Here is a 57,418-nt window from a genome sequence, read left to right as displayed (position 1 = left end):
TTTATTTCCTGACACTTAACTAAACCACTTCCCGAACCAGCCGTGGAATTTCATCATGATGAAATCCCAAATCCGACCTATAAAGCCGCCTTCCGGTACTGCTTCCATTGCGACCAACGGACGTTGTTCAATGGTTTTGCCATCCAGCTGGAAATCAATCGTGCCGACGACCTGATTTTTCTCCAGCGGCGCTTCCAGCTGGGGCGCGTTGAGGGTAAAACTGGCCTTAAGGTTTTTCATCTGCCCTTTCGGCACGGTAATGGCTGCGTCTTTTGCCACACCAAGATTCACCTGACTGCGATCGCCAAACCATACGCGTTGCTGAGCAAAGGGTTTGTCGGCCTTAATTGGCGTGACGGTTTCATAAAAGCGGAAGCCCCACGTCAGTAATTTCTCACTTTCGCGGAAACGCGTCGCATCCGTCGCGGCACCCAGCACCACGGAAATCAGGCGCATATCCCCTTCTGTTGCCGACGCCACCAAATTATTGCCTGCGCCGGAGGTGTGGCCGGTTTTGATGCCATCCACCTTCAAATTGGTGCTCCAAAGCAGACGATTTCGGTTCATCTGTTTGATTTTGTTGAAGGTGAACTCTTTTTCACTATTCAACGCATACTCTTCCGGCACATCGCTAATCAAACGCTGGCCAATAATCGCCATATCACGCGCGGTGCTGTACTGCCCTTCGGCATCCAGACCGTGCACCGTCATAAAGTGGGTGTTTTGCAGGCCAAACGCTTTGACGTAGTTGTTCATCAAACCGATAAACGAATCCTGGCTGCCCGCGACATAATCCGCCAGCGCGATACAGGCATCGTTACCGGATTGAATCACCACACCTTTATTCAGTTCTGACACCGGAATACGGTCACCAGGTTTGAGGAACATCAGCGACGAACCGCGCAGTTTTGGATTGCCGGTTGCCCAGGCATCCTGGCCGATGGTGACCATGTCATCGTTGGTGATTTTGCCTGATTTCAGCGCCTGGCCGACCACATAGCTGGTCATCATTTTGGTCAAGCTGGCGGGGTCGAGACGCTGATCGGCATTAGATTCCGCCAGCACTTTGCCGCTGTTGTAATCCATCAAAATCCAGGCTTTGGCATCAATTTGCGGTGCCGCAGGTGCCTGTACAGCCAGGGTGGCAGTGGGAATAAAAAGTAACAGGAGTGAAGATGCAGCCAGCGGCCGCCAGACAGAAGCGAAGGTGTTTTTTCTCATGAGCGTGACCAGATTGTCCTTGTTAAATCTCGATTTTCTTGCAGGCAAGACATGTCTCGCCCCACGCTAACGGTTAAGGACAGCGAAAAAAACCGTCCAATCGTAAAGTTTTATAGAGTTTATTAGAGTAACCCTGGCAGCAACCGTGCAGCGCCGCCACCTTTACCCCTAAACATGCCGATAAAAATTGCGTGTAATTCCGATTTTTCGCAGAACGGTTAAGCCAGTCACAAATTTCCGCTAACCTGAATCCAGTCAGCCTGAGGAGAACAGCGATGGACTTAGCCATTTTCGATCTGGACGAAACCCTGATTTGTGAAGACAGCACCAGCCTGTGGCTGCGCTGGTTGGTTTCACAGGGCTTTGCCCCCGAAGAGATCATTCATCAGGAAAAAATCCTGATGGAGAAATATCACACCGGCACGTTATCAATTGAAGAGTATATGAACACCACGCTGGCACCATTAGCGGGCATGGCCACCATGACCGTTGAAGGCTGGGTGCGCCGCTTTATCCATCGCGACATCATGCCCCGCGTTTACCCCGCCGCCCGCGAGCGCATTGAGTGGCATCAGCAGCGCGGCGACACGGTAATGATCATCACCGCCAGCGGCGATCACCTGGCCGTTCCCATCGCCGATCGTCTTGGTGTACACGGTGCGCTGGCGATTGGTGTAGAAGTGGTGGATGAACGCTACAGCGGACACACTTACGGCACCATGACCTATCGCGAAGGCAAAGTGACGCGCCTGAGTGACTGGAAAGCGTTACAGCAGGATCAACACTTTGAACGCACCTGGGCTTACAGTGATTCGATGAATGATTTACCGCTGCTGACGCATGCCGATCATGCGTGGGTCGTAAATCCTAATCCGCTGCTGCTGCAGGAAGCGCAACAGCGCGGATGGGAAGTGTGTAACTGGGTGCGATAACTATCCTTGCGGGGTGCTGGCGTCCGTCAGCCCCACTTTCAGTAACTTGCCGTTAGCAGCATCGGTCAGCACATAAAGATAACCATCCGGCCCCTGCCGCACATCACGAATGCGCTCGCCACGGTCGCCGAGTAATCTCTGCTCTTCAACCACTTTTTCGCCGTTGATCTGTAAACGTATCAGGCTCTTTTCCTTCAGCGCGCCGATAAACAGTGAGTTTTTCCACTGCGGGAAACGTGCGCTGTTGTAAAACGCCATGCCGCTGATGGCCGGTGAGACTTTCCAGTAATGCAGCGGTTGCTCTGTTCCCTCGACCTCACTGCCCTTTGCTTCCGGAACTTTCTGGCCGCTGTAGTCAATGCCGTGCGTCGCCAGCGGCCAACCATAATTTTTGCCCTTCTCTGGGATATTTACCTCATCGCCGCCGCGTGGACCGTGTTCACTTTCCCACATTTGCTGCGTCCACGGATTGAGCGCCAGCCCTTGCGGATTGCGCATGCCGTAGGACCAAATTTCAGCGCGCGCGCCCTGACGATCGACAAACGGATTGTCCGGCGGGATTTCACCGTCTTTGGTCAGACGCACGATTTTGCCGGAGAGCTTATCCAACTGTTGCGCGCTGCTGCTGGCAAAGTTGTCACCAAAGGCGATATAGAGAAAGCCCTGACGATCAAAAGCCAGGCGCGTGCCGATATTGGCGCCACCCGATAGCTTTGGCGTTTGCTCCAGCACGACCTTGAAATCATTGAGTTGGCGGTTGTCATCGCTGAGACGACCAAAGCCCACCACGCCACCGGCGCGACCGCTCTCATCTGCGGTGGTGTAGCTGAGCCACACGCGGCGACTTTGGGTGAAGTCCGGCGCCAGCACCACATCCAGCAAGCCACCTTGACGATTCGCCCATACCTTTGGCACACCGCCGATCGGCTGCGACAAGCCTCGGCCTGGCTGCCAGCTGCGAAGTTGGCCGGATCGTTCAGTAATTAATAGCGTTTGATTGTCGGGCAGAAAGGCCACCGACCACGGATGATCGAGCTTGTCTTGCAAAACCTGCACCTGCACATCGGCAGCGAGCAGCGGGGAGGAACAGCTTAAGGCGCCAAACAGAAGCGCGGCGGGCAGTAATCGCATGGCATTCTCCTTTATCACGGTCTGCCGTTAAGGGTAGTCAGCGCGTAACAAAGGATGGGACGGATTTACAAAACATTAAGCCCGGCACGCGGCCGGGCACAGATTCACGGCGTGGAGAAGGCTACGACATCACGCACCATCTCATCAATCGCCGGACGGAGATCGTTGAGTGTGATTGGGGTGCTGCTGTTCGGCAACGGCTTGCCGAAGGCTTTACGCACCACTTTGATCAGCGGCTTACCGGTTTGTCCATCAACCGCTTCCACTTCCAGGAACAGTGCACTCTCTTGTGTGCGATGTCCGGTGGCCGCCATGGTACTCGCCACTACCGCCGCGACCGGCACCACCTCATAGAATTGCATGCCCTTGTTTTCAGCCGACACCGCAGTGATAGCCGTTTTCACCACCAGCGTTTGTGGACCTTTTTGTGTAACCAGCGGTTTGCGCTCAGAGATTGCGCGTTTCAGCTGGCTATCAGTATAGCTCCGCACCTCGTCCAGCGTTTGCTGGCTGACACGTGCATTGGGATGTGGCACCGGATAATAGACCACTGGCGTATAGACCACGCCGCGATAATCCGCATCGCGATAATCGGGAGATACCCAGCGTAGCGTTGGTTTGCCGCTCGGTGATTTTTCCGGTTGCAACTGACTGTAATCGCCGAGAAAGCCCGAATATTGTTGTTTGTCAGCAACATGAGAAGTACAGCCCGCCGCCAGCAATGCCAGCGTTAACACAGGAACAAAAAGGGGAAATCGCATGAGAAAGCCCTTATCAGAGGTAATTGCTTCTCAAGTGTAGAGGTTGGTTTTCAGCGCGGTGGGAAATATTCATGAAATGCGAAGAGAAACCACCTGCTTTGCAGGTGGTTAGCGGGAATTACTCGAAGCAGGTTTCTGGATTTTCCGACAATGAAATGAAGGATTCACCGCCTTTGGTCAGCGCGATAATCCCGCCGCTCTCAATATCATAAACCCACCCGTGCAGGCGAACTTTGCCTTTACGCAGCGCCACCGCCACGGAAGGGTGTGTTTTGATATTGTGCAGCTGCGCAATCACGTTCTCTTTCACCATCTCATTGAGACGTTTCTCCACGCTATCGTAGTTGCGCTCTTCCACCACCGCTTTAGCCGCGTTAGCGTAGTGCAACCAGTGATCGACCGCTGGCATGGTTTCCAGATCGGCATTAGAAGCAATCGCGTTCATGGCTCCGCAGTTGGAGTGACCACAAATAATAATTTCGGTCACACCCAGCGCTACAACCGCGTACTCAATGGTTGCTGACACACCACCTGGCTCGGGTCCAAACGGCGGCACAATGTTACCGGCGTTACGGATCACGAACAGCTGGCCAGGCTCTGACTGCGTCACCAGCTCTGGCACCAGACGGCTGTCTGAGCAGGAGATAAACAGGGCTTTGGGATTTTGGTTGGATGCCAAACTTTTGAAAAGATCCTTCCTTTCAGGGAACACATTCTGTTGAAAATTCAGAAAACCTTTGACGATCTCTTGCATATGTCTGCTCTCACATTATCCACTTCTGCCCTGGCAGTGAGGATTCACCATCAGTGCGATTTGAAATTTTCAGTGAAGATAACAACTTACCTTCACCGACCCAACATTTAAGCAAAAGGCGCCCGCTTACACAACTCGGATGACCCTCTGCAGCCGGGCGCGTAGAGGGTGCGCCACAACGAATTAAACGCACCGCCAAATGAGTTAAGCATAATCACAACATATTGGTTACCCCTTAAGGAGATTCTTACACAGCCTATACATTTTCCTCTGCAACCTCTGTACAATCGCCCCCCTATCCACACTAAATATGATGAATTTTTATCCTTATGAGCCATGTCAAAAATCCACCACGCGTGGGGTTCGTCTCCCTCGGCTGTCCGAAAAACCTCGTCGACTCTGAACGCATCCTGACGGAACTGCGGACTGAAGGCTATGACGTGGTGCCACGCTACGATGATGCAGAGATCGTCATCGTTAACACTTGTGGATTTATTGATAGCGCCGTACAGGAATCTCTGGAAGCGATTGGTGAAGCACTTAACGAAAACGGCAAAGTGATCGTCACCGGCTGTCTGGGCGCCAAAGTGGATCAAATCCGCGAAGTGCATCCTAAGGTGCTGGAGATCACCGGCCCGCACAGCTACGAACAGGTTCTGTCGCATGTGCACACCTATGTGCCAAAGCCGGAGCACAACCCGTTCCTCAGCCTGGTGCCGGAGCAAGGTGTCAAACTGACGCCGCGCCATTACGCGTATCTGAAAATTTCCGAAGGCTGTAACCATCGCTGCACCTTCTGCATCATTCCCTCCATGCGTGGCGATCTTGATAGCCGTCCCATCGGTTCGGTGCTCGACGAAGCCAAACGTCTGGTCGAGGCGGGCGTGAAAGAGCTGCTGGTGATCTCACAAGACACCTCCGCTTACGGCGTGGATGTAAAACATCGCACCGGTTTCTGGAACGGATCGCCGGTGAAAACCAGCATGGTGAGCCTGTGCGAGCAGTTAGCCAAACTCGGCGTGTGGGTGCGTCTGCACTACGTTTATCCTTATCCACATGTGGATGACGTCATCCCGCTGATGGCCGAAGGCAAGATTCTGCCGTACCTCGATATTCCGCTGCAGCACGCCAGCCCGCGCATCCTGAAGCTGATGAAGCGTCCTGGCGCGGTAGAGCGTACGCTAGAGCGCATTAAGCGCTGGCGTGAAATCTGCCCGGAGCTGACGCTGCGTTCAACCTTCATCGTTGGTTTCCCTGGAGAAACCGAAGAAGATTTCCAGATGCTGCTCGACTTCCTGCAGGAAGCGCGCCTCGATCGCGTTGGCTGCTTCCAGTACAGCCCGGTGGAAGGTGCGACCGCGAACCAGCTACCGGATCAGGTACCGGACGAGATAAAGCAGGATCGTTTCGATCGCTTCATGCAGCTGCAGCAGAAGATCTCCAGCGAACGTCTGCAGGAGAAAATCGGCCGCGAAGTGCTGGTGCTGATTGATGAAGTGGACGAGGAAGGCGCGGTGGGCCGCAGCATGGCTGATGCCCCGGAAATCGATGGCGCGGTCTATCTGAACGGCGATCGTCAGGTAAAAGTCGGCGACGTGGTACGCGTTAAAGTCGAACACGCCGACGAATACGATCTCTGGGGCACGCGCGTTTAACCATACTTCTGCTGGTGCGCACGCTTGCGCGCCAGATAGTCAGTATCCGCGCGCAGTTTATCCCAGCACGCTTTGAAAACGGCCGCCGCAGCGGCCTTTTCTTTTTCTGTGGTGCGCGGCAGTTCGTTGCCCGCCTCGTCATATTTGCGCCCGCCCTGATGATTGCTGTAACGGCGCGCCCGCGTATAACCCATCTGAATATATTTGCGCGCCATGTCCATGCCGACAAAATCGTCCTGCGCGCGATACGCCTCAAATAGCTGCATGATCTGCTGGGAAGATTGTTTTGCCAGTTCCACGGTGCGAAAACGCCAGTGCGGAAGAATCTCACTTTTGTAAGGTTCGACCATCAGCACGCCCTGCTCGCCGCGTCCCACCTGATAAAGATCGGGCTGCTGGCGAAAGTCGATGTGCTTGAAATCTTGCTCATAATTAAACGCTTTCATCTGTTTTTTCCTGCCTCTCATCATCCCGTGACGTAATTATTTCCTGCTGGCACTTAAGCGGTGTGCTTTTACACCGATAACCTAACTATTAGCCTACTTCCTCAGAGACGCACCTATGTTTAAACGAATGAAAATTGTGACGGCCATCATGATGATATTGGTGGTTTTCACCGCAATGCAGGCGATTTCCGGCTCGCTGTTTTTATCCTCACTGATTAACGGTCAGCATAATTTCACCACCAGCAATCAGCTGTCACATCAGCAGCGCGAGCTGGCCGACGGCTGGCAAACGTTGGTAAAAACCCGCGTGATCATCAACCGCGTTGCCATTCGTATCCTGAAAAAACAGACGGATGAAGCGTCAGTCGCCGCCATCAACAAGCTGCTAATCAGCGCCGGTGCGTCACTGGATGAGGCAAAGCAACATTATGAACGCTACAAAAACATGCCGCGCATGGCCGGACAAAGCGCGGATTCAGCCAGTGTAGTCGACGCTAAGTTTGCTGCCTTCGCTGAATTGCTAAAACAGTCGGCGGCGTTCCTGCAAGCCAATGATTATGCCGCCTATGGCAATCTTGATGCTCAGCAGGCGCAGGACTATCTGGAAGCCGCTTACAAGCAGTGGCGCGAACAGAACGTGCAACTGCTGGCCGAGCGCAATGCGGAATATGACAATACCTATCAGCACATGTTGGTGTTAGTCACCGTAATGGCGGTGGTGGTGGTGCTGTTGCTGATTGCCGTGTGGATGCTGGTGCATCGCATTCTGCTGGCGCCAATGAAGCAGGTACAGCAGCAGATGGAGCGCTTCGCCGACGGCGATCTCTCTGCCCGTTTGCAGGTGGAAGGCCGCAGTGAAATGGCATCGATTGCTGCCAGCCTCAACCATATGCAGCAGTCGCTGCTAAGCACCATCAACAATGTGCGTGATAGCGCGGATGCGATTTTTGGCAGCGCCAGCGAGATTGCCACCGGCAATAACGATCTCTCCTCACGCACCGAGCAACAAGCGGCGTCACTGGAAGAGACCGCCGCGAGCATGGAACAGTTAACCGCCACGGTGAAACAGAACGCCGATAATGCGCGTCAGGCCACGCAGCTGGCGAAAACCGCCTCGGAAACCGCTGATAAAGGGGGCAACGTGGTGGATGGCGTGGTGAAAACCATGCGCGATATCGCTGACAGTTCGAAGAAAATCGCTGACATCACCAGCGTGATTGATGGCATCGCCTTCCAGACCAATATCCTCGCGCTCAACGCGGCGGTAGAAGCGGCGCGTGCCGGTGAACAGGGCCGCGGCTTTGCCGTGGTGGCAGGTGAAGTGCGTAATCTGGCGCAGCGTAGCGCGCAGGCCGCCAAAGAGATCAAACTGCTGATTGAGAATTCAGTCCAACGTGTGAACACCGGTTCGCAACAGGTGAGCAGTGCAGGTGAAACCATGCAGGAGATCGTTAGCGCTGTCACCCGCGTCACCGACATCATGGGCGAGATTGCGTCGGCATCTGATGAGCAGAGTCGCGGCATCGACCAGATCGGTCAGGCGGTGAATGAGATGGATCGGGTGACGCAGCAAAACGCCACGCTGGTGCAGGAATCGGCGAACGCGTCGGCCTCGCTGGAGCAGCAGGCCAGCAGCCTCTCATCGGCTGTCGCACGCTTCAAAACCGGCACGCGCCAGGCGATCGTGCCGGTAGCGAAAGTAAGTAAACCGGCGGCCGCGCCAACCCGCGTGCAGACTGCCACCGCGCACAGTAATGACAACTGGGAAACGTTTTGAGGCTATAAATCGGTGTGCCGTTCGCACCGGTCGCCATCAATGAGCGGCCGGAGGTGTGCGGTGATTGAAACGGTCGCCATGAATGAGCGGCCGGAGGTGTGCGGTGATTGAAACGGTCGCCATGAATGGCGACCCTACGGTTTTGTAGGGTGCGCATTTATGCGCACCGGGTTTTCCATCAGGTCTTCAATTTCGGATCAAGCGCATCGCGCAGGCCATCGCCGAGCAGGTTGAACGCCAGCACGGTAAGGAAAATCGCCAGGCTTGGGAAGATCGCCACGTGCGGCGCAATCACCATATCGGCGCGCGCTTCATTGAGCATCGCGCCCCATTCCGGCGTGGGCGGTTGCGCGCCCAACCCCAGAAATGACAAGCTCGCAGCGGTAATAATCGAAGTCCCGATTCGCATGGTGAAATAGACCACAATCGACGACACCGTACCGGGCAGGATGTGACGCATAATAATGGTCCAGTCCGAGGCGCCAATACTGCGTGCCGACTCAATATAGGTTTGATGTTTCAGCACCAGCGTGTTGCCGCGCACCAAACGGGCAAATGCCGGAATGCTGAAGATCGCCACCGCGACAATCACGTTGCTCATGCCGCTGCCCATGATCGCCACCACCGCAATCGCCAGCAGAATGCCGGGAAAGGCGAACAGCACATCGCAAATACGCATGGTGATGCGATCCCACCATCCTTCGTAATAGCCCGCCAGCAGGCCTAAAACGGTGCCGATCAGCGCGCCAATCGCCACCGAGAAGAAACCGGCAATCAGCGAGATGCGCGTTCCCACCAGCACGCGGCTAAAGATATCGCGCCCCAGCGAATCGACGCCAAACCAATGCAGCAGCGACGGGCCTTCATTCAGCCGGTCGTAATCGAAATAGTTCTCTGCATCAAACGGCGCAATCAGCGGTGCGATAAAGGCCACCACAATCAGCAGCAGCACAAACAGTCCAGCCAGCAGCGCCACATGTTGACGACGAAAGCGTCGCCAGAATTCGCGCCACGGCGTGCGTACCCGGTTTTCCGTGATAGTCGGCAGAGTGGTTAATGCCGCGGCGCGTCGCCAGTTCTTCAATTGCGACTCCTTACTTGTAGCGAATTGCCGGGTTGATTGCCGCGTAAAGCACATCGACAATCAGGTTAATCAGGATGAACTCCAGCGAAAACAGCAATACTTCGGCCTGAATCACCGGGTAATCGCGCATCTCAACCGAATCCACCAGCAAGCGGCCTAAGCCTGGCCAGTTGAACACCACTTCCACCACAATCGAGCCGCCGAGCAAGAAACCAAACTGCAGGCCCATCATGGTCACCACGGGGATCATCGCGTTGCGCAGGCCGTGTTTCACCACCACCAGCGATTCGCGTACCCCTTTGGCGCGTGCGGTGCGCATGTAATCTTCCTGCATCACTTCCACGAATGATGCGCGGGTGAAACGCGCCATCACCGCCGCCACCGCTGCACCCAAGGTGATCGATGGCAAAATGTAGTGTTTCCAGCTATCCGCGCCGACGGTCGGCAACCAACCCAGTTCGACCGAAAACACCTGCATCAGCAACATGCCAAGCGCAAAGGCCGGGAACGAAATACCTGACACCGCCAGCGTCATGCCAATGCGATCCGGCCAGCGATTGCGCCACACCGCTGAGGTGATGCCAATGGTCATGCCGAAAATCACCGCCCACACCATGCTGCTGAGCGTCAGCCACAGCGTGGGGAAAAAACGCGCGGCAATTTCGTCAATGACCGGACGCTTCGAGACCAGCGAATGGCCGAAATCGCCCTGCACCGCATTGAGCATAAAGTGCCAGAATTGCTTGATGAGCGGCTGATCGAGGCCGAGATCCTGACGCACCAGCGCCACCACCGAAGCATCCGCTTCCGGGCCAGCAATCAGGCGCGCCGGATCGCCCGGTAGCAGGTGGACAAACAGGAACACCAGCACCGCCACAATCAGCAGCGTGGGAATCAGTCCCAATAATCGTTTGAAAAAATAGTTGAGCATGCAAAATCCTGGGCAGCATCGGCCAGCCCCGCAAGGCTGGCCGCGCCTGTTACTTCAGATCGGCCTCATCAAAATTGAATGAGGTATCGGGCATGACATAAAAACCACTGAGGTTTTTATTGTTGGCTGACAGCAGTTGTTCCACCACCAGCGGGATCCACGGATGGTCGTTCCAGATGCGATCCTGTGCGTCTTTATACAGCTTGGCTTTCTGATCGCGATCGGTGGTTTTCAACGCATCGGCGAGATCTTTATCCACCTGCGGATTGCTATAAAACGCGGTATTGAAGATCGCTGGCGGCCATGATGTGGTGGCGAACAGCGGTGTTAGCGCCCAATCGGCTTCACCGGTTGAAGCGGACCAGCCGGTGTAGAACATGCGCACACCGCTCTCTTTCTGCCCTTTGCTCTCCACTTCAGCGGCACGCTGACCGGCATCCATCGCCGTCACTTTCACCTTCACGCCCACCTGCGCCAGCTGCTGCTGGGTGAACTGCAGCACTTTCTGCGCGGTACTGTGGTTATGTGATGACCACAGCGTGGTTTCAAAACCGTTCGGGAAGCCCGCCTCTTTCAACAGTTCGCGCGCTTTAGCCGGATCGTATTTGATCGCCGGGTAGCTCTGCGCAAAGTCGATGCTCGGCGGCACGATGCCGGTAGCTGGCGTGGCGTAACCGGCAAAGGCGACTTTCGCCAGCGCCTGACGGTTGATCGCGTACTCCAGCGCTTCACGCACTTTCGGGTTATCAAACGGCTTTTGCGTGACGTTAAGGCTGATGTAGCGCTGCATGATCGACGGCGTAGTGACCACATCAAGCTTACTGTTGCCTTCCAGCAGTTTGGCCTGCTCGAACGGCACCGGGAAAGCAAAGCTCGCTTCACCGGTTTGCAGCATTGCCGCGCGGGTGTTGTTATCCACCACCGGACGCCAGGTAATGCTATCCAGCTTCGGATAGCCTTTTTTCCAGTAGCCATCCCACTTCTTCACTTTCACGAAGTCGGTCTGGTTCCAGGTATCAAAGGCAAACGGGCCGGTTCCCACCGGATGGAAGCCAATATCCTTGCCATATTTCTTCAGCGCGGTCGGTGAAATCATCACCGCCGCAGGGTGCGCGAGGTTGTTGATGAAGGCCGAGAACGGTTGCTTGAGGGTGATTTTCACCGTGCTCGGATCGACCACTTCGGTGGTCGCGATATATTTAAACAGGTTATAGCGCTTGAGATGGTTATCCGGATTGCTGGCGCGATCGAGGTTAACTTTCACCGCTTCGGCATTGAAATCGGTGCCATCCTGGAATTTCACGCCGGAACGCAGCTTGATGGTGTACGTCAGACCATCGCTGCTCGCCTGATAGCTTTCCGCCAGCACATTGGTCAGCTTCATGTCTTTATCGAAGCCGAACAAGCCCTGATAGAAAGACTTCGCCACCGCTTGCGACAGCGTGTCGTTAGCATCGTAAGGATCGAGTGTGGTAAAGGTCGAGGCCACCGCAATCACCGCATCTTTCGCCGCCCACGCGGGCAGCGCCAGCGCCGAACTCAACAAACCGGCAGTGATAACCCCTTTTCGCATAATATGGTGCATCGTTATCGTTCTCCTGTAATCCCTGTCATGCGCGACATCCTAAGATGTGCGGTTGTTTGCTGCTCAGGCGCCGCTAATCGCGTGCCGGGCGACAAAATGGCCCGGTGCCACTTCCAGTAAAGGCGCCACTTCCGGCTCATCGCCCAGCGGGCGAATCGGGCTGGGGATCTCATCCACCATCAGCGCCCGCTCACGATGCCGATGGGCCGGATCGGCCACCGGCACCGCGGCCATCAGTTTTTTGGTGTAAGGATGGCGCGGCTGTTCAAACACCGCCTGACGCGGCCCCATCTCCACAATCTGTCCGAGATACATCACCGCCACGCGATGGCTGATGCGTTCCACCACCGCCATATCGTGCGAGATAAATAAGAAAGCGATACCAAACTCACGCTGCAAATCGAGCATAAGATTAATGATCTGCGCCTGAATCGACACGTCCAGCGCCGACACCGACTCATCAGCGATCACCACCTTCGGGTTAAGCGCCAGCGCGCGCGCAATGCAGATGCGCTGACGCTGACCGCCAGAAAATTCGTGCGGATAACGCTGCGCATGTTCCGGCAGCAGGCCGACGCGTTCCAGCAGCCAGGCGACGCGTTTTTCTGCCTGACGCCGGTCCAGAGTTTTATGCACCAGCAGCGGTTCCATAATCGAGAAACCCACCGTTAAACGCGGATCGAGCGAGGCGTAAGGATCCTGAAAGATAAACTGGATATCGCGGCGCAGCGATGCCAGCGCATTGCCCTGCAGCGCATCGATACGCTGGCCGTCAAAGGTGATGGTGCCGCCCTGGCTGGCCACCAGCCGTAGCAGTGAACGTCCGGTGGTGGATTTTCCGCAGCCGGATTCCCCCACCAGCGCCAGCGTTTCACCGGCATACAGATCGAAACTGACCTTCTCCACTGCGTGTACGCGTCGCTTGACGCGATTGAGCAAACCACTGCGAATATCGAAACGCGTGACTAAATCGCGCACCTGCAAAATCGGCGGGCGATCGTGGCGAACCGTGTCCTGCGGTTGCGCCTGTTCTTCACGTCCGTTGGCATGTAATAAGGGAAATTTAGCCGGTAGCCGCTGGCCGTGCATCGCGCCGAGCTTGGGCACCGCCGCCAGTAACGCTTGGGTATAGGGCTGTTGCGGTTGGGCAAACAGCTGCTGCACCGGCGCGCGCTCCACCACATCGCCGCGATACATCACCTGCACGCGATCGGCCATCTCTGCCACCACGCCCATATCGTGGGTGATAAAAATCACCCCCATCTGCATCTCTTTTTGCAGCACGCGGATCAGTTGCAGTATTTGCGCCTGAATGGTGACGTCGAGTGCGGTGGTGGGTTCATCAGCAATCAGCAGCGCCGGTTTGCACGACAGCGCCATCGCAATCATTACGCGCTGGCGCATGCCGCCGGAAAGTTGATGGGGATAGCGCGACAACACATTTTGCGCTTCGGGAATGCGCACCAGATCGAGCATGCGCCGCGCTTCCGCCAGCGCCTGCTGGTGGCTTTTCCCCTGATGCAAACGGATGGATTCCGCAATCTGCTCGCCGACGGTGAACACCGGATTGAGCGAGGTCATCGGCTCCTGAAAGATCATCGCCATATCGGCGCCGCGCACTTTGCGCATTTGTCCGTTGGAGGCACGCATCACATCCAGCACCTCGCCATTGCGGCGACGCAGCTGGATTTCTCCGCTCACCTCGCCGCCGGCCTGCTGAATCAAGCGCATCAGCGCCAGCGAGGTGACGGATTTACCCGAGCCCGATTCGCCCACCAGCGCCAGGGTTTCACCACGATGCAGGTCGAGCGACAGGTTACGCACCGCTTCGGTAATACGCCCTTCATGCTCAAAGCGCACGTTAAGATCGCGCACCGCCAGAACCTGCTCCGGCGCAAACTGCAGCTGTTGGTCCGTCATGCCTGCTCCTTAGCTGTCGCGGTAAATCGCTACCTCAACATCGCCATCCACGTAAGCGAATCCGCGATACATACCTTCGCTGTTAAACGGCAGCGCCACATTGCCCGCGGCATCAATCGCAATCAGCCCGCCGCTGCCTTCCAGCTCCTGCACTTTGTCGTGGATGACGTTGGCAGTGGCCTGTTGCAGCGAACGTCCAGCGTAATGCATCTGCGCGGCGACGTCATAGGCCGCTAAAGTGCGGATAAACACTTCGCCGGTGCCGGTGCAGGAGACCGCAACAATGTCGTTGCTGGCGTAGCAGCCCGCGCCGACCAGCGGCGAATCGCCCACGCGACCGGCCTGTTTGTTGGTCATGCCGCCGGTTGAGGTGGCGGCGGCCAGATTACCCTGAAGATCGAGCGCGACTGCACCGACGGTGCCGAATTTGCGATCGGGGTCCAGCGGATCGTCGCTGTGGCTGTTTGCTTCCCCGTCGTGATCAAGCACCATCTGCTGACTGTGCAGCGCGCGCTGTAACTGTTCCCAACGCTCCGGCGTGGAAAAATAATCGGCGCTGACCGGCGCTAAGCCTTGCGCCGTGGCAAAGGCTTCTGCGCCCGCGCCGATAAACAGCACGTGCGGGCTATTTTCCAGCACTTTGCGCGCCGCCAGAATCGGATTGCGGATGTGGCTGACGCCCGCCACCGCGCCCACGTCCAGCGTGCGCCCATCCATAATGCTGGCATCAAGTTCATGCGTGCCCTGATGGGTGAACACCGCGCCCTTGCCCGCGTTAAACAGCGGACACTCTTCCAGCAGGCGCACGGCTTCGGTAACGGCATCTAAAGCGCTGCCACCCGCAGCAAGAATCTGCTGGCCTGCGGTAACGATTGCGGTGAGTTGCTGACGATAGTGCTGCTCTTTTTCGGCGCTCATTGCCGCACGCGTAATCGCGCCCGCACCGCCGTGAATAGCGATAACTGCTTTAGCCATAACCGTACCCTGTTAAGAAATCAGAACCAAAAACACTGATTTAGAATGGTTTTCATCTTTTTTTGGCGATTTTCGACTATAGGAAGGCACTCCCATCTTGTAAAGCATAAACTGCCTGCGCGGTCATAACCTTTTATTGTGGATTATGCTTTTTTCGCTCAACACCTCTGGGCGCACATTCCGTAGCGGCGCGATTTATCGCGTAATAAATTGCGCCGCTATGGAATGTGTAATGATTGCGTAAAACGCGCTCTCGCTTAACGTCCACGCATTACCCATAATAGACCGCATCTGAAATTAACCAGGCTGAGATAGACATGGAACCTTTTACCGCAGGATTAATCTCCCTCGAAGACGCGCAGCAAAAGATGCTGCAACAGCTCACGCCAATTAGCGATTCGCTGAACGTTTCGCTGTTTGAAGCCGCCGGACGCATCACCGCAAAAGCCATTAACTCGCCGCTTGATGTGCCGTCATTTGATAACTCCGCGATGGACGGTTACGCCGTGCGCCTCGCCGATATCGCCCCCGATCGCGTGTTGCCGGTGGCCGGTAAAGCATTTGCCGGTGCGCCGTTTAACGGTGCATGGCCAGCAGGCAGCGTGATTCGCATCATGACCGGCGCGCCGATTCCCGCGGGTTGTGATGCCGTGGTCATGCAGGAGCAAACCGAGCAGCGCGACGATGGCATTGTGATAACCGCACCGGTGCAGGCCGCGCAGAACATCCGTCGCATCGGCGAAGATATTCAGGCGGGCAAGCAGGTGCTGGACGCCGGTGTGCGCCTCGGTGCCGCCGAACTGCCGCTGCTGGCATCGCTGGGAATTGCTGAAGTGAGCGTGCTGCGCAAACTGCGCGTGGCCATCTTCTCCACCGGTGATGAACTGCAGGCGGTCGGTCAACCGCTGGCGGCAGGCCAGATTTACGATACCAACCGTTTTACCGTGGCGTTAATGCTTAACAAGCTGGGTTGTGAAGTGATCGATCTCGGCGTGGTTGCCGACGACCAGGCGGCGCTGCGTACTGCCTTTACCGAAGCCGATCGCCAGGCCGATGTAGTGATCAGCACCGGCGGCGTGTCGGTTGGCGAGGCTGATTTTACCCGGGCAATGCTGGAAGAGTTGGGTGCTATCACCTTCTGGAAACTGGCAATTAAGCCGGGCAAACCGTTTGCCTTTGGTCGGCTGGCCAACAGCTGGTTCTGCGGGTTGCCAGGCAATCCGGTGTCTGCAGCGGTGACCTTCTACCAACTGGTGCAGCCACTGCTGGCGACGCTGACCGGCCAGACCACGCGCATTATGCCGCTGCGCCAACGCGCGCGCGCCACACAGCGTTTGAAGAAATCGCCGGGACGTCTCGACTTCCAGCGTGCCATTCTCAGCCGCGGTGATGATGGGGTGCTGGAAGTGCGCAGCACCGGCGCGCAAGGTTCGCATGTGTTCAGCTCGTTTGCGCTGGCCAACTGTTTTGTGGTGCTCGAGCGCGATCGCGGTGATGTGGAACCGGGTGAATGGGTGGAGATCGAAGCCTTTAACAGTCTACTGGAGGGCTAATGAGCGTTGAGTTGAGCGATGAAGAGATGCTGCGCTATAACCGCCAAATCGTACTGCGCGGTTTTGATTTTGATGGCCAGGAGACGCTGAAGGCAGCACGCGTGTTGGTGATCGGCCTCGGCGGCCTCGGTTGTGCGGCAACACCCTATCTGGCATCGGCGGGTGTGGGACATCTCACATTGCTCGATTTCGATACCGTTAGCCTCAGCAATCTGCAGCGCCAGATCCTGCACAGCGATGCGAAAATTGGCGTAGCGAAAGTCACCTCGGCGCAGCAACAGCTGGCGGCGATCAATCCGCATTGCCAATTGGAGCCGATTGATGCGCAGTTGGATGATGCGCAGCTCGGCGCGTTAATTGCGCGGCACGATGCGGTGGTGGATTGCACCGATAACGTCGACACCCGCGAGCAGATCAATCGCCTCTGTTTCCAGCATAAGGTGCCGCTGATTTCCGGCGCAGCGATTCGCATGGAAGGCCAGCTCAGCGTATTTACCTGGCAGCCCGGCGAACCGTGCTATCGCTGCATCAGCCGTTTGTTTGGCGATCAGGTGTTAAGCTGCGTGGAAGCCGGCGTGATGGCGCCACTGGTTGGCGTGATCGGTGCAATGCAGGCGATGGAAACCCTAAAAGTGCTGACGGATTTCGGTCAACCCGCGCGCGCGCGCCTGCTGATGTACGACGCGATGAGTACGGAGTTCCGCAGCATGAAGGTGGCGCAGGATGCGCATTGTGAGGTATGCGGAGAATAAGGTCGCCATAAATGACGCCCCTACAGGCGTTACAGCGATGATGAGTCAGTCATGGGCATTATTACTGCAGCGTGGGTGTTGAGGCGACATACCAACCCGCTGAGCGAGTGAGGGATTCCAGGGCGAGCCGCAGGGATGCGGCGAGAGGCGGCGCTGAGCAGGAGCGAATCGCCGTCGGTCCGTCAGGAATCGTGAGTGAGTGAAGGAACCGCGTAGCGGCGGGCTGGGCTGGGCTGGGCTGGCGCAGGGCCCGGGAGTGCAGAGGGCGCGGCCTGGCGCCCTCTGCTCGGTCGCCGCACGGCAGTAATGAAACTGCTCCAGTCTGTGGCGAACGAAAGTGGCTCATTGCTTAACTGATCGGCATTAGGCCATGAATGGCGACCTTACAATCCCGTAGGGTGCGCATGCATGCGCACCGGATTTTTCACCGTTAAACAATGCCCTGGCTGCGCAGGTAATCTTCATAGTTACCGGTGAAGTCGACAATACGATCGGCTTTCATCTCCATCACGCGCGTGGCCAGCGAGCTAACAAACTCACGGTCATGCGAGACGAAAATCAACGTCCCTTCATACATCTCCAGCGCCATGTTGAGCGACTCGATCGATTCCATATCAAGGTGGTTAGTTGGTTCATCCATGATCAGGATGTTCGGCTTCTGCATCATCAGCTTGCCAAACAGCATGCGGCCCTTCTCACCACCTGACAGCACCTTAGCGGGCTTGTTAATCTCGTCGTGGCCAAACAGCAGACGACCGAGAATACTGCGCACCGCCTGCTCGTCATCGCCTTCCTGTTTCCACTGGCTCATCCAGTCGAATACCGTCAAATCGTCAGCGAAGTCTTCCGCGTGATCCTGGCCGTAATAACCAATGCGCGCATTTTCAGACCATTTCACCGTACCGCTATCCGGCGTATGTTCACCGACCAGCGTTTTCAGTAGCGTGGTTTTACCGATACCGTTAGCACCGAGAATCGCCAATTTCTCGCCGACTTCTAACATCAGGTTGAGTTTATTAAACAGCGGACCGTTATCAAAACCTTTGGTCAGCGCTTCCACTTCCAGCGCATTACGGAACAGCTTCTTATCCTGATCAAAACGGATAAACGGGTTTTGACGGCTGGACGCTTTGACTTCTTCCAGCTTAATTTTATCAATCTGCTTAGCACGTGAAGTCGCCTGGCGTGATTTAGAGGCGTTGGCGCTAAAACGGCTCACGAACGATTGCAGATCGGCAATTTGCGCTTTCTTCTTGGCGTTATCCGATAATAAACGTTCGCGTGACTGCGTAGCCGCGGTCATATATTCGTCATAATTACCTGGATAAACGCGCAGTTCGCCATAATCCAGATCCGCCATATGTGTACACACCATATTCAGGAAGTGACGGTCATGCGAAATGATGATCATGGTGCTGTTACGTTCGTTGAGCACTTGCTCCAACCAACGAATGGTATCGATATCCAGGTTGTTAGTCGGTTCATCGAGCAACAAAATATCTGGATTGGCAAATAATGCCTGCGCTAAAAGGACACGCAATTTCCAGCCCGGCGCAATTTCGCTCATCGGACCGTAATGCTGCTCCACCGGAATGCCAACGCCCAGTAATAATTCACCGGCACGTGATTCCGAACTGTAACCGTCCATCTCGCCGTATTCGACTTCAAGGTCGGCCACTTTATAGCCTTCCTCTTCGCTCATTTCTGGCAATGCATATATACGGTCACGCTCTTGCTTCACTGCCCACAATTCATTGTGGCCCATGATCACGGTGTCCAGCACACTATATTGCTCAAAGGCAAATTGGTCCTGACGTAACTTACCGATACGCTCATTTGGGTCGAGGGAAACATTTCCACCCGTTGGCGCCAAATCGCCGCCCAGTATTTTCATAAAGGTAGATTTACCGCTGCCGTTCGCACCGATTAAACCGTAACGATTACCGCCGCCAAATTTAACGGAGATATTTTCGAACAGCGGCTTACTGCCGAACTGCATGGTGATATTGCTGGAAACTAACACGGCATTGACCTTTGTTACGCAGTGGAGGAAAAAACAGCGGGCATTATGCCAGAAGCGGGCACCCGGACGCCACCTCTGCGCCAGAGGCAGACGTTGCAATAGGCTAAAGGTGTTGTTGCTCATACAGAAATAAAAACAACAAAAAAGCCGGGGGCATTTGCCCCCGGCTCCCACTTACAAGGATTGTGCGGATTATTTGATCAGGAAAGTGTCGAGGCTTTTACCTGAATCCAGTGCTTTTTTAATCGCAGCTGGCGTACGGCCCTGACCGGTCCATGATTTTACTTCACCGTTTTCGTCGGTATAAGAATATTTTGCAGGACGTGGTGCACGCTTAGCGCGTTTTTTACCAACTTCCAGAGCACCCAGTAATTCGTTCGGGTCAATACCGTCAGCCAGCAGCATTTCGCGATATTTAGACAGCTTCTCTTCTTTTTCGCGGTTCTGCGCTTCTTCAGCGTTTACTTCGTCACGACGTTCAGTCACAACAACAGTTAATTTTTCCAGAATTTCTTCCAGATCGGTCAATGGCAGTTCACGAGCCTGCGCACGTAATGTGCGAATGTTGTTCAGAACTTTAAATGCGTCACTCATCACAATGTCCTTGCTTAAGGGGGTTAAATAAACTGTAGTGGCAAGATTACCTAATTCAAATAAAAAAATAAATTAATTTTATTGCCTGGATTAATCTGAAGTTGCTTACATATTTCTTACGTTGTGGTTTAAAACTGGGATAACCGCTTTAATTAACCCTGAATTAACAACCCTCACCTGTTCCTAATGCTGGAACTGGAATCGATTTCAAACCAATATTACCAAGGATTAAACAATCATTTAGCGGCTATTGAGCGGCGCAGCATTAGTGAGCATAAAGGTAAGAAAGGATTAATGGTGTAACGGAAAACCTCTTTTCATAGGGGATTATTATATTGCTGAGGATGAGAGAAGAATCTCATTTTTTCTTATCGTGCCGATAAAAAAGCCGGTGATTAACCGGCTGCTAAGTAAAATTAATGCACTTCCGTTGCGGGACCAAACACAGAATAGTCTGGTAGGTTGACATTTTGATAGGGTTCCCAGCCACCGCCAAGCGCTTTATATAACGCCACTAAATCAAGCGCACTTTGCATGCGCGCCTGCGTCGATTGTGCTTTGGCTTGCGCCAATTGTCGCTGCGCATCTAATACATCCAGGAAGGTGGAAATACCCTGACGATAACTGTCGCTGGCCAAATCAAATGCGCGTTGTAATGCGCCGGTGGTCTCATCCAAAGCGATAACCTGCTGCTGATCGGCACGATAACTTACCAGCGCGTTCTCCACATCCTGTAATGCAGTTAATACTGTTTGACGATAATCGAGTGCCGCGCTGGCTTGCTGAGCGCGCGCCAATTTTACGCTTGAGACTAAACGTCCGCCCTGAAAAATAGGAATCGACAGCGACGGACCCACGCTAAAGAAGTGGCTGCTCCAGTCATCCAGATAGCTGGCATCGGTATTTCGCACGCCAAGCTGGCCAGTGAGCGACAGGCTGGGAAAGAGATCGGCCACTGACACGCCAATATTGGCGGTTTGTGCATGCAGCGTGGCTTCGGCCTGACGAATATCCGGGCGTCGGCGCGCCAGCGTGGACGGAATGCCGACCGGCACCAATTTTGGCAAATCGGGCAGCGGTTTTTTATTCATCAGTTCGTTATCCAGCGCGCCAGGCGTTTTACCCAGCAGCACCGCCAAACCGTTCATTGCCTGAAGTTGCTGCGCCTGATATTGCGGTAACTGCGCATTCAACGATGCCAATTGTGCGCGTGCATTTTCCACATCCGTCGTGGGCGCTAAGCCGTTTTTCTGCTGGCTTTGCGTCAATTCCCAGGTTTGCTGCGCGACGTCAATTTGCTGCTGCAAGGTGGCCAGCACCGCCTGTGAACCACGCAATTGCAAATAGGCGCGTGCCACTTCGGCTTCCAAAGACACCAACGCATCGTTGCGCTGCTCAATCGCCGCCTGCTGCTGCGCATCAGCGGCTTCCATCTGGCGACGCACTTTGCCCCACAGATCCAACTCCCAGCTGGCGTCAAAGCTGCCCTGATATAAAGTCACAGAATGGTCTAAACCGTTCAGCTGATTAGCAACATCGCTATCGACTTGATCATAAACACCGTTGGATTTCAGCAAGCCTTTTAAACCCAACTGCTGACGGGTGACTTTCGCCGAGCCGTTAAGCGACGGGAACAACCCGCCGCGCGCCTGCGCCAGTTGCTCACGCGCACCGGCGATGCGCAGCACCGATTGTTGCAGCGTTAAATTACCGGCAATGGCGCGCTCAATCAGGCTATCGAGCTGCGGATCGTTAAAGCTTTTCCACCATAGCGGATGGGTCGCCGCCGCCAGTGGCTTCGAAGCCTGTTGTGAAGGCAGATCGTGATAACCGCCCGGCGTATGCGCCTGCGGTGGCTGATAATCAGGTCCTACGGCGCATCCGGCCAGCAACAGGGACAGCGCCAGCAACGTCAGTGACGGCGTAGAGCGCGAAAACTTGTTCATTTTAATGTGCTCCTGCACCGCCTTCGCTCTTAATCGGCGAAAGCAACCAACAAAATGGAATCAATAGCAGAGCCACGATACTCAGGCCCATAAATACGTCGATGTACGCCAGAATGCGCGCCTGCGCGATCATCTCCTGATAGAGCTGCCCACTCGCCAGCACCAGCGGATCGCCCACAGCGGTGGTGAAATTGCGGATCGAGTCAGCCCAGTGTTGCAGCGTGAGATTGTAAGGCTCATTGAGCGGCGACATGTTGTGCACCATGGTGGCCGATCGCGTCTGCATGCGTTCGGTAATCCCCGCCGTCGACAGCGAAATACCGATCGAGCCGGCGACGTTGCGGAACATGGTGAACAGCGCCGACGCATCGGCATTTAATCGCTGCGGCACGGTGATAAACGCAATCGTCGTCAGCGGCACAAACAAGAAGCCGAGGCCGATCGACTGCGCACTACGCATCATCACCAGCGTGGTGAAATCGACATTGGGCGTCAGCGTGGTGGAATAGAAGAACGCGCTAGCAAGACAAGTGAAGCCGAAGGCGATGATGTAGCGCGTCTGCACTATCGGCATCAGCTTCAGTACGATGGGTATCGTCAACACGATCAATATCGCGCCGGGCGACAGCACCAGCCCCGACCAGGTTGCGGTGTAGCCGAGATCCTGTTGCGCCAGTTGGGGAAGCACCACCGAACTGCCGTACAGAATCATCGCCATGCCCGCCATCAGCAAGCCCGCCACCCAGAAGTTGCGATCTTTCATTACGGTGAGATCGACTACCGGCTTACGCGCATACAGCAGCCAATAAATGGCCCCAATAATGCCGATTACCGCCAGCATGGCGAACAGCCGAATAAAGTGTGAGGCGAACCAATCTTCATCTTCACCGCGATCGAGAAACACCTGCAAACAGCCGAGCCCTAAGGTGATCAGGCTGATCCCGATGTAATCGATCTTCAGGCGACCTTTATCCCACTTACGCTCCCACGGCGGATCTTCCAGCAGCTGATAAATGGCCATCACGGTTAATATGCCGACCGGAATGTTAATGAAGAACACCCAGCGCCAGCTGTAGTTATCGGTGATCCAGCCGCCGAGCGTGGGACCGATGACGGGTGCAACGATGATGGCAATCGACGACAGGCCAAAAGCTTTGCCGCGATCTTCTGCTTTGAAGTAATCAAGCAGCACCGATTGTTGTACCGGCTGCAAACCACCGCCAAAAAAGCCCTGCAGGATGCGGAATAAGATAATTTGCCACAGCTCGGTGGCAATGCCGCACAGGAAGGAGCAGATGGTGAACATCACGATGCAGATCAGGAAGAACTGCTTGCGGCCAAACAGTCGGCTAAAGAACGCCGAGATCGGCAACACAATGCCGTTTGCCACCAGATAAGAGGTTAACACCCAAGTCGATTCGTCATAGCTGGAGGAGAGCGAACCGGCAATATGCGGCAGCGCAACGTTGACGATGGTGGTGTCGAGAATCTCCATAAACACCGCCAACGTAACCGTTATGGCGACCAGCCACGGATTGCTGGCCGGACGCCAGCTTTCGCTCGCACTCATTCCACTGTCACCTTCGGTTCAACCGACAAGCCCAGCGGCAGCGGATGATTGGCATCTAATCCCTTATCGATGACGATTTTCACCGGCACGCGCTGCACGATTTTCACGTAGTTGCCGGTGGCATTTTCCGCCGGGAAAGTGGAGAAGCGCGAGCCTGAACCCATCTGTACGCTATCCACATGCCCTTCCAGTTTCATATCCGGCCAGGCATCTACGCTAATGTCGACTTTATCGCCCGGCTTCATTCGCGCCAGCTGCGACTCTTTGAAGTTGGCGTTAATCCAGATTTCAGGCGAAACCAGTGAGAACAGTGCGCTGCCGGCCTGCACCAGCGTGCCCAACTGCACATTACGCTTGGTGACAAAGCCATCGTAAGGCGCGCGAACCTGGGTATAAGAGAGATTCAATTCAGCGGTATTGAGCTGCGCTTGTGCCTGCTCAACCTGCTGCTCGCGCGCTTCCACATTGGTTTCCTGCTGACGAATTTGTAGCTTCACCTGTGAAGCCACTTCGACCTGCGCCTTAGCACTTTGCAGTTGCGCTTCTGCTGAACGCAGCTGCGCGGCGGCCGTATCAATATTGCGTTGTGAAGTTGCACGCGGATCAACGCCGCGTTGACGACGATAATCGGCCTGCGCATTGAGCAAATTCGCTTGCGCTTTGGCTTGATCGGCGAGGGCTTGATCGCGCTGCGCCGGATATTGCACACGGGACAAGGCTAACTGCGCCTGCGCCTGATGCAACTGCGCTTGTGCCAGACCAAGCTGGGCTTTTGCCTGATCGCGCTGCGCTTCGCTATCACGCGCGTCGATCTCCACCAGCAAATCGCCCTGCTTCACGCGCTGGTTATCTCTCACCAGCAACTTCACCACATAACCGGCCGCTTTCGGCGCGATGGTGACCGCATTGCCTTCGGTAAAGGCATCGTCAGTGCTTTCAATGTTTCGGGTCGTCAGCCAGAACCATAATCCCACCACGATCATAATCACCACCACAATGGCGAGAAAAATCAGCGGCTTCTTTCCGGGACGTTTACGTTCTGGTTCGTTGTTATCTTGATGGGTGTTAGAGGTGTTTTGCGGATCTTGCTGATCGCGTTCAGACGGTTGGTTCTGGTTTTCACTCATAATTTTTCATCGTAGGCAGTTGTCCCGATTCCCGGGCAAAAACGGTCAACATAACCTTAGATGGGAAATTGACAAATGCCAATGCAACTTTACACAAGCCGACATTGGCACTCGGCTAGCGCAATAGGTGCAACAGCAGCCATCCGCCCGCCATCGACCAGGCAAGCATCGGGATTGAAAACAGATGGAAGCGCCACCAAACCCGCGCATCCTGCGCCATACGTAAGGCAATGAGATTGGCGAGCGATCCTGGTAGTAAGCCAAATCCACCGATATTCACCGCCCACGCTAACACGTCGGAGGGTGGCACTTTCTGCAAAAGCAGAATGGTGGCGGGAACGTTACTGATAATTTGCGAGAAGCCGATCGCCAGCAGGTAGAGGCCGCCTTCACCGAGCTGACCAATGGCGGCAAAATGCGGCTGCAGCCAGGATAAATGCATTAACAGGAAGACATCGATAAACATCGCCACGAATACCAGCAGCAAACTCCAGTCAATGCTGATCAACACGCTGCGCGCCATGATCAGGAAACAGGCCGCCACCAGCAGCAGCGCCCAGCCGGTCATTTTTAGCTCCAGCGCGACGATAAACACTATATACAGCACCACGCTGACGACGAACAAAGACTTGCGCCACGCCTGGGCTTCACCTTGCTCATGCTTTTGAATTGTGCGTGCCGGGAAACTCCACCAGGTGAGCGCCATCAGCGTCAGCATCAAAAATGCCGCCAATGGCGCCATCTGCGCAATAAAGCCGGGCACGCTGAGCGTACCGTGACTCCACAGCAAAATGTTTTGCGGGTTGCCAACCGGCGTTAATAACGAGCCGGCGTTTACCGCCAGCGCTTCGAAAATGATCAGGCGGGAAATAGGCAGGCGCGAGAATTTGCGCAGCGTCAACGTCAGTGGCACCAGAATAAACAGTGCGACATCGTTAGTGAGAAAAGTAGAGAGTAACGCGGCGGCGCAGACCATGAACAACGCCAGCGCGCGTTCGTGCTGGAAGCGTTGGATCAGGCGCGCGCCGAGCACATCAAAATAGCCGCTGTTTTCCAGCCCTTTGGTTAACATCAATAGGCCGGTGAGCGTCATGATGGTATGCCAGTCAACGGCAGTCGGCAATTGCGACCAGCGGAAATTCGCCAGCGGCAACATGATCACACCCAATAACAACAACAAATGCAAAATACGATCGCGCATTAAGGAACGAAGCAGATTGGGCATGATGGCGAAAGGCCTTGTGGTTAACGACTCTCGTAAAATTTCTGGAAGACGGCCAACGTTTCATCACTGACGTGATGTTCAAGGCCTTCTGAATCTCGGCGTGCGGTTTCCGGGCTTACGCCCAGCGCCAACAGGAAGGTTTCAACAATATGATGACGAACGCGGCTCGCTTCAGCCAGCTTCTCACCCTCAGCGGTCAGGAACACGCCGCGATATGGCACTTGCTCGACTAAGCCGGTGGTGCCAAGACGCTTCAGCATTTTCGCCACGGTGGGCTGGGAAACGCCCAGACGTGCGGCCATATCCACCTGACGCGCTTCGCCAAATTCGCGAATCAAATCAGAGATTAATTCTACATAGTCATCGATCAGCTCACGACGATGCGCCTCGCGCACCTGACGAAATCCTTCGACATGCTCCTCGATCTCTTTTAGCGGGCCCTGGGGCATGTTGGTGGCAATTTTTGCACGACGACTCATTCAACTTCCTCTTTATTATCTGCCGCACTTTACCTACGGTGCGGGCTGGCTGCGCCCATTGTAAACCAGGCTCAAATAAGCACAAATTTTTCCTAAATAGTGTTGGCTAAAGAGTATAGCCAATGCTATCTTTGTTGATAATGTAAGCGAATAGCTTACAAAGGCTACAAAGAAAATGTCGTCATTCACTCGGGAGGTGAACATGACTACCATGAAAAACTGCCTCGACTGTGGCAAATGTTTCCAGGCTGAACAGAGCAAAACGGCTTTTGAGCTGAAATCGCTGCTGTGCCTGTTTACCCGCTCGCCATTTGCGCTGCGTTTGATGCTGATTGAAAAGCTCACCGGCAAACAGCTGGTTGAACGTCCGTGCCCAAAACTGATCTGGCGCGGCTAACGTTCCCACTCATTCTTTTCAGCAAAGCCCGCTCATGTAGCGGGCTTTGTGTTTATAGACGTGGGTAAATCGCTTATTGCACCCATAAAAAAACGGCCCCGAAGGGCCGTTCATTGTGCAACCGGTCTAAGCAAGAACTTAGAAGCTGTAACCTACGCCAGCAATCCAGGTGCCAACGTCGACGTTGCGGATACGGCTCTGCTCGTAACCTACGTCCAGTGCGACGTTCTCGATTGGGTTGAACTGCATGCCCGCACCATAAGAGAAACCGTAGTCGCTGGTATCAGACTTAGAACGTACAGAGGTGTCGTTCTGCTGGAATTTACCGTAGCCCACACCTACAACACCGTAGATGCTTGCCCAGTCGTTCAGACGGTAAGCTGGACCACCGGTGATGCCGTAGTACTGAGCTTTGTTATAAGCGCCAGCATCAGTACGATCTTTCTCGGTGTAGGTGAAAGAACCGATCCAACCCAGTGGGTTAGAACCATCTTCGTAACGATATTTCAGGTTGAAGCCGTTTGCTTTGTTAGCAACGCCTTGATAATCGCTCTGAGCGTAACCACCGGTAACGGTGCTTTGTGCCATGGCAGAACCTGCAGAAACTGCAAGTACACAAGCCAATGCTGAAAGACATGCAATTTTTTTCATAACCACCTCAAATGTGAATATACTTCTCTCCTGACAACGCTATAAATATAACAAAAAACAGCAAGAAACTCTGCCCGCATTTTGTTGTCTAACAGATTGTTTGGTGTAACAGAAAGTTAATGAAGTTTCCTATGTCATTCATTTTACTTATAAAAACCATCATATTCCTGCAACAAAATTTCCGATCACAAAAAATGCCTTTAAGTAAATTCCTAAACTAACCTGACGTTTCTTTACGGAAATGGCACTAAAAATGGCTAAATTCTGACCGGTCAGCGCGTTTTATTTCCCCGCATCGCGCCTCCTTATTTGCTGCAGATTCCTTTACACTGAGCGCTTGTTACTCTGCTGTTAATAAATAAAAGGAATGGATTACAGGATGTCTGCGCCTCTAACGACCAAAAATATGGCCCCGGTGTTGTTCCCTATTGCCGTATTACTGATTGCGATGCTCTCACTGCAGGGCGGCGCTTCACTGGCGAAATCGCTGTTTTCTACCGTTGGCGCACCGGGCATTACCGCGCTACGTCTTGGTCTTGGCACCCTGATCCTCTGCATCATTTTTAAACCCTGGCGTTTGCGCTTCACGCGTGAGCAGCGCAAACCGTTGCTGATGTATGGCTTAGCGCTTGGCTGCATGAATTATCTCTTCTATTTAGCCATTCGTACTGTGCCACTTGGTGTGGCGGTGGGCTTAGAATTTCTGGGACCGCTAACGCTGGCCTTGATTGGCGCGCGCCGCCCGCTCGATTTTATATGGGTGCTGCTGGCGGTGGTCGGTTTGTGGTTCCTGTTGCCGATCGGTGAAGGGATGAGTCATATCGATCCACTTGGTGCGCTGCTGGCGGTGGGAGCCGGCGCTTGCTGGGCGGTCTATATTCTTGCGGGGCAACGTGCTGGCGCGGAACATGGTCCGGCAACCGTCGCGATGGGCTCGTTGATTGCCTCGGTCATTTTTGTGCCGCTCGGCCTGATATTTGCCGCACCGGGAATCTGGCATTGGGATGTGCTGCCGCTGGCGCTGCTGATCGCCCTGCTTTCCAGCGCCATTCCTTATTCTCTTGAGATGATGGCGCTGACGCGTCTGCCGGCGCGCATTTTTGGCACTTTAATGAGTCTGGAACCGGCGATGGCCGCGCTTTCAGGCATGCTGTTCCTCGGTGAGTTGTTAACGCTGAAGCAATGGCTGGCGTTACTGGCGATCATCATCGCCTCGGCAGGCTCGACGCTAACCATGAAACAAAAAAGCGCCAAAATAAGCGAAGTGGATATTGCCAATCCGCAATAAATAGGCTTATTTCAGCCTGCTTGACGGCAGGCTAAATATTTAAGCATTCTCATTATCACCTTCACCGAGATTTTGAAGCATTCTCTGTTATTATTTTGCAACACGATTAATAAATAATTAACACAAGCATCAAACCTATGTTTTTAAACAACTAAAAATAAAAAAGCACAATCCATGAGCAATATTAAGATTTATCTATCCCTGCCATTGACTTAATCAAGCCTGCAAATTAAAAAACTGCTGCTATACTTATTTCCGTGCTTGATTAGGACAACCATCAATAAGAGGACATTAATGATGAGTACCGCAAAACTGGTTAAAACTAAATCGTCTGATCTGATTTACACCCGTAATGACGTCGCTGACAGCGATAAAAAAGCGACCATCGAGGTGCTCAACCGTCTGGTAGTGGAGTTTATTGACCTGTCGCTGATCACCAAGCAGGCGCACTGGAACATGCGTGGCGCCAACTTTATTGGCGTACATGAGATGCTGGATGGTTTCCGTACCGCCATTACCGATCACCAGGACACTATCGCTGAACGTGTGGTTCAGCTGGGCGGTGTGGCGCTGGGTACCACTCAGATCGTCAACGACAAAACACCCTTGAAAAGCTATCCGCTAAACATTCATAGCGTGCAGGATCATCTGAAAGCGCTGGCCGATCGTTATGCGATTGTGGCGAATGATACCCGTAAAGCCATCACAGAAGTAAGCGATGAAGACACCGCGGATATCTTCACAGCCGCATCGCGCGATCTGGATAAATTCCTGTGGTTTATCGAATCAAATATCGAATAAATTTCAGTGTAATAACGAAGGCGGGTTATCCCGCCTTTTTTTACGCCTGTAACATTATGGTGCTTTTTTTGACGTTGTTAACAATTCCTTAATCCCTTCTTTCGCTCTCCCCGCCCTTGGTGCACACTGTGCCTGCACCACAACAGCACTACGCACCAAAATGAAGCACCAATAAGGTGCAAAACTTTTCGTCTGCGCAAAATCGTGTCAGCAAGTGCTTAAAACTACTGATTTCGATCAAAATGAAAAGTTGGCATAATTTTTTCATATGATAGGCCGTACATCGGGCCATCAGGCCTGAAGGGTAATAAGGAAAAAAATGATGAAGTCATTGATTAAAGTCTCCGTGGCCGCGCTGGCGCTGGCCTTCTCGCTTTCCTCCACCGCAGCAGACAAAAAACTGATCGTCGCAACCGACACTGCATTCGTTCCCTTCGAGTTCAAACAAGGCGATAAATACGTCGGTTTTGATATCGATCTGTGGGATGCCATCGCGAAAGAACTGAAACTCGATTACGCCTTCAAGCCAATGGATTTCAGCGGCATCATTCCCGCCCTGCAAACCAAAAACATTGACCTGGCGCTGGCGGGTATCACCATTACCGAAGAACGTAAAAAAGCCATCGAGTTCTCTGACGGCTACTACAAAAGCGGTTTGCTGGTGATGGTGCGCGAGAATGAAAAAGATGTGAAGAGTATCGACGATCTGAACGGTAAAGTGGTCGCAGTGAAAAGCGGCACCGGTTCGGTTGATTACGCGAAAGCCCACATCAAATCGAAAGACCTGCGTCAGTTCCCTAACATCGACAACGCGTACATGGAGTTAGGCACCCAACGTGCTGATGCCGTGCTGCATGATACCCCTAACATCCTGTACTTCATTAACACTGCCGGTAAAGGCCGCTTTAAAGCGGTTGGCGAGTCGATTGAAGCGCAGCAGTATGGCATCGCGTTCCCGAAAGGCAGCGACGATCTGCGTGAAAAAGTGAACGGCGCACTGAAAACCCTGCGCGACAACGGCACATACAACACCATCTATAAAAAATGGTTCGGTACTGAACCAAAATAATTCCGGCCTCAGCCGATTTTGCAGCAGGGAGCATAACACTCCCTGCTTTTTACATTTCCACGCAACAGATTTGGAGTCACACCATGGAGTTTGACTGGAGCGTCATTTGGCCTGCCCTGCCGATTTTAATCGAAGGTGCCAAGATGACCCTGCTGATCTCGGTCCTCGGCCTGGTCGGCGGTTTAATTATCGGCCTGGTTGCCGGTTTTGCCCGCGCCTACGGCGGCTGGATCACCAACAACATCGCCTTAGTTTTCATCGAACTGATTCGCGGTACGCCAATCGTGGTGCAGGTGATGTTTATTTACTTCGCCCTGCCAATGGCCTTCCCGGATCTGCGTATCGATCCATTTAGCGCCGCAGTGGTCACCATCATGATCAACTCCGGTGCCTACATCGCAGAAATCACGCGCGGTGCGGTACTGTCGATCAACAAAGGCTTCCGTGAAGCGGGTCTGGCGCTGGGCCTGTCGCGCCGCGAAACCCTGCGTTACGTGATCATGCCGCTGGCACTGCGCCGTATGCTGCCACCGCTGGGTAACCAATGGATTGTCAGCATCAAAGATACCTCGCTGTTTATCGTGATTGGCGTGGCCGAACTGACGCGTCAGGGTCAGGAGATTATCGCCGGCAACTTCCGTGCGCTGGAAATCTGGAGCGCCGTTGCCATCATCTATTTGGTTATTACGTTGGTGTTGAGCTTTGTGCTGCGCCGTATTGAGAAAAGGATGAAAATTCTGTGATTGAATTTAAAAACGTCTCGAAGAATTTCGGCCAGACTCAGGTTCTGCACAACATCAACCTGAAGATTAACCAGGGCGAAGTGGTGGTGATTATCGGGCCATCCGGTTCCGGTAAATCTACGCTGCTGCGCTGCATTAACAAGCTGGAAGAGATCACCACCGGCGATCTGATTGTCGATGGTATGAAGGTCAATGATCCGAAAGTGGATGAGCGCCTGATTCGTCAGGAAGCGGGCATGGTGTTCCAGCAGTTCCATCTGTTCCCACAGATGAGCGCGCTGGATAACGTCGCCTTTGGCCCGATTCGCGTGCGTGGTGCGAAGAAAGAAGAAGCGCATAAACTGGCGCGCGAACTGCTGGGCAAGGTCGGCCTTGCCGAACGTGCGCATCACTTCCCGTCGGAGCTTTCTGGTGGTCAGCAACAGCGCGTAGCCATTGCGCGTGCGCTGGCGGTGAAACCAAAGATGATGCTGTTTGATGAGCCCACCTCAGCCCTCGATCCTGAGTTGCGTCACGAAGTGTTGAAAGTGATGCAAGATCTGGCGGAAGAAGGCATGACGATGGTCATCGTGACGCACGAAGTCGGTTTCGCCCAGAAAGTCGCTTCACGTCTGATCTTTATCGACAAAGGCACCATCGCGGAAGATGGCAACCCGGACGATTTGATCACTAACCCGCCAAGCGATCGTCTGCGCGAGTTCCTGCAGCACGTATCCTGATAGCTTGGTCGCCATGGTTGGCGACCGATTATGTAAGGTCGTCATTGATGACGACCTTCTTCCCCACCGCCCCACACAAAAATCAATTTTCCTTTCAGAATCTGTACCTTCCATCACTGACTATACTTCTCTCTTGTGCCGTTCAAGGAGAAAGCGATGTTGTCTGCCAGCCCACCCGGTCGTTCCACCCTGTGGTTACTTTTCAGTTTGTTCACTCTGTTTGTCATCGCCCCGGCGCAGGCCGTTAATCTGCCGCAGGCGGCCGTTGCGGCACAGCAGTCGCAAAAGCCCGCCGCTGAGACACCAGCCGAAGGTGAACCCAGCGTAGAAGAGAAAAAAGCCGCGTATGCCGCGCTGGCCAATATTCTGGATAACAACACCTCACGCCAGGAGCTGATCGATCAACTGCGCCAGGCCGCTAACAGCAAATCCACCGATGAACACCCGGTGCTCGCGCCGCCGCAGGCCACTCAGGACGATCCCACCGTGCTGGAGAGCGTCACCAGCGTAACGCGCCAATATGGCGGCGCGGTGGCCGCGCAGTTTGTCCAACTGCATGACAACATCACCAATGCGCCACACAAGTCTTTTAACCAGCAAACCTTCCTCAACGCGCTGAAATACTTTGCCGCCCTCGCCGCCGCGGTGTTTGCTTTGTACTGGCTAACACGGCGCCTGATGTGGCCGGTCTGGCGACGTATGGGCCGCTGGGGGCGCCATCAAAACCTTGAACGCACCAAGTGGTTGCACTTGCCCGCCACCATCATGATGGCCTTCGTTCTCGATATTGTGCTGCTGGCATTAACGTTGTTTGTCGGTCAGATCATCAGCGACAACTATCATGACGGCAACCGCACCATTGCCTATCAGCAAGGGCTTTTCCTCAACGCCTTCGCACTGATTGAATTCTTCAAAGCGGTTCTGCGCCTGATTTTCTGCCCGCATTTCCCGGCACTGCGCTTCTTCCACTTATCAGATGCGCGCGCCAGTTACTGGAACACGCGTCTGAGCTGGCTAAGCGGCATCATCGGTTACGGTTTACTGGTGGTGGTACCGATTGTCTCCAATCAGGTCAATATTCAGGTGGCCGCGCTGGTCAACATGCTGATTATGGGGATCATGACCGGCTGGGCGCTGTGGCTGATTTTCCGCAACAAAAGCAATATCCATCAAGAACTGTCGCGTCTCGCCGATCGCAGCATGAGCTTCTTTGCCCTGTTTATCCGCGCCTTCGGCATGGTCTGGCACTGGCTGGCCAGCGCCTATTTTATCGCGCTGTTCCTGTTCTCCATCTTCAATCCCGGTGACAGCCTGAAGTTTATGATGTCTGCCACGGTGCGCAGCCTGGCCATCGTGGTTATCGCTGCGCTGATTTCCGGCATGCTGACGCGCTGGATCAGCAAAACCGTCACGCTGTCGCCCGATATGCGCCGCAACTATCCCGAGCTGCAAAAACGCGTCAATGATTGGGTGAAAGCGCTGCTGAAACTGGCGCGCGTGGTTACCGTATTTGCCACGCTGTTGCTGCTGCTCAATGCGTGGAATCTGTTTGATCTCTGGCACTGGCTCACGCTCGGTACCGGCCAAAAAATGGTCGATGTGCTGATTCGTATCGTGATGATTGTGCTGCTGTCGGCGGTGGGCTGGACGCTGCTGGCGAGCCTGATCGAAAGCCGTCTTGCCTCGGACTCACACGGCCGTCCAATGCCGAGTGCGCGTACCCGCACGCTGTTGACGCTGTTCCGTAACGCGCTGGCGGTGGTGATCAGCACCATCACCATCATGATTTTACTGTCGGAAGTGGGTGTGAATATTGCGCCGCTGCTGGCCGGTGCCGGTGCGCTCGGTCTGGCGGTGTCGTTCGGTTCGCAAACGCTGGTGAAGGACATCATCACCGGCATCTTTATTCAGTTTGAAAACGGCATGAACACTGGCGATCTGGTGACGATTGGCCCAATCACCGGCACGGTGGAACGTATGTCGATCCGCTCGGTGGGCGTGCGTCAGGATACCGGCGCGTATCACATTATTCCGTGGTCATCGATCACCACCTTCGCCAACTTTGTGCGCGGCATTGGCTCGTTCGTGGCGAACTATGATGTGGATCGCAGTGAAGATAGCGAACGCGTGAACCAAACGCTGCAAGCTGCGGTAAAAGATCTGCTGGAGAACCCGGATATTCGTGGCATGGTCATTGGCGAGCCGAGCTTTGCCGGATTAGTCGGATTAACCAACCAATCCTTTACCGTGCGCGTGTCATTCACCACGCAGCCGCTCAAGCAGTGGACGGTGCGTTTTGCGCTGGATGATAAGGTGAAGAAGCATTTTGATGCGGCCGGCATTAAAGCGCCGCATCAAACGGTGGAAGTCATGCAGACCGGCAGCGATATCACCTCAGCAGCAACCTTGCCGGCGTTGCCACCGGCACAATGAGGTTAGCGTTTCAGTCGTTTAGCGCGTGTTGCTGGCGGCTGGAACGTCCAGGCGATAAAGCGGCTCTGCTTCTGCCCCTGCGCCATTTCGATGATACGGACTTCATAGGCATCGAGATCGCGCAGCTGGTCACGCAGCGCGGGTAGATTCTCTTTACGCGACACCAGCGAAGTGAACCAGCCAATATGGTCTGCTTGCGCCACGCTTTCAGCGATCATCTGCCCGACAAACTTGCGCTCACCGCCATCACACCATAGCTCGCTGTGATGGCCACCAAAATTGAGCGGTGCGTTTTTACCTAAGCCGAGGTTACGCGTTTTGCGCTGACCCACAGTGGCGGCCTCTTGCGCAGAAGAGTGGAACGGCGGATTACACAGCACGGCGTGATAGCGCTCATTTTTGTGCACCACGCCCGCAAAAATGGCCGACGCATCCTTTTGACGGCGCAGACGAACACCGCGCTGCAAGCCCGGATTACTCGCCACGATCTGACCCGCAGCGGTAATCGCTTCGGCGGTGATATCGGTCCCGGTGAAGCGCCAGCCATATTCGGCGTTGCCAATCAGCGGATAAATGCAGTTCGCGCCGCAGCCGATATCCATCACATCCAAATCGCGCGGAATCACACCGCCGTTGTCACTCGCCAGCAGATCGGCCAGCGCATGCACATAATCAGCGCGCCCTGGCACCGGCGGCGTAAGGTAGCCTTTCGGCAGTTGCCAGTTGAGATTATAGAACAGCTTCAGCAGCGCCTGATTCAGCAGCATCACTGCTTCGGGATCGGCGAAATCCACCGACAACTCGCCGTAGCCGTTGGGACGCACTTTCACCGCCAGCGGCGGATGGGCTGCGGTCAGAGCAGCAAAATCATAACGGCCTTGGTGGCGGTTACGCGGATGGAAAGGTGACGCGGCGGCTGGCTTGTTCATAGTTTCTCCGGAAAATAGCGCGGGCGTAAGATACTCTGGCTCGCGGCATCGCACAATGCGCTTAATCGAATTCACCGTATTAGATGAGATTAGTGCAGTAAACTCAGTTTCCCCTTTAAGGATAGTTATGACACGTCAACGTTACTCTTATCAGCCACGCGCTGGACACGGTTTGCCGCACGATCCGCTGAATGCCATCGTCGGTCCACGCCCCATTGGTTGGGTCAGCTCGCAAAGCGCCAGCGGCGTACGCAATTTAGCGCCTTACAGTTTCTTTAACTGCTTTAACTACCACCCGCCAATTATCGGCTTCGCCAGCAGCGGCTGGAAAGACAGCGTGCAGAATATCTCGGAGACCAAAGAGTTTGTCTGGAACCTGGCGACGCGCCCGCTGGCCGAGGCGATGAATGAGAGCTCCGCTTCGGTGGCATCTGAACAAGATGAATTTGCGCTGGCGGGATTAACGCCGCTTGCTGCCTCACACGTCAATGTCAGCATGGTGGCGGAAAGCCCGGTGAACTTTGAGTGTAAGTTGACGCAGCTGATTCAACTGCAGGATGCCCAAGGCAACCCGATTGATAGCTGGCTGGTGCTGGGCGAAGCCGTCGCCATCCATATTGATGAAGCCTTGCTGGAGAATGGCATTTACCAAACCGCCAAAGCACAGCCGATCCTGCGCGCCGGTGGCCCCTCGGCTTATTACGGCATCAGCGAAGAACTGCGCTTTGATTTGGTGCGCCCGGATGCGAGACGATCTTCGTAAGCCTGGTCGCCATAAATGGCGACCCTACGCTGGGCCAATGCGGTTTGTAGGGTCGCCATTCATGGCGACCGCGTAAATTCACGCTACAACCCACTTTTCAACACCTCAACCGCGCGGGCGATCTCCGGTGCCAGCCAGCGATCTTCCTGCCAGTTGGCCACCACCACGCGCAGGCGACGTAGTGCATGCGCCGTGCCTTGCGCCAGTTGCTGTTCGCCGTGGAAATCCAGCGCCTGCGCCGCCAGCAAATACTCAATCGCCAGAATCTGCCACACGTTACCCACCAGCTTGAGCAGCTTGAGCGCCGCGCCGGTGCCAAGGCTGAGATGATCCTCTTGCAAACCGGACGTGACATAATTATCCAGCACCGCCGGTTGTGCCAGTTGGCGATTCTCCGCACACAGTGACGCCGCCACATACTGCGCGATCATCATGCCGGAGTTGACGCCCGGTTGCGCCACCAGAAACGCCGGTAAACCGCTCACCAAGGGATTAACTAAACGATCAAGCCGCCGCTCGGCGATGCTGCCGACTTCCGCCATGGCAATCGCTAGCAGATCCGCCGCCATCGCCACCGATTCGCCGTGCGGGTTAGCCTGCGACACCACGCGCCAGTTATCCGGCGTGCCGAGCACCAGCGGATTGTCCGTGCAGGCATTCAGTTCGGTCTCAATTTGGCGCGCCGCGTGATCGAACTGATCGCGGCTGGCCCCGTGCACCTGCGGCATTGAGCGCAGGCTGAGCGCATCCTGAGTACGAATGCCAATGCTTGCCGCCAGCAGCGGACTGTCGCCGAGCAGTTCACGTAAGCGTTGGCCGCTCATCTGCATGCCCGGACTGGCTTTCAGCGCCATCACTTCGGCATCAAAGGCCACCAGCTGTCCGCGCAGCGCCTCAAAACTCATCGCGCCGGTGACATCCGCCCAATCCAGCAAACGCGCCGCATCATCCAGCGCCAGGCAGGATAAACCGGTCATGCACGGCGTACCGTTGACCAGGCTCAACCCCTCTTTGGCGCCCGGACGATAGGGTTGCAAACCCGCCAGCGTTAACGCCTGCGCAGCGGGCATAATCTGGTTTTGATACTCAACGTCGCCGACACCCATCAGCGCCAACCCGATATGTGCCATATGGCTGAGGTAGCCCACCGAACCTTGCGACGGCACCTGCGGCGTAATCTGCTGGTTGAGCAGCGCCAGCAGATGCTGCACCAGCGCCACCGACACACCCGATTTACCGTGGCTGTAATTGGCAATTGCCGCACACAGAATGGCGCGCGCCTGTTCACGCGTCAGCAGCGGACCCACGCCACAGGCGTGACTCAGCAGCGTATTGCGCGACAGCTGGCTGAGCTGCTCTTCCGGCAGCGTGATGTTGCACAGCGCGCCCAGGCCAGTATTGATGCCGTAGGCGATCTGGCCGCTGGCCACAATCTCATCGACAATGGTGCGCCCTTGCGCAATGCGCTGCCAGGCGCTGACGCTCAAACTGAGTTCCGCGTCGTGCCGCGCCACCTGTACCAGCTCTTGCCAGGTTAATGGGCTATCGCCCCACACCACGGTCATGCTGGCTGCTCCGCACCGTGATGGCTGGAAATAAACTGCTTAAAGCGCTGCGATCCCTGTACGCCAAACATCTCTTCCGGCGCGCCCTGGCAATCAATGGTGCCCTGATGCATAAATACCACGCGGTTAGAGACGTTACGTGCAAAGCCCATTTCGTGCGTCACCACCAGCATGGTGCGCCCCTCTTCTGCCAGGCTGCGCATCACTTTCAACACTTCGCCCACCAGTTCCGGATCGAGTGCCGAGGTTGGTTCATCGAACAGCATCACTTCTGGATCCATCGCCAGCGCGCGGGCAATCGCTACGCGCTGTTGCTGACCGCCCGACAGTTGCGCTGGGTAGAAATCTTTGCGATTCAGTAAGCCCACGCGATCCAGCAGTTGCTCCGCCTGAGCGATGCAGCTTTTTTTGTCGCGCTTCAGCACATAGTGCGGGCCTTCAATGACGTTTTGCAGCACCGTCATGTGCGACCACAGATTGAAGCTCTGGAACACCATGCCAAGGCGCGAACGCAAGCGCTCAATCTGTTTTGGATTGGCCGCCAGTTGATGGCCACGCGCATGGCGCTTCATCTCAATGGTTTCGCCGCCGACGCTAACGACACCGGCATCCGGCGTTTCCAGCAGGTTGATGCAGCGTAGCAAGGTACTTTTGCCCGAGCCGCTGGCACCAAGAATCGAGATGACATCGCCTTGGTGTGCCTGCAGCGAAATGCCTTTGAGCACTTCCATCGCGCCAAAGGATTTATGGATATCGGTGGCGGATAAGGTTACGGGTGATGTGGAATGCATATTACTCTCCGGCAAGCGGTTTAACGGCGGGCAACGGCTTTTTTGCGACACGATGTTGCACACTCAGACGGCGCTCTAACAGCGCGTACAGCTGGACGATAATAAAGTTGAGGATCAGGTAGATCGCCGCCGCGCAGACAAAGACTTCCATGGTGCGATAAGTACGCTGAATGATCTGCTGCGCCACGCCGGTGACGTCCCAAACGGTCACCAGACTGGCAAGCGCGGTGGATTTCACCAGCAAAATCGCTTCGGTGGAGTACGCCGGCAGCGCATAGCGCAGCATGATCGGCGCGATAATGCGGCGCAGCAGCAGCCAGCGCGACATGCCGCAGGCGAGACCGGCTTCCACTTGTCCGGCTGGCACGGCGAGCAGCGCGCCGCGCAGAATCTCGGCGGTATAGGCCGCGGTACACAGTGACAGCGCCAGCACCGCGCAGATAAACGGCTCACGCAGGAACGGCCAGACGAAGCTGTGGCGGATCACGCCAAACTGCCCCAGGCCGTAATAGATGAGGAACAGTTGGATCATCAGCGGCGAACCGCGAAACACCAGAATATAACCGCGCGCGAAACCGCTCAGCACCCGCCAGCGGCTCATGCGCAATGACAAAATACCCATCGCCAGCACGCCGCCGCAAAGAAAGGCGCTGATAAACAGCCCGAGCGTCACCGGCAGCGCGGCGCTCAGCTTGAGAAAGGTATCAGAGAGAAAAGCGAAGTCGATCATGCTGCTGCTCCTTAATGCTGTGCCGCAGTGCGACTTTGCCACGCACGACCGAGGCGCGACTCCGCCCGACGAAACGCATGATTAGACACCAGCGTCAGCACCAGATAGCAGGCGCCGCCAACCAGATAGAAAGTGAAGTAATCGCGCGTGGATCCGGCTGCAACCTGGCTGGCACGCATCAACTCGACAATGCCGGTGACCGATACCAGCGCCGAATCCTTCAGGCTCATCTGCCACACGTTCGACATACCCGGCAGCGCATAACGCACCACCTGCGGCAGCAGAATACGTTGGGCAATGCGCCAGCGCGGCATACCAATCGCCACTGCGGCTTCCACTTCGCCTTTAGCCAGCGCCAGACGCGCCGCGCGATACACTTCGCCCTGATACGAACCAGAAATGAGCCCGATTGCCAGCGCACCAATCAGGAACGGCGGCGCTTCGATAAAGCCATCCGCGCCGAACATCTGCCCAACCAGCGTAATCAGGCCGGATCCACCAAAATAGAACAGGTAGATCACCAGCAGTTCCGGGATGCCGCGAAACACCACCGAATAGCTTTCACCTAACCAGCGCAGCCAGCGTTGAGGCGATAACTTGGCGGCCGCCACACCAGAACCAACCACTGCTCCAATCATCAGCGCCACCAGCGACAGCAGCAGCGTGGTGCAGGCCGCGCTCAGGATCAGGCGGCCCCAACCATCAGCACCAAAACTCAGCAGGCTCATCATCTTTCACCTCACTTACGGGGTTACGTCAGTTTTAAACCATTTCTCACTGAGTTTTTTCACCGTGCCGTCAGCCAACGCGGTGTGGATCGCCTCATCCAGCTTGGCTTTTAGGTCGTTATCCGCCATGCGCACGCCCATCGCTTCGCCCTCGCCCCAAATTGGGCCGCCGAGCTGTGGGCCGCTGAAGACCAGATTATTGTTCTCTTTGCGCGCCAGCATCGATTGCGCAAAGGTCACGTCATCGAACACCGCATCGATTCGGCCAGACTGCAGGTCGAGCATCGCATCCGCCGATGAGGTGTATTCGCGTACCTCGGTATCGCCTTTGAAGTACTTATCGATAAACGGGGTGTACACGGTGCCGGAGGCGATACCGATGGTTTTGCCCTTCAGCGCCGCTTTCAGCGGGGCAATCGCCGCGTTGATCTCTTTCTCATCGTCATGCAGCTTGATGATGTTGTGATCGGCCGGCAGCAGCGGGCTCTCTTTGGTGGTGATGAAAGTCGCCGGGGTTGAGGCATAAGGCGTGGTGAAGTTGACCACTTTTTTGCGGTCCGGCGTGATGACAATCGCATCCATGATCACGTCGTACTTACCGGCATTCAGGCCCGCGATCATGCCGTCCCAGTTCTGCACCACCAGCTTGCACTGGATGCCCATGCGCTTGCACAGATCGTCCATCAGCTCGGGTTCAAAGCCGCCTAACTTGCCGCCTGGCAGCGTCAGGTTCCAGGGTTCATAGCTGCCTTCGGTAGCGATGGTGATCGATTTCCACTCTTTCGCCTGTACGGCAACGCCGCTGATCATCAGGCTGGCAAACAGGGTCGTGAGGCAAAAACGGCGAATCGGGGCGCGGTGCGTCATGCGGCTTCTCCTGGCTATTAATCAAGTTTGGCAGTCTCTGCTCATGCAATACTCACAGATGACCTTTCATGTATATACAAGTTAGCCTGCGGCAGATCATTGTCGGCATAAGCTTTTTGTGAGCCAGCCAGTATAAAAATGAATAATCGCTGCGTGGTCTTTACTTGTACATACAACCTAGCAAGCGCTATGCCAAATCAGCAAAGCCGTAAAATCAGGGGATAATCACGCGATGAACGTAAACAGCGCACCACAAGGAGGCGAGATGTGCATCACTATGGTGCACGTAGGGTCGCCATTCATGGCGACCGTCTGGATGTACGCACCGGGTAAATCGGTCGCCATAAATGGCGACCCTACGGATGTTGGGAGCGGGTTTAAACCGGTTTACCCGCTTCAATAAACGCCTGCATCAGCGGTTTCAGCACCTTCTGCAGCTGCGCAGCGCGATCCTGCTGCCAGGCAAACGGCGGCGTTTCGTCCATATAATTTAGCTGCGCCAGCTCTAGCTGCACCGCCTGCACACCCTGCTCCGGCTGGCCGTACGCGCGAGTGATGTAACCGCCTTTAAAACGTCCGTTGGCGATCCAGCTGTAATCATTTTGCGCATTACACACCTGTTTGATCGCGTCGATCACCGCCGTTAAGCAACTGGCGCCATCATTGGTACCAATGTTGAGATCCGGTAAACGTCCGTCAAACAGGCGGGGAATCACCGAGGCGATCGAGTGCGCATCAAACAGCAGCGCGTAACCGTGCTGCGTTTTCAACCGCGCCAGTTCCTGCTGCAACTGCTGGTGATACGGTTGCCAGATCGTGTCCAGATAACCCTGACGCACCTCGGCGCTCGGCGTTTTACCCGCTGCAAAGGTTGGGCTGCCGTCGAACAAGGTTTCGGGATATAAGCCGGTGGTCGCCGTGGTATAGAGCGGCTGATTATCCGCTGGACGGTTAAGGTCGATGACAAAACGTGAATAGTGACCAATCAACACGCTGGCACCGAGATCGCGTACAAAATCGTACAGCAGCGGTAAATGCCAGTCGGTATCCGGCAAGCCGCGCGCCGCGTTGCTCAAGCCGGCGTCCACTTCCGGCGTTAATTGCGTGCCGGCGTGGGGAATGCTGACCAGCAGCGGAATCTTACCGGCGGTGAAATGAAAAGGTGTCATTGCGCTTCTCCACGATAAATAATCTGGCACGGCAATTCGCCGCCCAGCCAATAAACCAGCTCTGCCGGACGCGCCAGCGGCCAGTGAACAAAATTCGCTACCTTGCCTGCTTCCAGCGAACCGTGCGAGTGCTGTAATCCCAGCGCTTTGGCGCCCCACAAAGTCACGCCCGCTAATGCCTCTTCCGGCGTTAAACCAAACAGCGTACAGCCCATATTGAGCATCAGACGCAGCGAAAGCGCCGGTGAGGTGCCCGGATTGGCATCGCTGGCCAGCGCCATCGGCACGCCGTGTTCACGGAACAGCGACACCGGTGGACGTTGCGTTTCGCGCAGCAGATAAAACGCGCCCGGCAGCAACACCGCTACGGTGCCGTGCTGCGCCATGGCTTTTGCGTCCGCTTCCGTCGCGTATTCCAGATGATCGGCGGAGAGCGCGCCGTAACCCGCCGCCAGCGCCGCGCCGCCCAGCGCCGAAAGCTGCTCGGCGTGCAGTTTCACTGGCAAATCTAAGGCTTGAGCGGCATCGAAGACCGCGCTGACCTGCTGCGGTGAAAAGGCTAAATGCTCGCAGAACGCATCCACCGCATCCGCCAATCCTTCGGCTTTCACCTGCGGTAACAGGCGTTGGCAGATGATATCGATCCAGCCTTGCGGGTTGTCTTTAAACTCCGGTGGAAAACCGTGCGCGGCTAAGCAAGTGGCCTTTACATCGGCGGGCACCGTTTCCGCCAGCTCACGAATGGCGCGCAGCATGGTCAGCTCGCTAGCTTCATCAAGGCCGTAACCGGATTTGATCTCAACCAAAGTGACGCCTTCCGCCAGCAGACGATCCAGCCGCCAGCGCGCGCTTGCCACCAGTTCTTGCTGGGTTGCCGCACGCGTGGCGCGCACCGTGGAGAGAATGCCGCCGCCCTGCGCCGCAATCTCCGCATAGCTCACGCCATTGAGACGCTGCTCAAACTCCTGGCTGCGATCGCCGCCAAACACCAGATGCGTATGGCAATCCACCAAACCGGGGGTGATGATGCCGCCAGAAAATTGGTGCTGTTCCCGCGCGGTAAACGCCGGGCATTCGCTGCGCGGCCCCACCCAAATCAGTTTCCCCTGATCGACCGCCAGCGCGCCGTCGGCAATCAGATTGTAGTGTCCGTCACGCATCGTAACGATGTCGGCCCCCAGCCACAGGCTGTCGATCTGCTTCGTTTCTGCCATCCCACTCCCCTTCACGTTCGGCGATTTACACTACGCATCAAAGTATGTATATGTATATACAACTTTCCGCCATGCAGGATCAACCATGACAACCTATTTTGCCCCACGCGCACTGTTGGCCGACGGCTGGCATGAGCGCGTGCTGATCGCCACCAACACGACCGGACACATCACCGAGATCACCCCCAACAGTGAGCCCGGCACGGCCACGCGTCTTGCCGGGCCGGTGATTCCGGCGATGGCTAATCTGCATTCGCACGCCTTCCAGCGCGCGATGGCGGGACTGGCCGAAGTGGCAGGCGACCCGCAAGACAGCTTCTGGACATGGCGCGATCTGATGTATCGCATGGTGCAGCGCCTGTCGCCCGAGCAGGTCGGTGATATTGCGACGTATCTCTACATCGACATGCTGAAAGGCGGCTACAGCCAGGTGGCGGAATTCCACTATTTGCATCACGATCCGCACGGCAAACCCTACGCCGATGACGCTATGCAGCTCGCACTGATAGCAGCGGCGGAGCGCGCAGGCATTGGCCAAACCTTGTTGCCGGTGCTCTACAGCTTCAGCGGTTTTGGTTCGCAGCCGGCCAGCGACGGCCAGCGCCGCTTCATTCAGCAAACCGATGCCTACCTGCAACAGCAGCAGCGCGTGGCGCGCTGGAGCGCGGAGAAGCCGCTGCTTAATCATGGCATCTGCTTCCATTCACTGCGCGCGGTGAATGAAGCGCAGATGCACGACGTATTAGCCGCCTGCCCGCAGGAGGTGCCGGTGCATATTCACGTCGCCGAGCAGGAAAAAGAGGTGAACGATAGCCTGGCGTGGAGCGGCGAACGTCCGGTGGCCTGGCTGCTTAATCGTTTTAAAGTCGATCAGCGTTGGTGCCTGATTCACGCCACCCATCTTGATGACGACGAAATTCAGCGCATGGCAGCAAGCGGCGCGGTGGCGGGCTTGTGTCCAACCACCGAGGCGAATCTCGGCGACGGTATTTTCCCGGCGGTAGAATATATCGCTCACGGCGGCCGCTGGGGGATTGGTTCCGACAGCCACGTGTCGCTCAGCGCACTGGAAGAACTGCGCTGGCTGGAGTACGGCCAGCGATTACGCGATCGTCGTCGCAATCGTATCACCTTGCCCCATCAACCTTCCGTGGGCGATCTGCTGTGGCAGCAAGCCGCACAGGGCGGCGCGCAGGCATGTGGTTTGCCAGCGGGCGAACTGGCGATTGGCAAACGTGGCGACTGGCTGGTGCTGGCTGAAGACGCGTTCCTCAGCAGCGTCAACAGCGCTTCATTGTTAAACCGCTGGCTGTTTGGCGGGCAGCGCGAACAGATTCGTGACGTATTCGTGGCGGGCAAACAGGTGATCAGTGCAGGCCATCATGCGGCAGAAGAGCACGCCGCGACGCGCTTTGCCGTGGCGATGAGGGCGTTGCAATGAGAACGCGCTTTGTCTATGAGCAGCTTCCAGTCAGCCGCTGGCGCAACGGCGGCGGCGAAACGCGCGAAATCATCAGCTATCCGCCGGGTGAAGCGCAATTTGCCTGGCGCGCCAGCATCGCCACCATCTCCGCCGACGGGCCGTTTTCGCCCTTTCCCGGCATTGACCGGGTGATCACTTTGCTGCACGGCGACAGCGTTTTACTGCAGAGTGAACAAGCCCAGCAACGCTTAGCGCCGCTGCAGCCGTGGGCGTTTCCCGGTGAATGGGCGATTAACGCTCATGTCAGCGGCAGCTGTCAGGATTTTAATATCATGACGCGGCGCGACAGCTGGCGCTCTGCGGTAAGCATCGCGCAAGAAGTGGTCAGCAGTGAAAACGGCGTGGCGTGGGTGATCGCAGGAGAATGGCACACGCCAGCCGGGGAAGCGCTGGCGGTTGATCAGGGGATCTGGTGGCTGGAGGAAAACATGCAGCTGGAGCCGCAAACGCCGGATGCCAAATTGCTGTTTGTGGTGCTTAGCCGTGTCCTCTAAAGCGCCCCAGCAACTTATAGCGTGAACCCGGATACAGCAGCCGCGCATAGGTCACAATCTTGTTGTCGCTCCACGTCTGACGGCGAATCAGCAGGCACGGCTCATGTTCATCCAGCGCCAGATGCTTACGCTGGCGCAGATCCGGCAACACCGCTTCAACAATATGCTCACCTGCCGTCAGCGGCGCTACGCGCATCAAATAAGTGTACGGCGTCAGTTGATGGTAATCCTGAATAAGATAATCCGGCGCCATCAGCGGGTTCACTAAGCGATCTTCCAGCTGCACCGGCAGGTCGTTTTCGTAATGCACAATCAGCGAGTGGAACAGCGTTTGCCCGGTGGAGAGTCCCAGCACCGCCGCCTGTTCCGGATCGGCTTTCATCTGGCCAATCGATAAAATTTTGCAGCTGTGTCGATGACCGCGCTGCGCAATCTCGTCGGCGATGTTGTGGACTTCCAGCATCGCGGTATAGCCCTTCATCTCCGCCACAAAGGTGCCCACGCCCTGCATGCGCACCAGAAATCCTTCGCTGGTGAGTTCACGCAGCGCGCGGTTAATGGTCATACGACTGACGCCCAGTTCGTTCACCAGTTCACTTTCAGACGGCACGCGCTGGTTGGCTTTCCAGTGACCTTCGCGGATTTGGCTGACGATCGCCTGCTTCACCCGCTGGTAAATCGGCGCAGGCTCATCACCCATCGCCGCAGCCAGCTGTGCTACTGCTGTTTGCTCCGCCATTTCCTGTTCCTTTTGAAGAATAATGCCCAAAGTTTACTGTCTCAGTCCGTAAATGTATATACATCTAATGGTGCAGACAGCTCAGCATTGGTGCAGCTTGCGCCCTACTCCGGTGCAATGACGCTGCGGTTATACCGCATAACGCGCATTGCGTCGTAATTCACAGAACAACAACAATCTGGCATAGCGCTTGCTACTTGTATAGACAAGATTAGACACTTATGTTTCACTCAACAAAATTCACGGCAAATCGGACAGCCACATCGCAAAATATCGGCGTCCAATAACTGCCAGCTCACTTGTATAGACAGGAGTAGACTATGTCAGGTTCGGTTCAGCAAATTTGCCTCGTTCCCGGTAAAGTGAACCTCGCTACCTTGCGCGCCATTTATCAAAGCAAGGTAACGCTCACCTTGGCCGATGAAGCGCGAGCAGCTATCGCTCGCGCCCATGAAACTGTTGATGCCATTGTTGCCTCCGGCAAGGTGGTGTACGGCATTAATACCGGTTTCGGCAAGCTGGCGCAGACGCAGATCCCTGCCGCGCGGCTGGCAGAACTGCAGCGTAATCTGGTGCTGTCGCACAGCGTTGGCCTGGGCGATTTGCTGCCGGACAATGTAGCGCGTCTGGTGGTTGCCACCAAAATTATCAGCCTCGCACGCGGCCATTCTGGCGTGCGCATCGAACTGATTGAAGCGCTGCTGGCGCTGTTCAACGCTGGCATCATGCCGTGCATTCCGGAGAAAGGATCGGTCGGCGCGTCTGGCGATCTGGCGCCGCTGGCACATCTTTCCTTGATGCTGCTGGGCGAAGGTCAGGTCCGCGTCGACGGCGAATTAATCCCCGCAACCGAAGGCTTAGCGCGCGTTGGCCTGCAGCCGATTGTGCTGGGACCCAAAGAGGGTCTGGCGCTGCTGAACGGCACGCAGGTCTCGAATGCGCTGGCGCTGCGCGGTCTGTTTGAAGCGGAAAACGTATTCGCGGCGGGCCTGATGGCCGGTGCGCTGTCGCTGGAAGCCATTAAGGGCTCGGTGAAACCTTACGATGCGCGCATTCACGAGGCGCGCGGTCAGGTTGGCCAGATCAACGTAGCCGCTGCCGTCTCCTCTTTATTAGCCGGTAGTGAAATTCTCGGCTCGCACACCGACTGTGGCCGGGTGCAAGATCCCTACTCGATTCGCTGCGTGCCGCAAGTGATGGGCGCCTGCCTTGATAACCTGACGCACGCCGCGCGCGTGTTGCAGATTGAAGCCAACGCCGCATCAGATAACCCACTGGTGTTCAGTGACAGCGGCGACGTCATTTCCGGCGGTAATTTCCACGCCGAGCCGGTAGCCTTCGCCGCCGATATTCTGGCGCTGACAATTGCCGAAATCGGTGCGATTTCCGAGCGTCGTATGGCGCTGCTGCTGGATACCGGTCTTTCAGGTTTACCGCCGTTCCTCGTCAATGATGGTGGCGTTAACTCCGGCTTTATGATCGCGCAGGTTACGGCAGCAGCGCTGGCGTCTGAAAACAAATCACTGGCACATCCCGGCAGCGTTGACAGTCTGCCGACCTCCGCTAACCAGGAAGATCACGTCTCGATGGCGACTTACGCCGCGCGCCGTCTCGGCAGCATGTGCTTCAACACCGCCGCGGTAGTCGGCATTGAAGCGATGGCCGCCGCGCAAGGCATTGATTTCCATCGTCCGCTGCAGAGCTCACCGCTGCTGGAGCAAGAGATAAGCCGCATCCGCGACAACGTAGCCTTCCTCGATCATGACCGTTTACTGGCGCCGGATATCGAATCCATGCGTCTGTGGGCCAGCGCAACCGCATGGCCTGAATCCCTTACCGCGCTGCTGCCAAGCCAGCGTAAGACTGTTAATTAAGGAATCGATAATGAGCGAAACTTTGACTCAGGCTGTAGCCCGTGAAATCCGTGCGCCGCGCGGTAATGAATTGCACTGCGCCAACTGGTTGATTGAAGCGGCTTACCGCATGATCCAGAACAATCTCGATCCTGACGTAGCAGAGCGCCCGGAAGATCTGGTGGTGTACGGCGGCATCGGTAAAGCCGCGCGTAACTGGGCGTGCTTCGAGCAGATCCTGCGTTCGCTGCGCGCCCTGCAGCCCGATGAAACATTGCTGATCCAGTCTGGCAAACCGGTGGGCGTGTTCCGCACCCATGCCGATGCGCCGCGCGTGCTGCTGGCTAACTCGAATCTGGTACCGCATTGGGCCAACTGGGATCACTTCCACGAGCTGGATAAAAAAGGCCTGATGATGTACGGCCAGATGACCGCGGGTTCGTGGATCTACATCGGTGCGCAAGGCATCGTGCAAGGCACGTTTGAAACCTTTGCCGAAGCGGGTCGCCAGCATTACGACAGCGATCTCCGCGGCCGCTGGATCCTCACCGCCGGTTTGGGCGGCATGGGCGGCGCACAACCGCTGGCTGGCGTATTGGCCGGTGCTAGCGTGCTGGCGATTGAGTGCCAGGAATCACGTATCGATTTCCGTATCCGCACTCGCTACGTTGATCACAAAGCGTATACGCTGGACGAAGCGCTGGAACTGATTGATCAGGCGAATCAAGAGAAGCGCGCAATTTCTGTTGGCCTGTTGGGCAACGCCGCTGAAATCGTGCCAGAGCTGGTTAAACGCGCCAAAGCGGGTGGCATGAAGCCGGACATCGTTACTGACCAAACCTCAGCACACGATCCGATTAACGGTTATCTGCCGGTCGGTTGGGATGTCGCGCGCTGGGAAGCCGAGCGCGTCAGCAACCCGAAAGCGGTGGAGAAAGCCGCGCGCGCCTCCATGGCGGTGCATGTACAGGCGATGCTGGATTTCCATCACATGGGCGTGCCGACCGTGGATTACGGTAATAACATCCGTCAGGTGGCGCTGGATGAAGGCGTGAAAAATGCTTTCGATTTCCCTGGCTTTGTCCCGGCCTATATTCGTCCGCTGTTCTGTGAAGGTAAAGGCCCGTTCCGCTGGGTGGCGCTATCAGGCGATGCCGAGGATATCTATAAAACCGATGCCAAGCTGAAAGAGCTGTTCCCGGATCATCAGAATCTGCATCGCTGGCTCGACATGGCGCAAGAGCGTATTGCCTTCCAGGGCTTACCCGCACGTATCTGCTGGCTGGGCCTTGGCGAGCGTCACAAAGCAGCGCTGGCGTTCAACGAGATGGTACGCAACGGCGAGCTGAAAGCGCCTATCGTCATTGGTCGCGACCATCTGGATTGCGGTTCCGTGGCGTCACCGAACCGTGAAACCGAAGCGATGAAAGACGGTTCGGACGCGGTATCCGATTGGCCGCTGCTGAACGCCTTGCTGAACACCGCAGGTGGCGCGACCTGGGTCAGCCTGCATCATGGCGGCGGCGTCGGCATGGGCTTCTCACAGCACTCCGGCGTGGTGATTGTGTGTGACGGTACCCAAGAGGCTGATGCGCGCTTAAGCCGCGTGTTGTGGAACGATCCGGCCACCGGCGTGATGCGTCATGCGGATGCGGGTTACGAATTAGCGCAAAGCTGTGCGCAGCAACACGATCTAAATCTGCCAATGCAGAAATAATCCCGCTGCGCCGAAAACCGCGCACTATCGTCGTAGGGTCGCCATTCATGGCGACCTATTTTATCCAATCCGCTTATTCCATTCCGCTATACCCTATAGCCAAATTATTCCGTTCCGCGATAGACGCCGCCATGCCCTTGCCACTACAGTAAATACATTATTTTGCAGCTCACGCTGCTGATGGAGAGCCTTACCTTATGAGCCTGCCTGCTGTCCTGCTGGAAAACGCCTTGAACTGGCGTCGTCGGTTACACCAAAACCCTGAACTGGGTTACCAGGAGCAGCAGACCAGCGCGCTGGTCGCTCAGGTATTGGCGGATGCCGGACTACAGGTGTTTCGCGGCTTAGCCGGCACCGGCGTGATAGGAACGCTTGAAAACGGCCCTGGTCCGATTATTGGTTTGCGTGCCGATATGGATGCCCTGCCGATCACCGAAAAAGGCGATCCACAGTGGAAGTCACAGAAAACCGGTGTGATGCACGCCTGTGGCCACGATGGCCACACCGCTATTCTGCTGGCTGCGGCCTGTCAGTTGGCGGCGACGCGCAACTTCAGCGGCACCCTTCACTTCATCTTCCAGCCTGCCGAGGAGAACCTCGGTGGCGCACGCAAGATGGTGGAAGAAGGTCTGTTCCAGCGCTTCCCGATGGATGCGGTTTACGCCATGCACAACTGGCCGGGCATGCCGGTGGGCACGCTGGCGGTGAATCCGGATGCGATGATGGCGTCACTCGATTCGTTTGAAATTACGCTGCACGGTAAAAGCTGCCATGCGGCGATGCCGGAAAGCGGGGCCGATCCAATGGTGGTCGCCGCAGAACTGATTCTGGCGCTGCAAACCATTCCGTCGCGTCGCCTGTCGCCGCTGGCCTCGGCGGTGGTGAGCGTGACGCAAATTCACGGCGGTGAAGCGATTAACGTCATCCCTGAACAGATTGTATTGCGCGGCACCGTGCGATGTTTGCAGACCGACGTGCGCAATCGCGTGCGCGGTCTGATTGAGGATTTTGTCACCACCTTGCCGCGCCCGTTTGGCGTCAGCGGCGAGATTCACTGGTATCCCGGTTATCCGGTCACCGCCAACCATGCGGAGCAAGCCGAACAAGTGCGCGCAGTTGCCGTGGATATGCTCGGTGAGGCGCAAGTTAACTGGCAGGTGAACCCATCCATGGCATCGGAAGATTTTGCCTGCATGATGGAAGCTTGTCCCGGCGCCTATTTCTGGTTGGGTGCTGATGGTGCCACGCCGTCCGCGCCGCTGCACAACGCCAAATACGATTTCAATGATGAACTGCTGCCCATCGGCATTACCTTCTGGCAGCGGTTAGTGGAGAGCGTGCTGGCGAAAGCGTGATGATGGTCGCCATAAATGGCGCCCCTACAAAATGATTGCGCGATTGGTCGCCATAAATGGCGACCCTACGAAACCTTCAAATCCCTACCTGCTGTAACCGCGCTTCCGCATCCGCCAGATTGGCAGATTCTCCGGTGGCTACCAAACAACACGCCAGCTGCAAACGCAGCGCCTGCGGCACCGCGCGTTCCCCGGCTAATACCTGATTGATCCACGCGGCGGTATCCTGCGCGTTTTTGCTTTCCGGCAGTTCCACACTCACTTCAGGCTGGCGTTCAACCCACACTTCCGCTTCTGCACCCGCGCCGCGAATGTAGTTGATGGCCGGGCAGCGTTGCGGGTTGGCGTACACCTCACCTTCCGTGCCGTTCAGCAGAATCGCCGGCGCATCGATATCCTGGAAGAATTTCCCGACGCGCGGCACATATTCCGGATGCGACACGCTGGCCAGACGCAGCGCGGCGCGTTCCGCAAATGGCGTCGCCAGTTTCGCCAGCGTATGCGCGCTGTTACGCACGCCCATGCGCCAGCGCAGCGACAGCTGTTGCGCCATCGGCGCACACAGATGATCGATGGTGATAAACGCCAGCTCGCCGTTATCCAGCTTGGTCTGCGCCTGTTCGGCGGAGGTTACCGGCGCGATCTCCAGCGCCGCCAGCACCGCTTCCGTGGTGATGCGCGTCGGGTCGTCGCTGACGCCGTGCAGCAGCACCGGGAAACCGAGTTTCACCAACAGCAGCGCCAGTAACGGCGTCAGATTACCCTGACGACGCGCGCCGTTGTAGCTGGGGATGACAATCGGCATCGGGCGATGAGCGGGTGCCTGCAGCTGCATCATCTGTTGCTGCATCGCGTGATAAAAACCGCGCATCTCCTCTTCGCCTTCGCCTTTGATACGCAGCGCAATCAGTACGCCACCCAACTCCAGTTCCGGCACGTCTCCGGCCAGCATCGCGGTATAGAGCGCCTGCGCGGTGTCGAAATCGATATCGCGCGCGTGATTTTTACCGCGCCCAATCTCTTTAATGATTTTATTCAGTTCCATCAGGCATTCCCGCTTCCAGGGCGCGCCGCCATGCGGCTGCCAAAATTGATCGTTATGTTTTTTTACTGCGGCGTTTTTTCGTCTTGTCACTGCTGGCTTCCGGCATAGGCGGTTGCTCAATCGGGAACACCGGTAATGCGGCCAGCAGTCGGCTGCCATAAGCTTTATTGAGTAAGCGACGATCGTAAATCACGATTTCGCCAAAGCAGCTGTGGCTGCGAATCAAACGCCCTACCTGCTGAATCAAGGTAAAGGAGGCGCTCGGCAAACTCTGCACCTCGAAGGGATAACGTTTCAGGCTTTTAAGCCATTCGCCCTCGGTCAAAATTACCGGACTGTCCACCGGTGGAAAAGCGATTTTGTGAATATGCACCTGCGACAGCAGATCGCCTTTCAAATCCAGCCCTTCGGCGAACGATTGCAGCCCGACCAAAATACTGATTTTACCGGCCTCAACACGTTCACGATGCAGCGCCACCAAGCGCGAACGCGGCTGATCGCCCTGTACCAGCATCGACAGGCGCAGGTCAGGGATGTGGCTGACAAATTGCTGCATAGCCCGGCCACTGGCAAACAGCACCAGCACACCTTTGTGCTTCTCTTCGGCAATCTGCTGGCGGAAGAAACGCGCCATCTCTGCGATGTGCTCCGCTTCCTGCGCCATCTGCGGCTCATACTGCATCTGCGGAATGACCAGCTTGCCCTGATCGATATGATTAAACGGCGAATCCAGCGCCACAAAGCGGTCGCCGGCTTTTTCGCTCAGGCCGGACATCTCTTGCAAGCGGTTAAAGCTGTTCAGCGATCGCAAGGTGGCCGAAGTCACCACCACATGCGGAATTTTGCGCCACAGGATTTTTTCCAGCTGATCGCTAACGCGAATTCCGGCGCAGTGGAACAGCAAATGCGCCTGCCCTTCACGAATCTCACGCGTAATCCACTTCGACACCGGCGCATTCGAGGCTTTCTCCATCGCCGCCAGCCGCCACAGTTTACTGATCGATTCAAACCAGCCGAAGTGGCGATTGAGCTGGATGATGGCTTTATGCAGCCGCATGATGTCGGCTTTCCCGGTTTGATCGCCCAACTCGTTGAGCAGGCCTTCGCTTAAGCCGCGCAGCGCGTCACTCAACTTGAACAATCGCGCGCACAGGCTCAGCAGCTCTTCCGGCAATTCGCCCAGTACAAAGCGGAACTCGCCCGGCTGATTATGGCCCGGCAGCAGCGGATTAAGGGCATCGCAGAGAGTCTGCAGCAGCTCGCGCATTTCGTCGCAGTGACCTTTCAGGCGTTCCGGATTGGTCAGCGGCGGCGGTGATTTCGGACGGAACTGCGCCATGATGGTTTCCACCAGCCGCACAAACAGATCGAGCTGCAAACTGCTCCAGCCCGGCGTGATTTCCGCGCTCATCTCCAGCGCATCGCGCGCCACTTCCGGCAGATGATGGCCTTCGTCCAGCACCAGCATCAGGTTTTTCGCCGGCGGCAGCACCGATTCATTCTCCATCGCCGCCATCACTAACGCATGGTTGGCGACCACCACATCCGCTTGCTCAATCTCGCGACGAGCGACAAAGAACGGGCATTCGCGATACCAGCGGCAGTGATGACCCAGGCAGTTGGCTTTGTCGGTGGAGAGGCGTTGCCACAAGCTGTCCTCAATGTTGACATCCGTGTGATCGCGCAAACCATCCCAGCGGTAGCTGCTGAGCTGCTTCTCCAGTTTGGCGCAGAATTTCTGCTCCTCTTTCGAACCGGTGACCGCTTCGTCATCAAGATAGAGCAGCAAATCGCCCTGCTGATCTTCAGTCGCGGCCAGTGCCGCAAGGTTGCGTGGACAGACATAGCGTCCGCGGCCAAAGGCGGCGGTAAAAGTGAGATCGGGAATAATTTTCTTCAGCAGCGGCAGATCCTTAGTGAAGATCTGATCCTGCAACGCCACATTGGCGGTACTGATCACCAGGCGTTTTTCCTCGGCGCGGCTCACCGCAATGCCGGGAATCAAATAAGAGAGGGTTTTACCTACGCCGGTTGGCGCTTCAATTGCCAGATGGCGCCCTTCGTCACCGGCCAGACTTTTCGCCACTTCGGCAATCATCTGGCGCTGCGGCGCACGCGGGATAAAGTCAGGAACCTGCTGCTGCAGCGCCTTATACCATTGCGCAATCTGGCTTTTTATCGCTGCTGTCAGGGCCATTGTCGTTACTGTTTGCTGAATTGGCCTGTATTTTTACACAGTATTGGCGCAGCGTCAGCTTTCGCTGCTATTTTTTCGCGCTGGATTCAGAATTTCACGCATCGCGCGGATCAAGGTTTCCCGCGCGCGGCCCCGGCGGAAAGCAAAAGAGAACGGCGCACGGAAGTGAAAATGATGCGGTAGCAGGCGCCGCAGCGTGCCCTGCTGTTCCCCGCTGCGCGCGTAGTGTTCGGGCAAATAGCCGATGAAGCGGCCGGAGAGAATCAGCGTCAGCTGCGCTTCAATGCTCTCTACCGACGCATTGCTCTGACGGAAGCCGCGCTTGTTCAGCTCCTGCTGATTCCAGTAGCGGCGCGTTACCATGCCGGTTTGCTGCACGGTGCGCACATCGGGTTGGCCGGTCGCCAGCGGATGTTCAGGGCTGCAATAGAGCCAATGCTGCTCTTCATACAGCGGAATGGTCACCAAATTGCTGGCGCGCAGTGGAAAATGACCAATCGCCAAATCGAGCCGATCCTCCAGCAGCTGCTGCTGTAACTCATTGGGATCGCGCACGCTCAGATTAAAGAACACCGCCGGAAAACGCTGGTTGAAGCGAGCAATCGCGGCGGGCAGATCCAGCGTGCTGTCGGTGACGGTGGCATCCACCACGCCGAGCGAGAAGGTACCGCCCTGCGCGCTTTTTAGCGTTTCCACCTGCTCTTGCCAGCCCGCCAGCGTGGCCAGCATCTCCTGGCTGTAGCGATAGAACTGCTCCCCTTTGCTGGTAAGCGTAAACCCGCCGCGCCCGCGCTGACACAGGATAAAACCGAGCTGACTTTCCAGCTCGCTCATGTAGGCGCTGATGGCCGGCGTGGTCATGTTCAACGCCTGCTGCGCGCGCGAATAGCCCTGATTTTCCACCACGCTGGCGAAGACCTGCAGCAGTTTAAGGTTGGGAAGTGTCTGCACCGATTTTCCTTCAGTGATTGCTAACTAAAGTTAAGTAATCTCTGAAGTGATTATCGGCTGTCAAGGATTTTTCCCGTCAGACAACCGGGTAATGATGGGCTTCACTTAACCGAAGGAGCCCGAGATGACCGATTTCCCCCAGCCGCAAGGCGGCAATGAGATGCCCCGCTTCGCCGGACGCGGCACCATGATGCGTCTGCCCGCCGTGGAATCCCCGGCCGATTTGGATGTGGCGTTCGTCGGCATTCCGCTGGATATCGGCACCTCGCAGCGCAGCGGCACGCGCTATGGCCCGCGCGCCATTCGCGCCGATTCGGTCATGATTCGCCCGTATAACATGGCCACCGGTGCGGCGCCGTTTGATTCGCTGCGCGTCGGCGATCTCGGTGATGTGCCGATCAACACTTACAGCCTACTGAAATCGGTTGATATCATTGAAAACTATTATACCGAGCTGAATAACTGGCCGATTATTCCCTTAACGCTCGGCGGCGATCACACCCTGACGCTACCGATTTTGCGCGCACTGGCGAAGAAGCACGGACCTGTAGGTCTCATTCACATTGATGCGCACACTGATACCAACGATGAGATGTTTGGCGAGAAGATCGCCCATGGCACCACCTTCCGCCGCGCGGTGGAAGAAGGCCTGCTTGATTGTCAGCGCGTGGTGCAGATTGGACAACGTGCACAGGGTTACGCCGCCGATGATTTTCAGTGGGGCGTCGATCAGGGCTTCCATCTGGTACCCGCCGAGCAGTGCTGGTATCGCTCGATGACGCCGCTGATGGCCGAGGTGCGTGCGCGTATCGGCGACGGCCCGGTGTATCTCTCTTACGACATCGACAGCTTCGATCCCGCGTGGGCGCCCGGTACCGGCACGCCGGAAGTGGGCGGTTTAACCTCAATGCAGGGGCTGGAGATCGTGCGTGGCTGCCGTGGACTCAATCTGGTGGGCGGCGATCTGGTGGAAGTCTCGCCGCCGTATGATATCAGCGGCATGACCTCGCAGCTGGCGGCCAATATCCTTTATGAGATGCTGTGCGTGTTGCCCGGCGTCCGTTACACAGAGAAAAAGTGATGACCCAACAGAATCTGGTGTTTCCGGCGCGCGTGCTGCGCGGTGCCGGCGTGATCGATCAATTAGGCGCAATCTGTGCCGGACTGGGCCAGCGTGCGCTGCTGATTGGCGGCCATCAGGCGTTGCAGGCAGTAGAAGCGCAGGTGCGTGCGCAACTGCTGACCGCCAACGTCACGCTGCTGGCGCAGGCGTGGTTTGGCGGCGAAACCTCGATCACGCACATCAATCGTCTGGCGGCGATGGCCAGCGAACTGCACGCCGAGCTGCTGATTGGCGTCGGCGGCGGTAAGTCGCTGGATACGGTGAAAGCGGTCGGCGCGCAGCTCGGCTTGCCGGTGGTGACGCTGCCAACCATCGCCGCCACCTGTTCAGCGGTGACGCCGCTCAGCATTCGCTACGACGACAACGGCAATTTCTTCGATATCTTCCCGCTGCCGCAGGCTCCGGCGGCGGTGATTATCGACAGCGAATTGCTGGCTAACGCGCCCGCACGCTGGCTGGCGGCCGGGCTGGGCGATACGTTGGCGAAGTGGTACGAGTTTCGCGCGGTCAGCGCACGTCATCCCGCGCGCGCAGGCAATGCGCTCTCGTCACTGGCGCACAGCCAAATCTGTTATGAGGTGATTGCCGAACACGGTCCGGCAGCGTATGCGGCAGTATTACGCGGAGAAAGCAGCGCGGCGCTGGATCAGGTGCTGGATGCAATCTTCACCTGGGCCGGATTGACTTCGCTGATGAGCAACGGCGCACACGCAGCGGCGTCGCACGCGATTTATGAAGGCTTTACCTTCTGTGATAAAACTCGCGAGTTTGGTCACGGCTTGCTGGTCGGCTTCGGTAATCTCTGTTTGCTGGCGCTGGAGAACCGCGCAGATGAGGAAATACTGGATGAGATGCGCCTGGCGCGCGATTGTGGCGTACCGCTGACGCTGAGTGCGATTGCGCCGCTGGATGAGCGTGAGCTGGCGCTGATTGTGCGCGAATCGGTACACGCGCCGGATATGGCGAATATGGGCGAAACGGTGACCGAAGCACGGTTGCTGGCGGCGATTGCGCGGGTTGAAGGGTTGGCGGCACGAATGTGATAGCGGTCGCCATAAATGGCGACCTTACAATGACCGTAGGGTCGGCATTCATGCCGACCTGGTGTTTACCTAAACGCCAACAACGCCACCATTTCCCGCACATCCGCCACTTCATCCAGC

At 56.1% G+C, this 57,418-nt stretch carries 51 protein-coding genes (1 of these 51 running past the window's edge); 20 read left to right on the top strand and 31 right to left on the bottom strand.

Annotation, left to right across the window (positions count from 1 at the left end):
- Positions 1-15: 15 nt before the first annotated feature.
- Positions 16-1,221: a serine hydrolase gene (locus tag AC6I8K_RS06345; protein ID WP_483817092.1), complete on the bottom strand. Its 1,206-nt coding sequence runs from the start codon at positions 1,219-1,221 to the stop codon at positions 16-18.
- 275 nt (positions 1,222-1,496) lie between these two features.
- Here AC6I8K_RS06345 and AC6I8K_RS06340 point away from each other — a divergent pair, with 275 nt between their 5' ends.
- Positions 1,497-2,153 carry an HAD family hydrolase gene (locus tag AC6I8K_RS06340; RefSeq protein WP_064740708.1) on the top strand — a complete coding sequence of 219 codons (657 nt, stop codon included), beginning with the start codon at positions 1,497-1,499 and terminating at the stop codon, positions 2,151-2,153.
- On the opposite strand, the gene AC6I8K_RS06335 is transcribed toward AC6I8K_RS06340, so the two are convergent.
- The 3 genes from AC6I8K_RS06335 to AC6I8K_RS06325 all read right to left on the bottom strand — a co-directional run bounded on the left by AC6I8K_RS06335 (position 2,154) and on the right by AC6I8K_RS06325 (position 4,799).
- Positions 2,154-3,284 carry a PQQ-dependent sugar dehydrogenase gene (locus AC6I8K_RS06335; RefSeq protein WP_483817091.1) on the bottom strand — a complete coding sequence of 377 codons (1,131 nt, stop codon included), beginning with the start codon at positions 3,282-3,284 and terminating at the stop codon, positions 2,154-2,156. It abuts the gene before it with no gap.
- Between the two features lie 104 nt (positions 3,285-3,388).
- Positions 3,389-4,045, bottom strand: a complete 657-nt coding sequence (locus tag AC6I8K_RS06330; RefSeq protein ID WP_064740706.1) for a DUF3313 domain-containing protein — start codon at positions 4,043-4,045, stop codon at positions 3,389-3,391.
- A gap of 118 nt (positions 4,046-4,163) precedes the next feature.
- Positions 4,164-4,799, bottom strand: a complete 636-nt coding sequence (locus AC6I8K_RS06325) for a carbonic anhydrase (RefSeq protein WP_007887698.1) — start codon at positions 4,797-4,799, stop codon at positions 4,164-4,166.
- 329 nt (positions 4,800-5,128) lie between these two features.
- Here AC6I8K_RS06325 and rimO point away from each other — a divergent pair, with 329 nt between their 5' ends.
- A complete protein-coding gene (gene rimO, locus AC6I8K_RS06320; protein WP_064740705.1) occupies positions 5,129-6,454 on the top strand; it encodes a 30S ribosomal protein S12 methylthiotransferase RimO in 1,326 nt (441 codons plus the stop codon).
- Here rimO and AC6I8K_RS06315 read toward each other — a convergent pair.
- Positions 6,451-6,900, bottom strand: a complete 450-nt coding sequence (locus AC6I8K_RS06315) for a DUF4385 domain-containing protein (protein WP_483817090.1) — start codon at positions 6,898-6,900, stop codon at positions 6,451-6,453. The genes rimO and AC6I8K_RS06315 overlap by 4 nt on opposite strands.
- Positions 6,901-7,015: 115 nt before the next feature.
- On the opposite strand from AC6I8K_RS06315, the gene AC6I8K_RS06310 reads away from it, so the two are divergent.
- Entirely contained in the window at positions 7,016-8,677 is a 1,662-nt protein-coding gene (locus tag AC6I8K_RS06310; protein ID WP_497826404.1) for a methyl-accepting chemotaxis protein, read from the top strand.
- Between the two features lie 178 nt (positions 8,678-8,855).
- On the opposite strand, the gene gsiD is transcribed toward AC6I8K_RS06310, so the two are convergent.
- From gsiD to AC6I8K_RS06285, 5 genes are all read right to left on the bottom strand, one after another.
- Entirely contained in the window at positions 8,856-9,761 is a 906-nt protein-coding gene (gene gsiD, locus AC6I8K_RS06305; protein WP_064740702.1) for a glutathione ABC transporter permease GsiD, read from the bottom strand.
- A gap of 10 nt (positions 9,762-9,771) precedes the next feature.
- Positions 9,772-10,692: a glutathione ABC transporter permease GsiC gene (gene gsiC / locus AC6I8K_RS06300; protein WP_497826403.1), complete on the bottom strand. Its 921-nt coding sequence runs from the start codon at positions 10,690-10,692 to the stop codon at positions 9,772-9,774.
- Positions 10,693-10,741: 49 nt separating this feature from the next.
- Entirely contained in the window at positions 10,742-12,277 is a 1,536-nt protein-coding gene (gsiB, locus tag AC6I8K_RS06295; protein ID WP_061717205.1) for a glutathione ABC transporter substrate-binding protein GsiB, read from the bottom strand.
- Positions 12,278-12,340: 63 nt separating this feature from the next.
- Positions 12,341-14,197, bottom strand: a complete 1,857-nt coding sequence (gene gsiA / locus AC6I8K_RS06290; protein ID WP_497826402.1) for a glutathione ABC transporter ATP-binding protein GsiA — start codon at positions 14,195-14,197, stop codon at positions 12,341-12,343.
- 9 nt (positions 14,198-14,206) lie between these two features.
- A complete protein-coding gene (locus tag AC6I8K_RS06285; protein ID WP_497826401.1) occupies positions 14,207-15,172 on the bottom strand; it encodes an isoaspartyl peptidase/L-asparaginase family protein in 966 nt (321 codons plus the stop codon).
- 317 nt (positions 15,173-15,489) lie between these two features.
- Here AC6I8K_RS06285 and moeA point away from each other — a divergent pair, with 317 nt between their 5' ends.
- Both moeA and moeB read left to right on the top strand, forming a co-directional pair.
- On the top strand, positions 15,490-16,725 hold the full coding sequence (moeA, locus tag AC6I8K_RS06280; RefSeq protein ID WP_497826400.1) for a molybdopterin molybdotransferase MoeA: 1,236 nt from the start codon (positions 15,490-15,492) through the stop codon (positions 16,723-16,725).
- Positions 16,725-17,477: a molybdopterin-synthase adenylyltransferase MoeB gene (gene moeB, locus AC6I8K_RS06275; protein ID WP_497826399.1), complete on the top strand. Its 753-nt coding sequence runs from the start codon at positions 16,725-16,727 to the stop codon at positions 17,475-17,477. Before moeA ends, moeB begins: the two co-directional genes overlap by 1 nt.
- Positions 17,478-17,907: 430 nt before the next feature.
- On the opposite strand, the gene AC6I8K_RS06270 is transcribed toward moeB, so the two are convergent.
- The 7 genes from AC6I8K_RS06270 to mntR all read right to left on the bottom strand — a co-directional run bounded on the left by AC6I8K_RS06270 (position 17,908) and on the right by mntR (position 26,441).
- Complete coding sequence (locus AC6I8K_RS06270; RefSeq protein ID WP_176970927.1) at positions 17,908-19,500, bottom strand: ABC-F family ATPase; 1,593 nt, start codon at positions 19,498-19,500, stop codon at positions 17,908-17,910.
- Positions 19,501-19,692: 192 nt separating this feature from the next.
- On the bottom strand, positions 19,693-20,094 hold the full coding sequence (locus AC6I8K_RS06265; RefSeq protein WP_008102525.1) for an H-NS family histone-like protein: 402 nt from the start codon (positions 20,092-20,094) through the stop codon (positions 19,693-19,695).
- A gap of 416 nt (positions 20,095-20,510) precedes the next feature.
- Positions 20,511-22,040: an efflux transporter outer membrane subunit gene (locus tag AC6I8K_RS06260; RefSeq protein WP_064740696.1), complete on the bottom strand. Its 1,530-nt coding sequence runs from the start codon at positions 22,038-22,040 to the stop codon at positions 20,511-20,513.
- A 1-nt stretch (position 22,041) separates the two neighbouring features.
- A complete protein-coding gene (locus AC6I8K_RS06255) occupies positions 22,042-23,610 on the bottom strand; it encodes a DHA2 family efflux MFS transporter permease subunit (protein ID WP_483817084.1) in 1,569 nt (522 codons plus the stop codon).
- Entirely contained in the window at positions 23,607-24,737 is a 1,131-nt protein-coding gene (locus AC6I8K_RS06250) for an HlyD family secretion protein (protein ID WP_483817083.1), read from the bottom strand. The genes AC6I8K_RS06255 and AC6I8K_RS06250 overlap by 4 nt, the downstream gene beginning before the upstream one ends.
- A 115-nt stretch (positions 24,738-24,852) precedes the next feature.
- Positions 24,853-25,962: an SLC13 family permease gene (locus AC6I8K_RS06245; protein WP_497826398.1), complete on the bottom strand. Its 1,110-nt coding sequence runs from the start codon at positions 25,960-25,962 to the stop codon at positions 24,853-24,855.
- 20 nt (positions 25,963-25,982) lie between these two features.
- Positions 25,983-26,441, bottom strand: a complete 459-nt coding sequence (gene mntR, locus AC6I8K_RS06240; RefSeq protein WP_008102536.1) for a manganese-binding transcriptional regulator MntR — start codon at positions 26,439-26,441, stop codon at positions 25,983-25,985.
- A 202-nt stretch (positions 26,442-26,643) separates the two neighbouring features.
- On the opposite strand from mntR, the gene AC6I8K_RS06235 reads away from it, so the two are divergent.
- The gene (locus AC6I8K_RS06235) at positions 26,644-26,838 is read left to right on the top strand and encodes a hypothetical protein (protein WP_497826397.1); all 195 of its coding nucleotides are present in this window, start codon (positions 26,644-26,646) and stop codon (positions 26,836-26,838) included.
- 138 nt (positions 26,839-26,976) lie between these two features.
- On the opposite strand, the gene ompX is transcribed toward AC6I8K_RS06235, so the two are convergent.
- Positions 26,977-27,489, bottom strand: a complete 513-nt coding sequence (ompX, locus tag AC6I8K_RS06230; RefSeq protein ID WP_483817081.1) for an outer membrane protein OmpX — start codon at positions 27,487-27,489, stop codon at positions 26,977-26,979.
- Positions 27,490-27,868: 379 nt separating this feature from the next.
- On the opposite strand from ompX, the gene rhtA reads away from it, so the two are divergent.
- The 6 genes from rhtA (at position 27,869) to ybiO (ending at position 34,542) form a co-directional block, all read left to right on the top strand.
- The gene (rhtA, locus tag AC6I8K_RS06225; RefSeq protein WP_497826396.1) at positions 27,869-28,777 is read left to right on the top strand and encodes a threonine/homoserine exporter RhtA; all 909 of its coding nucleotides are present in this window, start codon (positions 27,869-27,871) and stop codon (positions 28,775-28,777) included.
- Between the two features lie 297 nt (positions 28,778-29,074).
- Complete coding sequence (dps, locus tag AC6I8K_RS06220) at positions 29,075-29,578, top strand: DNA starvation/stationary phase protection protein Dps (protein WP_036620516.1); 504 nt, start codon at positions 29,075-29,077, stop codon at positions 29,576-29,578.
- A gap of 322 nt (positions 29,579-29,900) precedes the next feature.
- A complete protein-coding gene (gene glnH, locus AC6I8K_RS06215) occupies positions 29,901-30,647 on the top strand; it encodes a glutamine ABC transporter substrate-binding protein GlnH (RefSeq protein WP_064740688.1) in 747 nt (248 codons plus the stop codon).
- A gap of 83 nt (positions 30,648-30,730) precedes the next feature.
- Positions 30,731-31,390, top strand: a complete 660-nt coding sequence (glnP, locus tag AC6I8K_RS06210; RefSeq protein ID WP_007887744.1) for a glutamine ABC transporter permease GlnP — start codon at positions 30,731-30,733, stop codon at positions 31,388-31,390.
- Entirely contained in the window at positions 31,387-32,109 is a 723-nt protein-coding gene (gene glnQ, locus AC6I8K_RS06205; RefSeq protein WP_483817080.1) for a glutamine ABC transporter ATP-binding protein GlnQ, read from the top strand. Before glnP ends, glnQ begins: the two co-directional genes overlap by 4 nt.
- A gap of 156 nt (positions 32,110-32,265) precedes the next feature.
- Positions 32,266-34,542 carry a mechanosensitive channel protein gene (gene ybiO, locus AC6I8K_RS06200; RefSeq protein WP_483817079.1) on the top strand — a complete coding sequence of 759 codons (2,277 nt, stop codon included), beginning with the start codon at positions 32,266-32,268 and terminating at the stop codon, positions 34,540-34,542.
- Between the two features lie 2 nt (positions 34,543-34,544).
- On the opposite strand, the gene rlmF is transcribed toward ybiO, so the two are convergent.
- Positions 34,545-35,471 carry a 23S rRNA (adenine(1618)-N(6))-methyltransferase RlmF gene (gene rlmF / locus AC6I8K_RS06195; protein ID WP_483817078.1) on the bottom strand — a complete coding sequence of 309 codons (927 nt, stop codon included), beginning with the start codon at positions 35,469-35,471 and terminating at the stop codon, positions 34,545-34,547.
- A gap of 127 nt (positions 35,472-35,598) precedes the next feature.
- Here rlmF and AC6I8K_RS06190 point away from each other — a divergent pair, with 127 nt between their 5' ends.
- Complete coding sequence (locus AC6I8K_RS06190; protein ID WP_064740684.1) at positions 35,599-36,234, top strand: flavin reductase family protein; 636 nt, start codon at positions 35,599-35,601, stop codon at positions 36,232-36,234.
- Positions 36,235-36,317: 83 nt separating this feature from the next.
- Here the strand turns inward: AC6I8K_RS06190 and AC6I8K_RS06185 are convergent, their stop codons facing one another.
- The 7 genes from AC6I8K_RS06185 to hutI form a co-directional block, all read right to left on the bottom strand.
- Positions 36,318-37,799: an HAL/PAL/TAL family ammonia-lyase gene (locus AC6I8K_RS06185; RefSeq protein ID WP_497826395.1), complete on the bottom strand. Its 1,482-nt coding sequence runs from the start codon at positions 37,797-37,799 to the stop codon at positions 36,318-36,320.
- Positions 37,796-38,590: an ABC transporter ATP-binding protein gene (locus AC6I8K_RS06180; protein WP_064740682.1), complete on the bottom strand. Its 795-nt coding sequence runs from the start codon at positions 38,588-38,590 to the stop codon at positions 37,796-37,798. Before AC6I8K_RS06180 ends, AC6I8K_RS06185 begins: the two co-directional genes overlap by 4 nt.
- Position 38,591: 1 nt before the next feature.
- Complete coding sequence (locus AC6I8K_RS06175; RefSeq protein ID WP_483817076.1) at positions 38,592-39,320, bottom strand: ABC transporter permease; 729 nt, start codon at positions 39,318-39,320, stop codon at positions 38,592-38,594.
- Positions 39,321-39,331: 11 nt separating this feature from the next.
- Positions 39,332-40,051, bottom strand: a complete 720-nt coding sequence (locus AC6I8K_RS06170) for an ABC transporter permease (RefSeq protein WP_497826394.1) — start codon at positions 40,049-40,051, stop codon at positions 39,332-39,334.
- A 12-nt stretch (positions 40,052-40,063) separates the two neighbouring features.
- On the bottom strand, positions 40,064-40,915 hold the full coding sequence (locus tag AC6I8K_RS06165) for a transporter substrate-binding domain-containing protein (RefSeq protein WP_497826393.1): 852 nt from the start codon (positions 40,913-40,915) through the stop codon (positions 40,064-40,066).
- 377 nt (positions 40,916-41,292) lie between these two features.
- Entirely contained in the window at positions 41,293-42,084 is a 792-nt protein-coding gene (gene hutG / locus AC6I8K_RS06160; RefSeq protein ID WP_497826392.1) for an N-formylglutamate deformylase, read from the bottom strand.
- The gene (hutI, locus tag AC6I8K_RS06155; protein ID WP_483817073.1) at positions 42,081-43,298 is read right to left on the bottom strand and encodes an imidazolonepropionase; all 1,218 of its coding nucleotides are present in this window, start codon (positions 43,296-43,298) and stop codon (positions 42,081-42,083) included. Before hutI ends, hutG begins: the two co-directional genes overlap by 4 nt.
- 85 nt (positions 43,299-43,383) lie before the next feature.
- On the opposite strand from hutI, the gene AC6I8K_RS06150 reads away from it, so the two are divergent.
- Together AC6I8K_RS06150 and AC6I8K_RS06145 are read left to right on the top strand one after the other, a co-directional pair.
- Positions 43,384-44,739 carry a formimidoylglutamate deiminase gene (locus tag AC6I8K_RS06150; RefSeq protein WP_497826391.1) on the top strand — a complete coding sequence of 452 codons (1,356 nt, stop codon included), beginning with the start codon at positions 43,384-43,386 and terminating at the stop codon, positions 44,737-44,739.
- On the top strand, positions 44,736-45,275 hold the full coding sequence (locus AC6I8K_RS06145) for a HutD/Ves family protein (protein WP_497826390.1): 540 nt from the start codon (positions 44,736-44,738) through the stop codon (positions 45,273-45,275). The genes AC6I8K_RS06150 and AC6I8K_RS06145 overlap by 4 nt, the downstream gene beginning before the upstream one ends.
- Here the strand turns inward: AC6I8K_RS06145 and hutC are convergent.
- Positions 45,259-46,014 (bottom strand): histidine utilization transcriptional repressor HutC, encoded by a 756-nt coding sequence (gene hutC, locus AC6I8K_RS06140; RefSeq protein WP_497826389.1) that lies wholly within the window; start codon positions 46,012-46,014, stop codon positions 45,259-45,261. The genes AC6I8K_RS06145 and hutC overlap by 17 nt on opposite strands.
- A 320-nt stretch (positions 46,015-46,334) precedes the next feature.
- Between hutC and hutH the strand changes: the two genes are divergently transcribed.
- From hutH to AC6I8K_RS06125, 3 genes are all read left to right on the top strand, one after another.
- A complete protein-coding gene (gene hutH / locus AC6I8K_RS06135) occupies positions 46,335-47,888 on the top strand; it encodes a histidine ammonia-lyase (RefSeq protein ID WP_483817070.1) in 1,554 nt (517 codons plus the stop codon).
- Positions 47,889-47,898: 10 nt separating this feature from the next.
- On the top strand, positions 47,899-49,584 hold the full coding sequence (gene hutU, locus AC6I8K_RS06130; RefSeq protein ID WP_497826388.1) for a urocanate hydratase: 1,686 nt from the start codon (positions 47,899-47,901) through the stop codon (positions 49,582-49,584).
- Between the two features lie 197 nt (positions 49,585-49,781).
- Positions 49,782-50,939, top strand: coding sequence for a M20 aminoacylase family protein (locus AC6I8K_RS06125; protein ID WP_483817068.1), 1,158 nt, complete (start codon positions 49,782-49,784; stop codon positions 50,937-50,939).
- Between the two features lie 76 nt (positions 50,940-51,015).
- Here AC6I8K_RS06125 and ybiB read toward each other — a convergent pair whose 3' ends face one another.
- From ybiB to AC6I8K_RS06110, 3 genes are read right to left on the bottom strand one after another with little or no spacing between them, the layout of a single operon-like run.
- Positions 51,016-51,984 (bottom strand): DNA-binding protein YbiB, encoded by a 969-nt coding sequence (ybiB, locus tag AC6I8K_RS06120; protein WP_483817067.1) that lies wholly within the window; start codon positions 51,982-51,984, stop codon positions 51,016-51,018.
- Positions 51,985-52,036: 52 nt separating this feature from the next.
- Positions 52,037-54,181 (bottom strand): ATP-dependent DNA helicase DinG, encoded by a 2,145-nt coding sequence (dinG, locus tag AC6I8K_RS06115; RefSeq protein ID WP_483817066.1) that lies wholly within the window; start codon positions 54,179-54,181, stop codon positions 52,037-52,039.
- Positions 54,182-54,235: 54 nt separating this feature from the next.
- Entirely contained in the window at positions 54,236-55,132 is an 897-nt protein-coding gene (locus AC6I8K_RS06110; RefSeq protein ID WP_064740668.1) for a LysR family transcriptional regulator, read from the bottom strand.
- Between the two features lie 124 nt (positions 55,133-55,256).
- Between AC6I8K_RS06110 and speB the strand changes: the two genes are divergently transcribed.
- Together speB and AC6I8K_RS06100 are read left to right on the top strand one after the other, a co-directional pair.
- Positions 55,257-56,213 (top strand): agmatinase, encoded by a 957-nt coding sequence (speB, locus tag AC6I8K_RS06105; protein ID WP_497826387.1) that lies wholly within the window; start codon positions 55,257-55,259, stop codon positions 56,211-56,213.
- Entirely contained in the window at positions 56,213-57,298 is a 1,086-nt protein-coding gene (locus tag AC6I8K_RS06100; protein WP_483817063.1) for an iron-containing alcohol dehydrogenase family protein, read from the top strand. The genes speB and AC6I8K_RS06100 overlap by 1 nt, the downstream gene beginning before the upstream one ends.
- Positions 57,299-57,363: 65 nt before the next feature.
- Here AC6I8K_RS06100 and AC6I8K_RS06095 read toward each other — a convergent pair whose 3' ends face one another.
- A protein-coding gene (locus AC6I8K_RS06095) for an MmgE/PrpD family protein (RefSeq protein WP_497826386.1) crosses the window boundary here: on the bottom strand, positions 57,364-57,418 show its end. Its footprint extends 1,307 nt past the window's final position; only the last 55 of its 1,362 coding nucleotides appear in the window; its start codon lies beyond the right edge, outside the window; its stop codon occupies positions 57,364-57,366.

This window comes from Pantoea sp. X-Soil-ISGK-421 (genome assembly GCF_059730785.1).
This window is presented reverse-complemented; position numbering and strand designations above follow the sequence as displayed.

What these genes read in the sequence shown, in the direction of transcription:
- AC6I8K_RS06345 (WP_483817092.1), bottom strand. Translation starts at nt 1,221, where the DNA reads ATGAGAAAAAACACCTTCGCTTCTGTCTGGCGGCCGCTGGCTGCATCT.
- rlmF (WP_483817078.1), bottom strand. Translation starts at nt 35,471, where the DNA reads ATGAACAAGCCAGCCGCCGCGTCACCTTTCCATCCGCGTAACCGCCAC.
- glnP (WP_007887744.1), top strand. Translation starts at nt 30,731, where the DNA reads ATGGAGTTTGACTGGAGCGTCATTTGGCCTGCCCTGCCGATTTTAATC.
- gsiC (WP_497826403.1), bottom strand. Translation starts at nt 10,692, where the DNA reads ATGCTCAACTATTTTTTCAAACGATTATTGGGACTGATTCCCACGCTG.
- AC6I8K_RS06330 (WP_064740706.1), bottom strand. Translation starts at nt 4,045, where the DNA reads ATGCGATTTCCCCTTTTTGTTCCTGTGTTAACGCTGGCATTGCTGGCG.
- mntR (WP_008102536.1), bottom strand. Translation starts at nt 26,441, where the DNA reads ATGAGTCGTCGTGCAAAAATTGCCACCAACATGCCCCAGGGCCCGCTA.
- AC6I8K_RS06325 (WP_007887698.1), bottom strand. Translation starts at nt 4,799, where the DNA reads ATGCAAGAGATCGTCAAAGGTTTTCTGAATTTTCAACAGAATGTGTTC.
- AC6I8K_RS06190 (WP_064740684.1), top strand. Translation starts at nt 35,599, where the DNA reads ATGACACGTCAACGTTACTCTTATCAGCCACGCGCTGGACACGGTTTG.
- speB (WP_497826387.1), top strand. Translation starts at nt 55,257, where the DNA reads ATGACCGATTTCCCCCAGCCGCAAGGCGGCAATGAGATGCCCCGCTTC.
- AC6I8K_RS06340 (WP_064740708.1), top strand. Translation starts at nt 1,497, where the DNA reads ATGGACTTAGCCATTTTCGATCTGGACGAAACCCTGATTTGTGAAGAC.
- AC6I8K_RS06335 (WP_483817091.1), bottom strand. Translation starts at nt 3,284, where the DNA reads ATGCGATTACTGCCCGCCGCGCTTCTGTTTGGCGCCTTAAGCTGTTCC.
- AC6I8K_RS06265 (WP_008102525.1), bottom strand. Translation starts at nt 20,094, where the DNA reads ATGAGTGACGCATTTAAAGTTCTGAACAACATTCGCACATTACGTGCG.
- AC6I8K_RS06170 (WP_497826394.1), bottom strand. Translation starts at nt 40,051, where the DNA reads ATGATGAGCCTGCTGAGTTTTGGTGCTGATGGTTGGGGCCGCCTGATC.
- ompX (WP_483817081.1), bottom strand. Translation starts at nt 27,489, where the DNA reads ATGAAAAAAATTGCATGTCTTTCAGCATTGGCTTGTGTACTTGCAGTT.
- AC6I8K_RS06255 (WP_483817084.1), bottom strand. Translation starts at nt 23,610, where the DNA reads ATGAGTGCGAGCGAAAGCTGGCGTCCGGCCAGCAATCCGTGGCTGGTC.
- rhtA (WP_497826396.1), top strand. Translation starts at nt 27,869, where the DNA reads ATGTCTGCGCCTCTAACGACCAAAAATATGGCCCCGGTGTTGTTCCCT.
- AC6I8K_RS06315 (WP_483817090.1), bottom strand. Translation starts at nt 6,900, where the DNA reads ATGAAAGCGTTTAATTATGAGCAAGATTTCAAGCACATCGACTTTCGC.
- hutG (WP_497826392.1), bottom strand. Translation starts at nt 42,084, where the DNA reads ATGACACCTTTTCATTTCACCGCCGGTAAGATTCCGCTGCTGGTCAGC.
- AC6I8K_RS06260 (WP_064740696.1), bottom strand. Translation starts at nt 22,040, where the DNA reads ATGAACAAGTTTTCGCGCTCTACGCCGTCACTGACGTTGCTGGCGCTG.
- glnH (WP_064740688.1), top strand. Translation starts at nt 29,901, where the DNA reads ATGAAGTCATTGATTAAAGTCTCCGTGGCCGCGCTGGCGCTGGCCTTC.
- hutH (WP_483817070.1), top strand. Translation starts at nt 46,335, where the DNA reads ATGTCAGGTTCGGTTCAGCAAATTTGCCTCGTTCCCGGTAAAGTGAAC.
- dps (WP_036620516.1), top strand. Translation starts at nt 29,075, where the DNA reads ATGAGTACCGCAAAACTGGTTAAAACTAAATCGTCTGATCTGATTTAC.
- AC6I8K_RS06175 (WP_483817076.1), bottom strand. Translation starts at nt 39,320, where the DNA reads ATGATCGACTTCGCTTTTCTCTCTGATACCTTTCTCAAGCTGAGCGCC.
- ybiO (WP_483817079.1), top strand. Translation starts at nt 32,266, where the DNA reads ATGTTGTCTGCCAGCCCACCCGGTCGTTCCACCCTGTGGTTACTTTTC.
- AC6I8K_RS06180 (WP_064740682.1), bottom strand. Translation starts at nt 38,590, where the DNA reads ATGCATTCCACATCACCCGTAACCTTATCCGCCACCGATATCCATAAA.
- AC6I8K_RS06250 (WP_483817083.1), bottom strand. Translation starts at nt 24,737, where the DNA reads ATGAGTGAAAACCAGAACCAACCGTCTGAACGCGATCAGCAAGATCCG.
- gsiB (WP_061717205.1), bottom strand. Translation starts at nt 12,277, where the DNA reads ATGCACCATATTATGCGAAAAGGGGTTATCACTGCCGGTTTGTTGAGT.
- gsiA (WP_497826402.1), bottom strand. Translation starts at nt 14,197, where the DNA reads ATGACGGACCAACAGCTGCAGTTTGCGCCGGAGCAGGTTCTGGCGGTG.
- AC6I8K_RS06100 (WP_483817063.1), top strand. Translation starts at nt 56,213, where the DNA reads ATGACCCAACAGAATCTGGTGTTTCCGGCGCGCGTGCTGCGCGGTGCC.
- hutI (WP_483817073.1), bottom strand. Translation starts at nt 43,298, where the DNA reads ATGGCAGAAACGAAGCAGATCGACAGCCTGTGGCTGGGGGCCGACATC.
- moeA (WP_497826400.1), top strand. Translation starts at nt 15,490, where the DNA reads ATGGAACCTTTTACCGCAGGATTAATCTCCCTCGAAGACGCGCAGCAA.
- AC6I8K_RS06150 (WP_497826391.1), top strand. Translation starts at nt 43,384, where the DNA reads ATGACAACCTATTTTGCCCCACGCGCACTGTTGGCCGACGGCTGGCAT.
- hutC (WP_497826389.1), bottom strand. Translation starts at nt 46,014, where the DNA reads ATGGCGGAGCAAACAGCAGTAGCACAGCTGGCTGCGGCGATGGGTGAT.
- moeB (WP_497826399.1), top strand. Translation starts at nt 16,725, where the DNA reads ATGAGCGTTGAGTTGAGCGATGAAGAGATGCTGCGCTATAACCGCCAA.
- AC6I8K_RS06310 (WP_497826404.1), top strand. Translation starts at nt 7,016, where the DNA reads ATGTTTAAACGAATGAAAATTGTGACGGCCATCATGATGATATTGGTG.
- AC6I8K_RS06145 (WP_497826390.1), top strand. Translation starts at nt 44,736, where the DNA reads ATGAGAACGCGCTTTGTCTATGAGCAGCTTCCAGTCAGCCGCTGGCGC.
- AC6I8K_RS06245 (WP_497826398.1), bottom strand. Translation starts at nt 25,962, where the DNA reads ATGCCCAATCTGCTTCGTTCCTTAATGCGCGATCGTATTTTGCATTTG.
- hutU (WP_497826388.1), top strand. Translation starts at nt 47,899, where the DNA reads ATGAGCGAAACTTTGACTCAGGCTGTAGCCCGTGAAATCCGTGCGCCG.
- rimO (WP_064740705.1), top strand. Translation starts at nt 5,129, where the DNA reads ATGAGCCATGTCAAAAATCCACCACGCGTGGGGTTCGTCTCCCTCGGC.
- AC6I8K_RS06125 (WP_483817068.1), top strand. Translation starts at nt 49,782, where the DNA reads ATGAGCCTGCCTGCTGTCCTGCTGGAAAACGCCTTGAACTGGCGTCGT.
- AC6I8K_RS06165 (WP_497826393.1), bottom strand. Translation starts at nt 40,915, where the DNA reads ATGACGCACCGCGCCCCGATTCGCCGTTTTTGCCTCACGACCCTGTTT.
- AC6I8K_RS06285 (WP_497826401.1), bottom strand. Translation starts at nt 15,172, where the DNA reads ATGGCTAAAGCAGTTATCGCTATTCACGGCGGTGCGGGCGCGATTACG.
- ybiB (WP_483817067.1), bottom strand. Translation starts at nt 51,984, where the DNA reads ATGGAACTGAATAAAATCATTAAAGAGATTGGGCGCGGTAAAAATCAC.
- dinG (WP_483817066.1), bottom strand. Translation starts at nt 54,181, where the DNA reads ATGGCCCTGACAGCAGCGATAAAAAGCCAGATTGCGCAATGGTATAAG.
- AC6I8K_RS06235 (WP_497826397.1), top strand. Translation starts at nt 26,644, where the DNA reads ATGACTACCATGAAAAACTGCCTCGACTGTGGCAAATGTTTCCAGGCT.
- AC6I8K_RS06185 (WP_497826395.1), bottom strand. Translation starts at nt 37,799, where the DNA reads ATGACCGTGGTGTGGGGCGATAGCCCATTAACCTGGCAAGAGCTGGTA.